Raw genomic sequence first — 57,671 nt, forward strand, 5'->3', positions numbered from 1 at the left:
GCGCTTTTAATCAGGCGCAAATCGTGTAGAAAGTGGCTCAGTTCCAGAAATTCACCGGGTGGGCTCGCGCCGGAGCGAACCCGGGCACGAATACTGTTCACCCAGTCCATGACCTGCCGGTCGAATTCCCTGTCCTTGCCCATGGCATAGTAAACCCGTTCGCGCCCTTCGAGCAGGCCGGGAAGAATCTCGTCAATATCGTCGACGGGAAAGGCATCGTCCGCCCCATAGTCGAAGCAGGCTCCCTCGGGCCCGGCCCGGTAGCCGTCCCAGATTTCTCGATCTGGATCGCGGTCCCGGCAAAACAGCACAAACTCCCCATGCTCCCGACCGGGAATCAACACCAGAACCGCACCCGGTTCGGGAAAGCCGCTCAGGTAGTGCAGGTCACTGTCCTGGCGGTAGGGGTATTCGGTGTCCCGGCTGCGCTGGCGCTCCGGGGCCGCCGGGACAATGGCGATGCTGTTGGGCTCCATCACTGCCATCAGCGCTTTGCGCCGACGGGCGAACTCCTGTCGAGTGATCTTCATACAAGGGCCTTATACGAGAAGCGATAAATTCACAGACACATCAATGTACGGTGGGCGGTTCCTCGCCGCCGTCTGCCTCCGTCTTGGACTCGGTAAGCTTGTGCGAGCCGAACTCCATAAACAGAGCCAGGGCCGCCATGCGCACGTACTCCACAACTTCAGCATAATCATTTTCCGCCGCGCGGGCGGACTCTTCCTCGTCCAGATCCACCTGGGCAATAGCGGCAAAGTCTTCCAGCGCCTCTCTCGCCTCTTCCGAGAGGTCGCTGTCACCAGCGTGCCCGGCACTGCCAAACCCCACCAGAAAACCGTGGCACCACTGCCCGAGACAGGTGACCCGACGGGTGATTTCCCGCTCGTCCGAGGGCAGTAGCGGCTGCAGTTCGAACCCTTGCTGAGCCAACTGCTGGCGTGTGTCCTGGTACAGGGTCACCAGAGCGGCGCGGATGTTCTCGTCCGGCGCCTGGACAAAGTCCAGCTCTTCCACCGCTTCGAGCAGCCAGTCGGTCTCGTCGGGGTTAGCACCGCCACAAAATTTGCCGCACAGCAGCCCCTGTAGCTCGGAGGGGTTAATCAAAATACCGAGCGGTTGTAGCAGCTCGCTCAGTTGCTCGTAGCTCAAGGGTTGGGGTTGCTCTGTCATGTTCACCTCTTTAAGAAGGCCAATATGCTAACACGAATTGCCCCTCTAAGACCGGCACCCCAGAGAACACGCGGGTTGTGCCGCCGCCAATGGCGAGTGATTGACCCCTTGCCAAGGGCGCAATATAGTAGCTGCACACAAAGAATGAACCCGGTCCCCAAAATCATGTCCGATGAACTGCTACAAGCCCTGGAAGCGAAAATGGATCGCCTGATCCAGGTCTGTGAGCGCCTGCAGCAGGAGAATGACGAGCTGCGGGCGAAAGCCAATGACTGGCAGAGGGAACGGGTGCGGCTGATCGAAAAGAACGAGCTGGCCCGCGGCCGGGTGGAGGCCATGATTACCCGCCTTAAGAGCCTGGAGTCTAACTCGTGAGCAGTGAAACCGTATTTGTCAAAATCCTGGATAAAGACTACCAGGTCGTCTGTTCGCGCGAAGAACGCGCCGCCCTGCAGGAGTCGGCCGAATTGTTGGACGAGCGCATGCGCATGATCAAGCGTAGCGGCTCGGTTATCGGCCTGGAGCGTATCGCCGTTATGGCCGCGCTGAACTTGAGCCACGAGCTACTTCAGGCCAAACGGCAACCCCAGCAACCCGATCTGGACCTCGACAGAGATGAGCTCCAGCGCCTGCACGAAAAAATCGACCGCAGCCTGGAAAAGTTCGAGCAGCACTAACCTCCACTCGGCGCCCGAGTCCACAAGCGGGCGTCCGTTCTGAGAACTTCGTCACTTTATTCCCTCTTTTCCCCTCCTCCTCAGCTGTTATAGTTTTATGCGCTAAAAGGATTATCAACGGACTGACAAGGAGGAACCATGCCCACCTCGCTAAGCAAGACCGACCGACTGCTATTGACCTATGGGGATATTCAGGTATCGCCGCAGCACGTAGTTGCTCTCAACAGACAACCCCCCAACCTCTTCAAGGCCAGCTTTGAAACAGGGGGCGACAGCGCTAGTGGCTATCAGATTCTCACAACAGGCTACTGCGACTACGTCCTCGAAAACGAAGGAACATACCCTCGCGCGCTGAACGAGCTGGAAAAGCTGCTGGTCAGCCTTCGCTCTTCTCCACGCCCACCTTCGGCTTTCTCTCTGAAAGGCAGCACGGATACCTGGAGTATCAAGAACGACTACTACCGAGTGGACTACCGCATCTCCAGCGGGCAGGTACAAGTGTTCAACATTCAACTGATCACCCGACTTCAGCGCTTGAGAGACGCTCAAGAAACCGTTGCACTCTATAAAGTTTCCAAGCGTGAAGGTATCTGGACTGTACAAGGAAAGACGACTTCGGTTGGCACCCCCATTGCAGCCGTCAATGGCCAATCCAATAACCTGGCGAAAGCCACATGGCTTATGGGCAACCACCTGGAGGTGGCTTTCGGAAAGCAGGTGCACGAGTACACCTTGTTCCACAATCCAAGCCAGGGCGGGCCTTCGGATACGTGGGAGTCATTCCGAGATAAGTTGGGGTTCACCACACCGGTGACCAAACAGTTCGCCAAGACTCTAGAAGTAACACAACGAAACGGAAACGAGACATCCTGGGTCGCCCACAGCCAGGGAGGCATAATTTTTTCCGAGGGTGTACGATATCTGCTTAACAGCGGGAGCTCACTCCCTCTAAACAACCTGAGCCTAAATGGTGTTTTTCACCCGGAAAAAGGCACGTTGCTGGATAAACACAGTGTCGCCCTGCACGCAAACGCCAACAATAACTGGCGCTCCGCGCACCTCTTCGACCGGGCTGGCGTCAAGGTTTTGGCAGTTCGGGCGCACGATTATGACTTCGTCCACCAAGTGATCGGAGCCAATACGGTCAACCCTCGAAAAATCGCTGGCTCTCTGACGTATTTGAGTCATGTCACGAACGGCTCAATCGCACAGAGCCCACACACAACCATTCAATCAATGAGCGAGTGGCAAAAAAACATGAAAGAGGGCCCCGGGAAGGGAAGGAGCCCATTACAGCGGCGGGCTCATCAGTTGAGTACTCGTGCCAGCAAGGCCGCTCAATTTATTGATAATTATTTACCATGAAATACAAACGGATTGCATTCATACTGGTTCTGACTATGTTGACCTCCATTTTCAAGGCTTTTTCAAAACAACCGCCAGAAACTGGCGCCCCCCGGACCACGGACCTTTCGGGCAACCGCCTCACTTTTGCAATGGTAGAGGACTTTAGTCGAGATATGCCGGCTCGGGATCTGGTGACGGACTTCAATCTAAGCCAACTGAACTTAAAAGCCAATGACGAGGCGGGGCTTTTAATTCAGCGCTGGTGGGATATTAAGGAGCCAGGCTGGTTCGGCAGAGAGCTTGGCACAGTAATGCTGGACATTTCCGTTCGTGAAGTGGTTGCCAATACGAGCCAACGGCTCCAACAAGAAAACTTTAATACCCGTGACAAGCTTCAATTCGTCTTTATGTACGATGAGTACTTGACCCAGAAATATCGAAGCATGAATTTGGCGGCTGGGGCAGAGGAGCACGAGGACAATGCTCACTACTACTCAGCTTTCACGCTCTTGGGCGAGAAACTTCTCGTGAAACACAAAGATTACATGGCAAACGGCCAAAACTGGGTGGAAAGTGCCGCATCCGGGCCAAGCGGAACCGTGCACCAGCTCTTCGCCATCCCACTGACGGATGATCATTTCCTCGAAGTCACCCTCATCTTTGCCATCAATCGAGGGTATCCGACAGGACACTACTTTTTGGAGAGGGCGGACCGGATCACAGAACCCTTTCTGGACACCCTGTTCATAGATTACGCCCGAGAAAACCCCTATCAAAGCCTAGTGGGAGAGCGCTGGCATACACCCTCGGTCAAAGCGCTTATGCAAGAACAGTACGATACGATTGTCAAGCAGTTCCCCGCCCAGGAGGCGCCAGAGGCGCTGGACCCAGCGGATGAACAATCGGAGTGAATTTTGGTTGCGTTCGACCCCGGCTTCCGCGTTATACTAAAAGCACGCCCTGGGGTGTTCGCCAGTCAACACGTCCTTGAGCCGATAACCGCAGTACAGGCGCTGCTCTGTAGGTCCTGTTGAGCATTACCGCGCGAACGGGAAGCCTGATGGACCGCGAGCCTCGCCACCTTGAGCCTTAGGGTTCAAGGCCCGATTGACAGCGGCACTCTGGGGTTCTCCTTTCCGATGTTGGGCTTACGCCCATGACAACATGACGGACGTCTCAGCCTTGAGTACGATTTCCGAGTTTCCCGATCCCGACAAGAAAGCCTTACGCCAGCGGCTCAGAGCCCGCCGACAGGCACTATCCCCCCGGGAGCAGGAAGAAGCCGCCCAAGCCGTAGCCCGGTACCTCAGCCGAACCCCGGAGTTTATTCGCAGTCGGCATATCGCCGTATATTGGCCTAATGACGGAGAAATCGATCCGGCGCCGTTGGTCGAGCGCGCCTGGGCCCTGGGCAAGCACTGCTACCTGCCGGTGCTGCACCCCATTCAACCCCGGCGGCTGTGGTTTGTGCGCTGGTTACCGGATACACCGCTGCAAGAGAACCGCTTCGGCATTCCCGAACCCAACCCGTACCGGGAGCCCCGGCTGGCCGCGCACTTTCTTAACCTGGTGCTGCTACCGCTGGTGGGCTTCGATCATGCCGGGGGGCGTCTGGGAATGGGCGGGGGCTTTTACGACCGTACTTTCGCGTTCAAGCAGGCTCCACCCGATGAGACGCCCAAGGCCCGAGGCCCGGCGCTGGTGGGACTGGCCCACGGGTGCCAAGAAGTGCCGCGGCTACCACGGGAGTCTTGGGACATCCCCTTGCAGGCGGTGGTGACTGAGCTGGGCGTTCGCCGCTAAAGCTGAGTTAGCGTCAGGACTTCTCGGAGGATTGCTGCAAGACTAACGCTTCGGCGGGGGCACTGTCGTCTTTGTCCATCCAGCTGCCAATGTCCAGGGCGCTAATGAGTACTCCCAAGCAGAAAACAAAGATTACAAGTGTGACGATATCGGCTTTCATTATTCAGTAACCCTTCGGGTATTCAGTTTGATGAAATCCATCCAGAACTAAATTTCCCTGTTGGCGTACCGTTTTTATCGCAACGAGTCTTAAGAGTAGTCGAAACAAACGACAAATCAAGCGGTTTGTCGAAAAATTAGACACTTTTTCTAAAAAACGTGGCTGAACTCACATTTTTTAGGCAGTTTTTAGGCGATTGGGGACGATCAGAGGTGATCAGGCGGGGAACGGGACCCGAAAAGGCCCCGGCAGAACAGAGGAGGTGGCCCGCTAGCTGAGGAAGTACTGGTAGGCCTCGTTGTCCGTTTCATCCCAATAAGGGTAATTGATTTCGTCCAGGAACTTGCGCACCTGGGCCTGCTCCTTCTTGGGCACCTGCATACCCACCAGAACACGGCCATAGGCCGCCCCATGGTTGCGGTAGTGGAACATGGAAATGTTCCAGTGCCCCGCCACCCGGCTAAGGAAGGTAAATAAAGCGCCGGGCCGCTCGGGAAACTCGAACCGGAAGACCATTTCCTCACCCACATTGGGAGCGTGTCCGCCCACCATATGACGAATATGCATTTTAGCGACTTCGTTGTCGGTCATATCCACCGTGCGGTAGCCCTGTTTCTGGAGGTCGGCCACCAGCTCGATCCGATCCTGACCACCGGCCCCCACCTGGACGCCCACAAAGATTTTCGCTTCGGCGCTGTCCGCGTACCGGTAGTTAAACTCGGTGATATTGCGCCGGCCCAGAGCCTTGCAGAAGTCTTTGTAGGCCCCCGGGCGCTCGGGAATGGTCACCGCCAGGATGGCTTCGCGCTGCTCGCCGATCTCCGTGCGCTCGGAGATATAGCGCAGGCGATCGAAGTTGATGTTGGCCCCGCAGTCAATGGCGACAAAGGTCTGCCCGCTGAGCTTGTGCTCGGCAATGTACTTTTTCATGCCGGCAACGCTGATGGCCCCGGCGGGTTCGGCGATTGAGCGGGTATCTTCGAAGATGTCCTTGATGCCGGCGCAAATCTCGTCGGTATTGACGGTAATCACCCCGTCAACGGTTTTCTTGAGGACCCGGAAGGTCTCTTTGCCGATCTGGGCCACGGCCACCCCATCGGCAAAAATACCGACCTGGGGCAAAGTCACCCGGCGGTTTTTCTCCAGGGCGGCCTTCAAGGAGGCCGACTCGTCGGACTCGACCGCAACCACCTTCACATCCGGGCGCACGTATTTTACGTAGGCCGCCACACCGGCGCAGAGTCCCCCGCCGCCGACCGCGACAAAAATGGCATCAATATGGCCCGGGTACTGACGCAGAATCTCCATTGCCACTGTCCCCTGCCCGGCGATAACGTCCGGATCATCAAAGGGGTGGATATAGGTCATCCCCTTCTCTTCCACCAGTTTCTTAGCGTGAGCGGAGGCCTCATCGTAGCTGTCCCCGTGCAACACGACTTTGCCGCCGCGGGCGCGCACCGCGTCCACCTTGATCGGCGGGGTGGTACGCGGCATCACGATGGTCGCCTTAATGCCCAAGTGGTGCGCGCCCATCGCCAGCCCCTGGGCGTGGTTCCCGGCCGAGGCCGCAATCACCCCCCGTTTGCGCTGCTCAGCGGTCAGTTGCAGGAGCTTGTTGTAGGCGCCGCGAATCTTGAACGAGAACACCGGCTGGAGGTCTTCGCGCTTGAGCAACACTTTGTTGCCCGTGCGCTGGGAGAGCAGCGGCGCCGGTTCCAGCGGAGTTTCCACCGCCAGGTCATAGATTCGGGCATTCAAAATACGCTTGATGTAGGAGTCGGGCATAAAGGCGATTCACCAGAGCTGTGACTGTGCGAATGTGAAGGTTCAAGGAAGGCGCAAAAAACGCGCAAGGCGCCCATGGTAAACAATTTGCGGATCGCTGGCATCCATCGCGTATAATGCGCCTCACCGAATACGGGTTTGACGCAACGAGGTGACCATGACCCAGGACGAACTCAAACAAGCCGTCGGCCAGGCCGCGGTCGATTATATCGCCCCCAAACTCCGACCGGACCGCATCATCGGCGTGGGTACCGGCTCGACGGCCAATTGCTTTATCGACGCCCTGGCCCGCCTGAAGGACGATTTCGCCGGCGCGGTGGCCAGTTCCGACGCTTCCGCCGAGCGGCTGCAGAAGCTCGGGATCAAGGTTTTTGACTTGAATGAGGTGAGTGAGCTTGAGGTTTATGTGGATGGGGCGGATGAGAGTAATGAGTATTTGGAGCTGATTAAGGGCGGCGGCGCGGCGCTCACCCGGGAGAAGATTGTGCGGGCGGTGTCGAAGGAGTTTGTTTGTATTGCGGATGAGAGTAAGTGGGTGGATGTGTTGGGGCGTTTCCCGCTGCCGGTGGAGGTAATTCCGATGGCGCGCTCTTATGTGGCCCGGGAGTTGGTGAAGATGGGGGGCAGCCCGGTCTATAGGGAGGGTGTTGTGACGGATAATGGTTGTGTCATTTTGGATGTTTATGATTTTAAGATGGTGGATCCGAGGAAGTATGAGACGGAGATTAATCAGATTGCCGGGGTGGTGACGAATGGTTTGTTTGCTCAGCGCGGGGCGGATGTTTTGCTGTTGGGCGGCAAGGATGGCGTGAAAACCATCTATCCGAAATACTGAGATTCCTTTCTTGTAAGGCCGGCGCCCGTCGGCCTAATGATTTCCTATACTGTTGCATGCTTTGGGAGAGATAGCGAGCCCGGTCAGGAGGGCGGTGTACCTATCCCGGACACGCCGTAAATACGTGATGTGAAGGGGTCACCCCTACTGCTCCGGGCAAAAATTCCCCCTTTGAACTAAATTCAGCGTTACACAATCGTTTTAGAGAGCCTCTCATATGGATTGGATCAAAAGCAGCATGCAAACCCGCCTCATGGCTATTGTTGGCATCGGGCTCGGCGGTTTGTGGGTGACTGCCATCATCGCCATCAGCATGCTCAACGAGCGGCTGGACCGCTACCATGAGCTGATTGTCGCCAATATCACCCAAGAGCGAACCATCAACCAGATGAACCTGGAGTTCAAAGAGCAGGTTCAGGAATGGAAAACTGTCCTGCTACGCGGCAGTGACGAAGGCCAGAGAAATAAACACTGGGAGCAGTTTCAAGAGCAGCACCAGACCGTGCAAAACATGGGCGAACAGCTCCTGGAGCAAATGCCGCCAGGCCAGGCACGCCGGAAGGTCGATGACTTTTTAAGCTCCCACAGACAGCTGTTGGAGCAATACCAAGACGGCTATCAGGCCTATGTCGCTAGCGGCTACAGCGCTGCTACGGGCCACCGCGCCGTGGCCGGTATTGACCGACAGCCCAGCGCTCAGTTGAGCGAAGTCGCCAACACCATTGGACAGGAAGTGGCCACCCTTACCCACGAGGTGAATGCCGACGGTGAGCAAGTCAGCGCTTGGTCCCAGGTGGTCATCGCGGCGGTGGCATTGTTCTCGATGATCGTCCTGTGGGTGACTTTGCGTTCGGCCTTCCTTAACCCGCTCAGGGTCTTAATGGAACACATCCACCATATGGCGGAAGGGGATTTTACCGGACGGGTAGACATCGACCGGGCTGACGAGCTGGGGCAGCTCAGTACCAACCTGACCCGCCTTCAGCGGGAAATGGGCGGCGTGATCGGTGCCATGAAAGAGTCCGCGCTGAAGCTTAATCGCGCCTCCGAGCAAATCAATCTGAACGCCGATGAAATCACCCAGATGACCGGGGAGACCGAGCAGTCCACCGACCAAGTGGCCACGGCGGTCAATGAAATGTCGTCCACGGTGCAGGAGGTCGCCAACAACGCCTCCGGCGCGGCCGAGGCCGCGAACCAGGCGGATACCGGGGCGCGCCGGGGTCGCTCGGTGATGGAAACCACACTCGACTCGGTGAACCACCTGTCCGATGAGGTCAACAATGTGGCCTCCGCCATGCAGCGACTAGAGGGGGAGACCAACCGCATCGGCAGCGTGTTGGAGGTGATTCAGAACGTCGCCGAACAGACCAACCTGCTCGCGTTGAACGCCGCCATCGAAGCAGCCCGGGCGGGGGAGCAGGGGCGCGGCTTTGCCGTGGTGGCCGATGAGGTGCGCACGCTGGCTCAGCGAACCCAAGACTCCACACGGGAGATTGCGGGAATCATTGAAGCGGTTCAGAACGGCGCCTCACAAGCCATGTCAGCCATGAGCGCCAGCCAGGAGCAGGCCCAGAGCACCCTGACCAGTGCCGGGGAAGCCGGGGAGGCCATCAACGAGATCACCCGTGCAGTCGCCGACATTAGCGAAATGAACTCGCAAATCGCCACGGCGGCCGAGGAGCAGAGTTACGCGGCGGAAGAGATCAACAAAAACATTGCCCGGGTGGTGGAGCTGGTGCAGAGCGCCCACCGCAGCGCCCAGAGCTCCACCACGACCGCCCGGGACCTGAACGACCTGTCGCGACACTTGTCCACGCAGATCGCCCACTTTCGGGTTCAGGCTTAGAGCCTCAGACGACAAAGGGGCCCGGCTGGGCCCCTCCGTGCGCCGCAGAAGCTCAGCCCTAGCGCCACTGGATCAATTGGCCCAAACGCTCCAGGTCATTGATCACCCGCCACTGGCCGCCACCTGACTCCACTCGGCTTTGCCAGTGGGACAAGCGCTTGTCATAGTCCCTCGGGTCGATATTGTCCTGACGCAATTTAGTGACGTTCAGGGCAATCACTTCAACGCCGGACATATCGAGCGGAAAGTCCCGAATCTGGCCTTTCTCCAAATCCTCTTCAAGGTCCGAGAACACAAACAGGTACCGCTGACCCGCGCCGGTTTCGGTCAAGTAGTCATGCCCCTGAATCACCCCGCCGGTAATGTCGGTGTGAGCGGCACCCCGATCAATGCCGCTAAGCACTTCATCCATGGTTTCCTTGAAGGCGCGTTTCTGGCCGTTGGCCACGCTGGGGCGGTCATCGAAAGTCACCTTGGCGACGATGTTCTTCTCGGTAAAGCTGCCACCATCGATTAACGCCACCGCCATGGAGTCTCCGCTATCCAGCGTTCCCAGCAGGTAGGCCATCAGGGCGCGGGCCTTGTCCAGCTCTTCGGTATAAGTGCCCGAGGTATCGAGCAACAGGTACACCGCCCGCTGATCCGGGCGGCCGGCATCACTGCAGCCGACCACCCCCAACAGCACACTCAGAATCAATGTGCGTTTCATGCTTTCAACGATCCTCATGACTTTAACTCCACGGTTTGATCCGGTTCCACCAAGGGTTCCTGCGTCCAATCCGGTTCGTCCTGTTTTTCCTGTCGTGGACGGCGCTGATTCACCCAGTGCTCGATGGCCAGAGGAACCACAATCGTCATGTCGTACAGGTGAACCAGCATTTTGCTCAGGTGATTGGCCAGGCCACCGATCAGTCGAACGATCAGGCGCAAGACCCGCAACAGGCCAACCACTACCACGCCCAACACCGTGCGCAGCGAGTGAATGAACGATTCCAGCGGAATCGCCACGAACGCCAATGCAAAGGGCAGAATAAAGCCCAGCATCATTTGGCCAATGGACGGTATCCAGCGAAACTGTGCCTCCACCACGGCGGCGCCCGCCAGTGTCTGGTTCAAGGCTTCCCGGTCCAGGGCCAACAGGTCGCGCATATAGGCCAGAGAAGCTTCAATGCTGGCCAGCAATGTCAAGATGGTCAGGCTGGCCACCATCATGCGACGGCGCATCCGGTCATCCATGCTGCCGATAATCGGGAACAGATGCGTTACCCTCAGGGACTCGAGCAAAAACACCCCCATGGCCACCTCAATCAGAATGATCACCAGCGCGGCGATATCCGAGGTGCGCATGTTGCCGATATAGCTGGTACCGCCCACCATTTCCGACATGGGCATGGCAATCAGGTGAAAGTTAATCAGCCCGCCCAACAGCGCCACGAACAGCACCAGCCCGGCGATCAAAAACTGCGTCAATGAGGAAGAAGTCAACGCGTTCAGGGCCTTGTCTTCTCCGGCGCGAATTGCGGCGTATTCCTGCATCTGCGCATCAATGGTCTGACTGCGCTCGTCCAGGCCATCAATGGTGTGCTTCACTTTACCCAGGTTCTGGTCGAGTGACCGCCACTGGGGCTGCATGCCCGCCAAAATGCGATGTCGCTCACGGCTGCTTTTCTGATAGAGCTTGAGCGTTTCCTTGTGGGCGTCTTCAATCACTTCGCGAATATTGTCGAGCACCTTGTGTACGGCCGGATCGCTGCTACCCGGCAGCGCCGAGACGGTTTCCACCACTTCCGACCAGGCCGGAGGCAAGGGCGGAGTGTCGCTCGCCTCCTGATAATCCGCTTCGATTTTCTCAATCGCATCGGCGATCTTGCGATGCAGATTGGGGTAGCGGCTCAGGTCCCGCTCCATGATGGTATGCACGCGCTTGAAGTCCCGCTCGATGGCGGCCTCGGCCGAACGCCGCCCCATGGCGAGCAACACATCGCGATTGCGCGCCACCAAGCGGTCTTCCAATTGCCGAATGGCCCGCCCCCACAAGCGCATGGCGCCATGCACCGCTCGCCCGCTGGCGCGAAACAACTGATGAGCGTGGCTGCGGCCCAGATAGAGCACCACCACGGCCAGAACCAGCCAGATCGCCAGCGACACCGCCGGCGAGTCTGACCAGAGCAACAAGAGTTGGTTAAACATGATGAGATCCTCCGATCAAAATGAATGTGCCAGTGAAATCACTGGCTTGACTCGAAGTCTCTCGAACCTTTGTGAAAAATCGGTGAGTTCTGAATAAGAGATGAAGGAAAGAATAGTGACGGCGATCACACCACTTGTGGCAGCCAATGCTACACTTCGTCCATGGCGGAGATTCTCTGGGTAGAAGACCAATCGCACTGGATTGAGAAGTTCCAGCCGGTGCTTGAGGCCACCGATTTCGATGGTCGGCCCACCCGTGTGCGCGTGTTTCGCTTTGCCGAGGCTGCCTGCCAATACATCAAGCAAAGCGCCTCCGAAGGGGCGCCCGATATCGCCCTGCTGGATGCCCAGATGAACGGCCGGGATACCGCCGGCCTCACGGTGGCCCGCGCGCTCCAGAAAAAGTGGCCCCGGGTGCCGCAGGTGTATCTGTCCGAATACAGCGGAACCGACATCGAACAAAGCGCTTTTGAGCAGGGCGGCCTGCAGGACTTTATCGCCAAGCACCAACGCAATATCGAGGCGGTGCTGTGCTGGCGGATTAAGGCCGCTCTGCGCCAAAGCCAGCCTGGCGCAACCCGGGAAGACCAACTCGGCAGCGGCCCGCTCACGATCGATACGGTCACTTGGGAGGTGTACTGGCACGGCCAGAAGCTGATGAACCCCAACAACCCACGCCGCCCGCTCGGGCCCATGCCACGAAAAATCCTGCGCTTTCTGGTGGAAGCCTCCCCCCGGCCGCTGACCACGCTGCAAATGGCGGATGCTCTGGAGGCCGACCCAGAGCGCTTTTCCTACGCCAATTACCGCCAGCACATCAAAACCTTGCGCCACGCTTTTCAGCAGGCCCGGCCCGAAGTGGACTTTATGGCTCTGTGCCAACAGGACCAGGGCATCGTCACCTTTGGCGATATGGGCGCTTACTGTTGGAAACCGGTACGGTGAGGGAGAAACCATGAGCGAGGACACTCTGAAAGTCACCCGCCCGCGCCGCGTCACCTTCCCCTGGCTGAGTGCCCTGGCCGGGCTGCTACTGGCCGCCTACCTACTCGCCGCCGCCGATCCGGCACTGCTCAAAGACCTGGGCCTGATGCCGGCGGGCTACCAACTGCACCCCTGGCTGCAAACCCAGGAGACCAAGGCCGCGGCGCTATTGCTCTATTGCCTGATCATTCTGTGGGAGGTATTCCGGCATAGCCGCCGCCTGCGCGCTTTCGATCGAGATATCGAACGGCTGAGAACCGAGGTGAATCAGGTTTGGCAAAGCAAAAAACAGTTGCAGCTGAAGGCCCACACCTTCGCCGGCCACGCCGATAAGCTCAAGCTGTTCATCAGCGAAAAGCTATTGGAATACATCGAGTACGATGAGAAGTTTCTGCACTTCAAAAGCATCGCCGCCGAGGTCCGCCACAACGGTGTGATCTGTTTCGATAAGGTCCAGACCGCGCTTGAAGCCCACTTGGACCAGGGTGGCGACGAAGCCACCCGCGTCCGGGATCAGGATGCCTACACCGCCATGCGCTACCTTTGGGATCTGCTGGATTTGTCCACCACGGACAACATCGCCCTGCACATCGGCAACCATCTGTGTGAGTGCGAGGAGCACTACTACCAGCAACTGCTGAGTGAGTCGGGCGCCCAGGCGGTGCCCCACCGGCCCGACTACCCGCCACGCCGGGCAACGCTGCGAGCCCTGGCACCCCTGCTGCAGGACTCCCCCGCCCGCTTGGAAACCCTGGACCACGGCAACGACGGCGCCGTTATCCTGGATGAAGACCCCCAGTTTCGCGCCCACCTGAACCCCACCGACGCCCTGCTGGGGAATGAAAACCACTTTGTCCTGCTACTGGAAAACCTGCTGAAGAACGCCCAGTTCTTTGCCCGCAAAAAAGCCAAGTCGCGCTACAACCGGGTGGCGCTCACCCTGGGTCAGCAACGGGGGCGAGTGGAGCTCACCGTCTATAACCGGGGCCCTCACATCGAGCCGGAGGCCATGGAGCAGATTTTTCAACTGGGGTATTCCACCCGGCGCGCCAAGGAGCACCACGGCAAGGGGCTGGGCCTGTTCTTCGTGCAGGAGATCGTCAAAGGTTACGAAGGCCGCATTTGGGTGGAAAACGTGGAAAACCGCTCCGCCTACTACTCCCTTCGCATTGCCCTGGCCAGCGGCCGGCTGACCACCGAAGTCATCGAAGTGCTGCTGGACGAGCAAGGCCAGCCCTATTGCCGCCGGGCAAACAGCGAAGCGGCGGGGGAAGCCAGCCTGGAGTGGGACTTCGAGGAGGCTATTACCCGGGTGGAGCTGACCCCCACCGCCAGCCAAAACACCCTGGCCCTGGAAGTTGACCCCAAGGGTGATAAAGAAACGCTGCTCGACCCGGACCACGCCGCCATACCGCGCTGGGCCCTGAAGATTCAACCGCGCCGCAAGGGTGGCAAACTAACCTTTACCCCCCTTGATGTGGCCGGAGTCTGCTTTCATGTAAAGCTGCCCACCGCCGCCTCCCGTCTGGACGGCGAGGAGGAAGATCTGGACGCACTGGCCCCGCGGGAGGAGGAGCTCAACCGCCCGTTTGAAGGGCTGGAAGACTACCGGGGGAGCTGAGCGGCGGGTTGAAATCACCCGGCCCGCCCCCATTTCCCATTTACCGGAACTACTACGGGGCGGCCCCATATTGAGGCCTTTTATAGGGGCTATTGATTTTTGCCCCTTGCCTGCCCGCATAGCAATCCTTATTATGCTGGCACACGTATAAAGGGCGTCTCGGAACTTTCGCAGATGCTCCCGGCGGCCAGAGAAGCTCTGGGCGGTCCGAGAGGCCCTGAGCGGCTCCGACCGCGCTTGCTCGCGGTCGACACCGCTTCACACACGAATGAATTGGAGATCCTGCTTTATGAGTAGCGACGCTATTGTGCACGTCACTGATGATAATTTCGAAGCCGAAGTGCTTCAGGCTGACAAGCCGGTACTGGTGGACTTCTGGGCGGCCTGGTGCGGCCCCTGTAAGATGATCGCCCCGATCCTGGATGAGCTGGCCGGCACCCACGCCGACAAGATCAAGATCACCAAGATGGATGTGGACGCCAACAAAGAAGTACCCGGCAAATTCAACATCCGCGGGATTCCCACGCTCATTATCTTCAAAAATGGCGAGCCGGACTCCACCAAAGTGGGCGCACTGTCCAAGCAGCAGCTGGTCGACTTTATCGAAGGCGCGCTGTAATCAGCGCCCCCTCCTCGGCAGCCCCCGCCAAGCGGGCGGCCGCCGGGCCCGCGGGCCCTTTCGAGCCCGACTTTGCACAACCCCGTTTTTATCGCTATACTCCCCTCATCCGATGTTTGCCCGGCCTTGATTCAGCTCCAACTTTCCATCCGGTTCGATGGGCCAGCCAAATCGATGGGCAGCTCCGGGGAGTTGACTGAAGCGCCAGTCAGTTTCCGATAAATTCCCGCTCGTTTCTCTGTTTACATGCCCTGTGGCCTCGCCATGCCGGCCGGCACTCAGCGTATAGGCAGTGATAGCAGCACCGGGGCCAAACATACGCTCTGCGCGCCCAACAGCAACAATTTCACGCGCGAGCGGGCTGAGCAGCCCTGAGCGGATATATGGACAGCCTTGAGCGAATTGGACAGCCCTGAGCGAATTGGACAGCCCTGAGCGCACATAATTGGACAAGCCTTGGGCGAACGAAATTTAAGCCCTTGAGCGAACAAGAAGAAGCTCTCTTGAGCGAACAAAACAGCCCGGCAGCAGTCGTAAGGCTTGATTCAATAAGCCCTGCGCGCCGTCAAAACCATCCGACCGGATGTTTTAAGACCTGAATTACCAAATCACATATCCCTTAACCCTTTACAACTAACCTTACACAACAAAGTCACACTGTATGAATTTAACCGACCTGAAAACAAAGCCCATCGAAGAACTGATCAACATTGCGCGGGAGATGGGGCTGGAAAGCATGGCCCGTTCGCGCAAGCAGGACATTATCTTCAACATCCTCAAACGCCACGCCAAAAGCGGTGAAGATATCTACGGCGACGGCGTGCTGGAAATTCTGCAAGATGGCTTTGGCTTTCTGCGCTCGGCCGACAGCTCTTACCTGGCCGGCCCCGACGACATCTACGTCTCCCCGAGCCAGATTCGCCGCTTCAACCTACGCACCGGCGACACCATTGCGGGGAAAATTCGGCCCCCAAAGGAAGGCGAACGCTACTTCGCACTCCTGAAAGTCAACGAAATCAACTTTGACAAGCCCGAAAGTTCCCGCCATAAGATTCTGTTCGAAAACCTTACCCCCCTCTTCCCGGATGAGCGCCTGCGCCTCGAAGCCGGTAACGGTTCCACCGAAGACCTGACTCCGCGCATCATTGACCTGATCTCGCCGATCGGCAAAGGCCAGCGCGGTTTGATCGTGGCGCCGCCGAAGGCCGGTAAGACGCTAATGATGCAGAACATTGCCCAGGCGATTACCCGCAACAACCCCGAGTGTCACCTGATCGTTCTGCTGATCGACGAGCGTCCGGAGGAAGTGACCGAGATGCAGCGTTCGGTCCGCGGCGAAGTGGTGGCCTCCACCTTCGACGAACCGCCCGCCCGCCACGTACAGGTAGCCGACATGGTGATCGAACGGGCCAAGCGCCTGGTCGAGCACAAAAAAGACGTGGTCATTTTGCTCGACTCCATCACCCGCCTCGCGCGCGCATACAACACCGTCATCCCCTCTTCGGGCAAAGTGCTCACCGGTGGTGTGGACGCCCATGCACTGGAGCGCCCCAAGCGCTTCTTTGGCGCCGCGCGCAATATCGAAGAAGGCGGCAGCCTGACCATTGTCGCCACCGCGCTGGTGGATACCGGCTCGAAGATGGACGAGGTGATCTACGAAGAATTTAAGGGCACCGGTAACCTGGAACTGCACCTGGACCGCAAAATCTCTGAAAAGCGCATCTACCCGGCCATCAACGTGCGCCGCTCCGGCACCCGCCGAGAGGACCTGCTGATGAAAGAAGATGAGATGCAGCGCTCCTGGATTCTGCGCCGGCTGCTACACGACATGGAAGACGTGGCCGCGACCGAGTTCCTGGTGGACAAGCTGAAAGACTTCAAAACCAATGATGAATTCTTCCTGTCCATGAAGCGCAAGTAGTAGCGCATAACAGGTGGCGGGCTCACGCCCTAACCTATCGGCCCTACATAAATTTCTAACGTGTAGGGCAGGTAAGGGCGTGAGCCCGCCACCTGCCATAATCCAACCCAAACAACCCTTCCTATGAAATACCGCGACCTCCGAGACTTCATCAGCCTGCTGGAAAAACGCGGCGAGCTTAAACGCATCCCCACCGAAGTGGACCCCTACCTCGAAATTACTGAGATCTGCGACCGCACCCTGCGTGCCGGCGGGCCCGCGCTGCTGTTTGAAAACCCCAAAGGCCATGACATACCCCTGCTCGGCAATTTATTTGGCACTCCGGAGCGGGTGGCGTTGGGCATGGGCGAGGAGTCGGTGGAGGCGTTGCGGGAAGTGGGCAAGTTGCTCGCGTTTCTAAAGGAGCCCGAGCCGCCCAAGGGCTTCAAGGATGCCTGGGAGAAGCTGCCCATTTTCAAACAGGTTCTGAACATGGGGCCGAAAGTAGTGCGTAAGGCGCCCTGCCAGGAAGTGGTGCTCGAAGGCGATGAGGTCGACTTGGACCGTCTGCCCATTCAAACTTGTTGGCCCGGTGATGCCGGCCCGCTGGTCACTTGGCCGCTGGTGATTACCCGCGGGCCGGAAAAAGAGCGGCAGAACCTGGGCATCTATCGCATGCAGAAGATCGGGAGCAACCGCCTGATTATGCGCTGGCTCGCCCACCGTGGCGGCGCCCTGGATTTTCGCGATTGGCAAAAGGCGCACCCTGGTGAGTCCTTCCCGGTGTCCATTGCCCTGGGGGCGGACCCGGCCACTATTTTGGGAGCCGTAACGCCAGTACCCGACTCCCTATCCGAATACGGCTTTGCCGGGCTGTTACGCGGCGATAAAACCGAAGTGGTGCAAAGCAAAGGCAACAACTTGCAAGTGCCGGCTTCCGCCGAGTTTATTCTGGAAGGCCACATCGCCCCGGATGACCTGGCCGAAGAGGGCCCTTTTGGGGACCACACCGGTTACTACAATGAAGTGGACCGCTTCCCCGTGTTCACCGTGGAGCGTATTACCCACCGCAAAAACCCCATTTACCACAGCACCTACACCGGTCGGCCGCCGGATGAACCGGCCATACTCGGGGTCGCGCTGAATGAAGTGTTCGTGCCCATTCTGCACAAACAGTTTCCGGAAATTGTCGACTTCTATTTGCCACCGGAGGGCTGTTCATACCGCATGGCGGTGGTGACTATGAAAAAACAGTACCCCGGTCACGCCAAGCGAGTAATGATGGGCGTGTGGTCGTTCTTGCGGCAGTTCATGTACACCAAGTTCGTGATCGTGGTGGACGACGATGTGAATGCGCGAGACTGGAAAGATGTCATCTGGGCCATTACCACCCGCATGGACCCCAGCCGGGATACGGTGCTGGTGGACAACACCCCCATCGACTACCTGGACTTTGCCTCCCCCGTTTCCGGCCTGGGCTCGAAGATGGGGCTGGATGCGACCAACAAGTGGCCCGGTGAAACTGATCGCGAATGGGGCAGTCCCATCGTTCAGGACCCTGCCGTCAAGCAGCGGGTCGACGCGCTGTGGGATGAGCTAGGGATTGATTCATAATCGGATGACGGCGGATGCGCTGCGCTTATCCGCCCTACGGAACTAAAATTCATAACCCGGGTAATAGCGAATGCACCCTGGGCTCCGTAGGGCGAATATGCCAAAGGCGCATCGGCCGTGACCGACACTTTGGGGCGCGCGCACTATGCGTTTATTGACGTGGTTATTGCTGAGCGGTTTTGCATTGCCAGCCCTGGCCGATTCCAGCACCTATCCCATTCACTATCACATTACGCTGAACCCGGAGAAAGAGCGGGCCGAAGTCGTGATCGAAAGTGACCACGGGGGCCAATTAAAGCAACTGGACTTTAACCTCACCTACGGCGACTACTCCAACTTCGAAGCCAACGGTTCCTTCGAAATTGAGGACGACCGCGCGATCTGGCACCCGCCGGCAGAAGACGCTCGCTTACGCTTTCACGCAACAGTGACCCACGAGCGAGACCCCGGCGAATACGACGCGATGATCACCGAGGACTGGGCGATCTTTCGTGGAGATAACATTATTCCACCGGCCTGGGCCCGAACCGATAAGGGCGCCAGGGCGAAAGCCTACCTGACTTTCACCCTGCCCGAGGAGTGGACCAGCGTCACCACCGGCTGGAAAAAGCTGGACGATCGGCGCTTTCGCATCGACAACTCCGAGCGCCGGTTTGACCGCCCCACCGGTTGGATGATTGCGGGAAAATTGGGCACACGCCGGGAGCAGCTGGGAGACACGCACCTGGTGGTCAGTGCCCCGAAGGGCAGCAGCCTGCGGCGAATGGATGTGATAACCCTGATTACCAATGTCTGGCCGGAAGTGGAGAAGGCCTTCGGGACCACGCCCCCCAAGTTCGCGGTTATCGGCCACGGCGAGCCCATGTGGCGCGGCGCGCTGTCCGGGCCCAACGCGCTTTTTTTGCACGGCGACCGACCCATGGTTAGTGAAAACGGTACCAGCACGGTCATTCATGAACTGATGCATGTGGTAACCCGCATCCGCAGTAAAGATAAGAGCGACTGGCTGGCCGAAGGCTTGGCCGAGTACTACGCAGTCGAGCTGATGTACCGAGCCGGCGCTCTCACCCAACAACGCCGGGAGCGTACCCTGAATAGCCTGAGAAAGTGGGCCGACAATGACGAGGTCACCAACCTCAGAACCGGCGATTCCTCAGGCGCCATCACCGCACGGGCCGTGCTCTTGTTTGATGAGCTGGACCGGGAAATTCAGAGGGTGACCGACAACAAGCACTCGCTGGACGATGTGGTTCACCTGATGATTGAGGAACGGGTGGTCAGTACCGAGGAGCTGCGCGCATTTGTCGAACAGGTGATGGGCAAACCCTCCGCAACACTGGATACCCCTCTGCTGGCGAAGGGCGACAACAACGGCGACTAGACCGGTGGCACGCCCCCCGGGAGGGAGGCGCTTCCATTACCGGTTGGGCCGAGGCACAATAGGGTCAGGCTCACTATAACCTCAACATCGGAGACCCACGGCAATGTATAAAAAGTGTTTAATCGCCGTTATCGCCCTGCTGGGCTTTGTCTTTACCGCTCTCACCGCCCAGGCCCAAGGCCAGTTCAAGGTTCTGCTGTTTACCAAAACCGACGGGTTTCACCACAAGGCCATTAATGAAGGCGTCACCGCCATGCGCCAGATGGCGGAGAAACACCATTTCTCCATGGATTGGCACGAGGACGCTTCGGTGTTCACCGAGGACAATCTCGAGCAGTACGATGTGATTTTCTTCCTTCTGACCACTGGCGACATTCTCAATGCTGAGCAACAAGTGGCCATGGAGAAGTTCGTCCAATCCGGCAAGGGGTTTGTGGGAGTCCACAGCGCCTCGGACACCGAGTACGACTGGGACTGGTACACCCAAATGGTGGGCCGCACTTTCCACATTCACCCGGCCATCCAGACCGGCGAGCTGGAGGTGCTGAGCCGGGACTTTCCGGGCATGGAACAAATGCCCGATCGCTTCTGGTGGACCGACGAGTTCTACGAATTCGGCGGGGAGCGCATCGACACCCTGAACTACATTCTGGCCCTGGACGAGGACAGCTTCGAGCCCTACGCCAAATGGGGTGAAAAAGAGAGCCAGGACCAGGATTTCCGCCCCATGGCCTGGTACCACGAATACGACGGCGGCCGAGCCTTCTACACCGCCCTGGGCCACGTGCCCGCCACCTACAGCGATGACCTGTTCCTCGACCACGTCTACGGCGGGCTAATGTGGGCCGCCACTGGCAAGGGCCTGAAGCAGCGCTAGCAGCGGGTACTCTCTCGGCGCCGGGTGCTCCCCGGCGCCTCTTGCCTCATACCGCCAACCAGAACACAACTTCCCCAACGTTCTCCACGTATACTAGGCTTAATATATTCAGTTTTTCCGAGACTGGAGTGCGAGGCCGCCCAATGCGCTTTAATAACGACATCGCCCGCCCCCTGTGGCTTATCGGTGCCCTGTGGCTTATCGGTGCCCTGTGGCTCAGTGCCTGTGGTGGCAATGGCGGCTCCGGCCTGCCTGCCAGCTACACCGTCAGTACCGACGCCGGCCCGGGGGGCTCTCTGTCCCCAAGCCGTCAGCAGGTCTCGGAAGGCAACAGTGCCCGAGTGACCCTATCCTTCGAGCCCGGGTACGAATTGGACAGCATCAGCGGTTGCAACGGCCGTTTATTCAACCAACGCTATACCACTGGCTCCATCACCGCTGACTGCCAGGTACGCGCTCGTTTTCAGCTCGAAGAGTATGAGATCGACACCAACTCTCCAAATTTCGGCAGCATTTCACCCCGGTTCGCGGCGGTAACCTTTCGCGAGACCCAAGCCTTTTCTCTCGAACCCGATCCCGGTTACCGGGTTGGCACCGTGAGCGGCTGCAATGGCACCTTGGAGGGCCAGACCTACACCGTGACCGAAGTACAAAGCGACTGCACCATCAACGTCGAGTTTGAATCGGATGTGTATCGGGTCAGCGGCACCCTCAATGCCACCGCGCTGAACGACTTCGACGCTAGTGTGAACGATGCGGCCGTTCCGCTCGGCAATAACGACGATTTCAACAACGCTCAGCCCATTAATAACCGAGCGATTCTCGCGGGCTTTGCCACCGCTGAGCCAGCCAACACCGATCCGTTTCCAGCTCATTTTGCCGAGGATACCGACGAGAACGACTACTACCGGGTAAACCTACAGAAAGACCAGCTTGTACAGTTACAAGTGGTGAACCACCTGAGCAGCGGCTCGGTTTCCTACCAGGGGGACTTAGACTTGTTCCTCTATCCCGCCGCCGACGAGACCGCAGTGGACAGCTCTACTGGCGAGGGAGAGTATGAAGAGCTTCCGATTACCGAAACCGGCGACTATATCGTTCAGGTTCACGCCGCCAGCGGCACCTCCAAGTACGTGCTGCGGATACTGCCGGAGGGGGCGCCGCCCCAGACGGACCTAAGCCAAAGCCAAACCGGCGACTTTATCCCCGGCGAAATGGTGGTCATTCCCGCCACGGCCACTCAGGCCGCCAGCCGCAGTGGCAGGGCGGCGCCCCGCGTGGAACTGCACCAGAGCGCCCCACTGCGGGCCGCCCGCAGCCAGGCCTATTCGGCCCTACAACAGGCCCGGCCCAAGGCCTACCGCAAGTGGATGACGCTTAAAGCCATCAAGGCCAAGCGGCAGGACCCGGCCGTGGCCCATGCCTCCCCCAATTACCTGCGCCAGCCCCACTTGGTACCCAACGACCCCCGCTACCCACTGCAGTGGCACTATGACGCCATCAATCTTCCCACGGCCTGGGAGCTGACCACCGGCACGCCCAAGAGCGGCGAGGCGCCCGTTGTGGCGGTTGTGGATACCGGCGTGGTGCTCTCCCACCCTGATCTGCAGAACAAACTGACCACCACCGGCTATGACTTTATCAGTGATGATGAGCGCAGCCAGGACGGCGAGCCCGGCATTGACAGCAACCCCGATGACCCCGGCGACGGCACCGACTTCAATCCACCCAGCTGGCACGGCACCCATGTGGCTGGCACCGTGGCCGCCGAGAGCAATAACGGCATTGGCGGGGCCGGTGTTTCCTGGGGCGCGCGGATTATGCCGATCCGGGCGCTGGGCTCCGGGGGCGGCACCAGCTACGACATTCTTCAGGGGGTACTCTACGCCGCGGGCATGGAGAACGCGTACGGCTTGGCCGCCGCTACCCCGGCGGACATTATCAATCTCAGCTTGGGGGGCAACGGCAGCTCCCAGGCCGAAGCGGATGTCTATGCCCAAATCCGCGAGCGCGGCATTCTGCTGGTGGCCTCCTCGGGCAATGAAAATTCCACAGCCCCCGTCTACCCGGCCAGCTACCCGAGTGTGCTGTCAGTGGGCGCCACCGACGCCCTGGGCCGCCGGGCCCCCTACTCCAACTACGGGGAAACCTTGGATCTGGTTGCGCCCGGCGGCTACCTCGGCCAGGATGCCAACGGCGACGGCCAGCCCGATGGCATTTTCAGCACCAGTGCGAGGATCGAAAACGGCACCATTGAGCCACGCTACAGTTTGGGTTACCAGGGAACTTCCATGGCCGCCCCGCATGTGTCCGGCGTGCTGGCGCTGATGAAGGAGGTCTACCCGGCCTTGACGCCCGAGGACGTGTCCAATGCGCTGATCGCCGGCGGACTGACCGGTTCCAGCACTCGCGACAATCAGCTCGGCTACGGCCAAATCGATGCCCAACAAGCGGTGGCGACCGCTTCCCAGTTGGTAGACAACAGCTTTGAATGGCCCGCGCGGGTCACTGTCACACCGGATACCCTCAACCTTGCCAGCACCAGTGAAGCGCTGGTGTCGCTGGACTCGGACGAGCAGCCCGGGACCGTCGACTTCACCACCCTCCAACCTTGGCTGTCGGTAGCCGCGACCGATACGGTGGATGGCAGCGGCCTCGGCGATTACTTAATTACCGTCAATCGCGAAGGGTTGAGCGATGGTTTCTACGAGGGTGAAGTGATCTTTACCATCGACGGCAGCAAGGAACTCTCCCTAACAGTCTATATGACGGTGGGAGCGCTCTCCCGCGAGGGCACTATTACCCGCACTTACGTCTTGCTGGTCAACGAAGACAACGACTCCAGCTACCAGGCCATTGCGGAGCTAGACAGCAGCGGCGAGCAAGCCCACTTCCTTTTCCCAGAGGTCAGCCCCGGCCGCTATTCGCTGGTGGCGGGCTCGGACATCGATGCCGACGGCTTGATCTGCCAGTTGGGCGAGCAGTGCGGCGCCTACCCCAGCTTGGATCAGGAGCAAACCATCGAGGTGACCGACAGCGACCGCGAAGGGCTGGACTTCGTAATCGGCATTCAGGGTGGCCTGATGGATAACACAGCCCAGAGCAGCTCCTACCCCTCTCACACAGGCATTCCTCTCAAGCCCCGCACTTCCCCGACCGACGAGGGCGACCAACGCCAACGCGACCCTAAAGCGTTGCCGTAAACGGCCGCTAACAAGAAGGCAGGACGCTTGAAAGGGGCGGCCCAAACCACCTACGCCGTCGGGCCGAGAAGCGTCCGCTATACTCGGAAATAGCGGACTTCGGAATTTTAATCACTTTTTTTTCTAGCACATCCCGTGCCTGAGGCGTGAGCTTGTGGCAAAATGTTTACTAATGCGCCACGACCTCCCGCTGTGACTGCCGGGCCTTTCGTCGGCAGAGACAAATAGAATGAGGGTATCGTGAATAATTTATCGCTTAAGTGGAAAATCCTTCTCAGTGTCACCGTGACCTGTGTCATCGCGGTGGTTGCCACCACCATCGTCACTGTTCGCTCCGGTCTTGCCACGACCGAAGAAACGATTATTGAGGATACTCGAACACTGGTGGAGGTACTCGGCACCTCCAACATTGGGGCAATCAGTTTCGACGATACCGCCACCGTGAGTTCTTCACTAAAGGCGCTGACGGCCAGCGAGCGAATCGAGCATGCGGTAATCTACAGCAACGGCGAGCCCTTCGCTTGGTTTGTGCGCGGCTCCGACAATGACCGGCTGCCGAGCTACATTCCCAAGCAGCCGCGCCAGCCCGGCTTGGTGGCCGAGGGCGACTACATCACCATTACCGCCGCGATTGAAGACGGTGGCAGCCGTATCGGAAGCATATCCACTCGAGTCGATATGACCGAGCTCGACGAGCTCGTCTCCGACGCCGTGGTCGACGCCATTTTACTGATTATCGTCATCAGCGTAATCGCCGCGGGTATCGCTTTCCTCGTACAGCGCAGCATCACCACACCGGTCAATCAGGTAGTTCGCGCCCTGCGGGATATCTCCGAAGGTGAAGGGGACTTGACCCGTCGCCTACCGGTTAATGGTAGCGATGAGATTGCAGTGCTGGCGACATGCTTCAACACCTTCGTGGAGCGGCTTCATAGCATTATCGCCAGCGTGGCTGACACGGCTCAGGAGGTCAGCGAAAACGCGCATATGGTCTCCCAGCTGTCCAACGAAAACGAAAGCGCGATTCGCAACCAACAGGCAGAAATCGAACAAGTGGTCGTCGCGATCAAGCAAATGGCCAATGTCGTTCAGGATGTGACCGAGAGTGTGAGCGAAACCGCCGAGAAATCCCTCCAGGCCGATCAGTCAGCGGCCAATGGCAAAGCCGTGGTGGGTGATACTACCCGGCAGATTGAAAACCTGGCGGCGGAAATTCGCCGCGCCTCCGATGTGATCGACCGCTTGAACAAAGAAACCGTGAGCATTGGCTCGGTGCTGGATGTGATTCGGGGCGTGGCCGAACAGACCAATCTGCTGGCTCTGAACGCGGCCATCGAGGCCGCCCGTGCCGGAGAGCAGGGGCGTGGCTTTGCCGTAGTGGCCGATGAGGTCCGTACCCTGGCCTCACGCACCCAGAGCTCCACCACCGAAATTCAGGAAATGATTGAACGGTTGCAAGTGGGCGCCAAAGAAGCGGTGGACATGATGGCCGAAGGCACCACTCAGGCTGAAGCCTCGGTGGAAAAAGCCGGGGAGGCCACCAACTCCCTGGAAGACATTACCGAACTGGTGAGTGTCATTCGCGACCGCACCAACCAAGTGGCGGTGGCCTCGGAAGAGCAAAGCTCGGCCACTCAGCAGATCTCCGGCAATATTGACAGTATTTCACAGGTAGCTTTGAGCACGGCAGAGAGCTCCAGCCGCATTAATTCCAATACCAGTAGCCTGGCGGAACGGGCGGAGACACTCACCAATTTGGTGAATCGCTTCAAGCTCTAGGACGGCACCTCAAGAGATTAAAAGATAGAGAGGACAACCGTCATGAAAAAGTCCCTGTTTCTGTGCAGTTTGAGTATTGCTTTCGCTTTGCCACTCGGCTCGCTGGCCTGCAGCGAGCCCGAGGCCAAGCCCGCCATACCGGACCCCACAACCGCGGAAACCGCGCAGATGGTGAAGGCCAACAACGAGGTAAAGGCTTACGTAAAGGCCATGGAGGAGTATTTGGGGTGCGCCCGCATCAGCGGCAACGCCAAGAGCAAGAAGCTGTCGGAACTGGAAGACTTCGCTGCGGAATTTAATGAAGCTATTCGGACGTTTAAGGCCCGTAATAGCTGATTGGGTGGAAGTGTCGGATTACGCCGACTGGCTAATCCGACCTACCTGTAGAGCTTACCCCCGCAGGTCAAGTTGGCCCGAAGGACGTAACCCGCTGTACAGAGACGTGTTTGTAGCGACCGCTTGGCGGAGTTACCCATAGGTCGGATTAGCCAGTCGGCGTAATCCGACACCAGCCCGCCCTCAGCGGTTTTGCGCCATACCCGCCGGGCCCTACATCATCCGATCCCCATAATCGGAGACCGGCTTCTTCGGCTTGGTGTCGTTCAAACTGGAGGGCACTTCGTGAATATGGCCACCCCGCGCGAGGAAGGCCTCCACTTGGCGAGACAACTCATCCCGCAGACGCTGCCTGGCGGCAACGCTAAAGTCCTCCGGTGTGGAGGCCTTGCGGCTGGTGTAAGAGGGTTCAGCATCGTCCTCCAGCCCCTGGTCGTCTTCATTCAACGTCTCCTCGTCGAGTACGTCATCGTCCACTTCGTTGTCATTGAGGGGATATTGACTTGCCATAATGACACCTCTACCAAGCCAGTTGCACGTCCACCCGGGTTTCTCGAAGCTCGTTACACCCTTCCCCGATACCCCGCTTTTTCCTAACTTATAGCGCAGGATAAGGACACCGTCATGATAATTTCGCAGTATTTTTAGGTTATTTTTACCTTAGCAGCCAAGCCGGGTAAAATTTTGGTTATTACGGCGCGGCGCGCTCAGATCGTTCTTAAAGATCTTGGCCACCGGGAGAAACGTACCTCCCTTAACCTACGTGCATGAATAGCCACTACTCATCGCCATAGAGAGCATCGTCAGAGGAGAACAGATGAATATTCAACTATTGCGCCGACATTTTCCCGAGCTGCGGGACTTGCCGGAGCAAAGACAGGTTCAGTTGCTTAGCCGGGCTCACGAGCGGGCCTACAGCCCGGAGCGCAAGCTAGAGCACTGGCGGCGCAACCTGGTGAGCCTGGTATGGGTCTGCGCCATTTCGCTGTTTATCGCCCTGGTGGCGGGGCCGACTCTGGGGCTTTCGCGCCCGGTGACAGGGGGGATCATAATGATCGGCGTGCTGCCGGGGTTTATCTGGTGGCGGCACCGCCAGTATGTGGCGCAACTTCGCCCGGAGGTGGACGCTTTAATGCGCGAGGACGCTATAACAAAACCGGCGCCCTAGGGGCACCGGTTGCGGGTGGTTTGAGCGGTGGATGAGTTTAGATGGCATCCGGGCCGGTTTCGCCGGTCCGAATCCGGATAATCTCTTCCAGCGGCGTGATGAAGATCTTGCCGTCGCCGATTTTTCCCGTTTGGGCCGCTTTGGTGATGGCTTCCACCGCCTGCTCCACGAGGGAGTCGTCCACGGCCAGCTCCACCTTCACCTTGGGCAGGAAGTCCACCACATACTCGGCCCCCCGGTACAGCTCGGTGTGGCCTTTCTGACGACCAAAACCTTTGACTTCAGTGACCGTCATGCCCTGAACTCCCACCTCAGACAGCGCCGTGCGCACGTCATCCAACTTAAACGGTTTTACTACAGCAGTGATCAGTTTCATTGTGAGTTCCTTATTGAAGCAACTTGTGAGTGACGGTTATTGAGTGACGTATGCCTCTAAGATACACGTTACAGCGGCGTTGGTCACTCCCGCCCCTCCCAAGCGAGTGGCTTGAAAACCCGGGGCAACGGGGCCCCGGCCGGTCTTTACTTGTAGCTGACAAACTCAGGGTAGGCTTCCATACCGCACTCGGACAGATCAACACCCTCGTATTCCTCGTCCTCGGTCACCCGCAGTCCAATCAACGCCTTGAGAACGCCCCAGACGATGAGGCTGGCCACGAATACCCAGACAAAGATGGTCAGCGCGCCGACAATCTGGCCCAGGAGGCTGACTTCACTGTTGGTAATGGGTACCGCCAACAGGCCCCACAGCCCCACCACACCGTGAACGGAAATGGCGCCGACCGGGTCATCAATTTTCAGTTTGTCCAGACCCACGATGGAGAAGACGACAATCAGGCCGCCGATGGCGCCGATGATGCTCGCACTAAGAGCGCTCGGCGTGGAAGGTTCAGCGGTAATCGCCACCAGGCCGGCCAGGGCGCCGTTCAGGGCCATGGTCAGGTCAGCCTTACCAAAGAGGATGCGGCCCAGAATCAGCGCCGCCACCAAACCAGATGCCGCCGCCGCGTTCGTGTTCAGAAACACCATGGCAACGGAGTTGGCGCTGGCGACATCGCCCAGCTTGAGCACCGAACCGCCGTTGAAACCGAACCAGCCCATCCAGAGGATGAACATACCCAGAGTCGCCAGGGGCAGGTTAGCACCCGGTATCGCCCGGATTTCGCCGTTCGGGCCATACTTGCCTTTACGAGCCCCCAGCAAGATCACCCCCGCCAGCGCTGCGGCCGCACCGGCCATGTGCACGATGCCGGAGCCGGCAAAGTCCGAGAAGCCCAGCTCACCCAGGTTATACAGACCAAACACGTCGGCGCCGTTCCAGGTCCAGGCGCCTTCCATCGGATAGATGAAGCCGGTCATGACCACGGTAAACGCCAGAAAGGCCCAGAGCTTCATACGTTCCGCCACGGCGCCCGAGACAATGGACATGGCGGTAGCCACGAACACAACCTGGAAGAAGAAGTCAGAAGCACCAGAGTAGATGGAGTCACCGGTGAAATCGCCACGCTCGGAGAATTCACCCAGAGTGGATGCCACATCGACGTTCTGGATCCCCGAGAGGAAGATTCCGCCGTCGTACATAATGGCGTAACCGCATACCAGATACATGGTGCACGAGATGGCAAACAGAGAGACGTTTTTCGTCAGAATTTCCGTGGTGTTCTTGGCACGAACCAACCCCGCTTCCAGCATTGAGAAGCCCGCGGCCATCCACATGACCAGCGCCCCGCATACCAGGAAGTAAAACGTGTCTATCGCATATTGCAAATGAAAAATATTCTCTTCCATTGCATGTTCCCCGTCTTTATGAATTGTGAATTAAAAAACAGCTGAAATTGCCGGCCTGAGCCTCAACATTGCACAGAGCAGGCCAACAACATAAAGTTGTTTTTTATCAATGAGTTAGGGGGTTAAAGAGGCTGTAGAAGAGAGAGAGTTTGACGACTTCGCACCAACTTAGAGCATGGCGACGGTGAGGGCGCACCAAAGTTGCACCACTGTGGAACTGACGTGCGCTTCCACGGTAGAATGGCACCGAAATCGGCATTATGCCGAGTCGGCTCCACGCCGGCAGGCATCCGCGGCTATGCTATGCTGGCAACGATTATTCAGGCAGGAACCGGACTTCATGGAATACGATAATGTCACATTGATGGCTTATATCAGCGCTGCGGTGGTGGCCGCGCTTCTGACGCTGACGTACCTATACCAGTTTTTTAAAGAAGAAAAGAGCGCCATTTTCGCACCAGCGGCGGCGGTCCATACCATCAACCTGCTCATTATTGTGGCGACCATTCAGCAAACAGCGGCCGCCGAATGGGCTTTCTTCTTTGAATGTCTGCATTTCAATGCCTGGACGCTGTCGGTCTACCTCACCCTTAAAGCCAGCGCCTCCCAACATAGCTTGCCGCAGAGCCTGAAGATCCTGTTCATCATCGGCTGGCCCATCACCCTGTTCGCACTGGTCGCCACTGTCCTGGGGCTGGAGCTGATTTTCTCCTTCGAGGCCTGGCTCACCCTGTCGCTGGCGGTAATCAGCTTGGTCAGTGTCGAGCAGCTGTTCCGCTACGCGGCGGGGAACGACCGACAGATCAAACTGCTGTGCATGAACTTGGCGGCCCTATTTCTGTTCGACATTTATTTGTTTACCCATGCGCTTATCTTCCAGCAAGTAGACCCGCTGCTGTGGCAGTCCCGTGCCGCCGTCTCGATCGCCACCTGCCTGTTTATGGCCATGGGCGGGCTGCTGTTGTTACAGCGCACCGACCGCCCGGCGAGTTTCACCCTCTCCCGACCCATCGCCTTTTATACCACCTCCCTGATCGCGGTCGGGGTGCTCATCACCATCCTGGCGCTAGGGGGCTATTATGTGCGTCTGTATGGCGGCAACTGGGGGACGGTCATTTACAGCTTGGTCCTCATTGGCGCGGTGCTGCTAATTACCACGGTATTTATCTCCACCTCCATCCGCTCTCGCCTCTCGGTCTTGGTTAACAAGCACCTTTTCCGGCACAAGTACGACTACCGCAGTGAGTGGCTGCGCTTGATTAACTACCTGGCTCAGCCGGCGGAGACCAGCGAGGCGAACGAACGGGCCTTTTTTGCTGTGGCTTCTGTCACCAAGACCCCCGGTGGGGCCATCTGGATCCGCAAACAGGGCTATTACGAGCCAGTCTATCAAAGCGGCCTTCCCAGCTACATCGACTTGCAGGAAGAGCCGGTGGACAGCGCGTTCTGCCAAACTTTTTTGCAGAACGAGTGGGTCTTCTTCCCGGACAGCGGCGACGACCGGGCCCTTAGCCAATACAACGAATACTTGCCGCCCTGGGTGCACAATATTCCGGATCTGTGGCTACTCTTTCCTTTTATTGTGGGGGAGGAGCTCGTGGGCTTCATGGCCCTCACCAAGCCCGTCGCCGACGCCTCCTTGACCTGGGAGGACCTGGACCTTCTAAAAACCATGGGCCGCCAACTCGCCAGTTACCTGAAGCGACATCAACAAGCCGAACAGCTGGCCGAAGGCCGGCAGTTCGACACTTACAACAAGCTCGTCGCCTTCATTATCCACGACCTCAACAACCTTATCGCCCAGCAGGCGCTGGTAGTGCGCAATGCCGAAAAGCACAAGGACAACCCGCAGTTTATCGACGATGCCATTGAGACCATCAGCAACTCCGTGGACCGCATGAACAACCTGCTACGCAAGCTGAGAACCGACGGCAAGGACCTGGTCACCAACCTGTCCATTAACGACATTGTAAAGAAAGCCGTCGCTGAGTGCTGGCGACAGAAACCCATGCTGACTGCGGAAATCAGTGACGAACCTCGCTTTATTGAGGCCGACGAAGTGCGTCTTGTGATGACGTTCACTCATTTTATTAAGAACGCCCTGGAGGCCACACCTGATGAGGGCCGGGTTCATGTTACACTCCGGTGTGATCAGCGAGATGCCGTGGTGACCATTGAAGACAACGGCAGCGGCATGGACTGGGACTTTATTCACAATCGCCTGTTCAAGCCCTTTGAGACAACCAAATCCGGTAAAGGAATGGGTATTGGCGTTTATTTGTCACGCGAGTATATTAATGAACTCAATGGCACACTGAATGTCATCAGTGCCGTGGGAGAGGGGACGACCGTGACGGTCACCCTTCCCGTCAAGCCCGAATGACCGACGGCTATCCGAGATAACACGCGGAACACGTACAGTCAGGCAGCGATACCATGAGCAAAAACAACAAGCGCACTTTGTTAATTATTGAAGATGACCGCGGCCTGCAAAGTCAGCTGCGCTGGCATTTCGACGAGTTCGAAACCGTTTTCGCTGAAAACCGGCAAGACGCCATCGCCGCGCTACGGTTGCATGAAGCCTCGGTGATTATCCAGGATCTCGGTCTACCCCCGGACCAGGACGGCGTGGACGAAGGGTTCAAGTGCATTCAGGACATTATCCGCATGTCCCCCTCCAGCAAAATTATCGTCATGACCGGCAAAACCGATCACGACAACGCTATTCGCGCCGTGGCAATGGGGGCTTACGACTATTACGAAAAGCCCGTGGACCCGCAAACGCTGGATTTGATCGTCCAGCGAGCATTTAATATTTTTGAGCTTGAAGAAGAAAACCGCCGTCTGGCCCGGCTGCAACAAACCCCGCTGGAAGGGCTGGTCACCAATGACCCGCAAATGCTAAAAATTTGCCGGATGCTTGAGAAAATCTCCCCAACCAATGTCACCTGCACCCTGCTGGGTGAAAGTGGCACCGGTAAAGAGATTATGGCAAAGGCGATCCACCACCTGAGCCCGCGCCGCAACAAGCGCTTTGTCGCCATCAACTGTGCCGCCGTGCCCGAAAACCTGATCGAAAGTGAGCTTTTCGGCCACGAGAAAGGCGCCTTCACCGGCGCGGGAAAGCAAACGCTGGGAAAAGTGGAAACCGCACACGAGGGCACCCTGTTTCTGGACGAAATCGGCGATATGCCGCTCAACCTGCAGTCCAAGCTATTGCGCTTCCTGCAAGAGCGGGTGATCGAACGCGTCGGGGGACGGGAGGAGATTCCCGTGGATGTCCGAGTCGTTTGCGCGACCAACAAGAACCTCCAGCAAATGGTCGAGGATGGAAGCTTCCGGGAAGATCTCTTCTATCGGATCTGTGAGATGACGGTGGAAATCCCTCCGTTGCGCACTCGTCAAGGCGACAAAGTACTGCTTGCCCGCCACTTTATGCTCAAGTTCGCCAAGGAGCACGACCAGAAGGTCAAGGGCTTTACGCCCGATGCGGTCGAGTCCATCGAAAGCTACAGCTGGCCTGGCAATATTCGGGAGATGGAAAACAAGATCAAGCGCTCCGTGATCATGGCCGATGGCAAATACATCACGCGCGACGATCTGGACTTGAAAACCGACGGCGAAGACCTATCATTGAACTTGCGCCAGGTTCGGCAAGAAGCCGAAAAACACGCAATCCTGCGCGCGGTCGCGATGACCGACAACAATATCTCCGCCGCCGCCAAGCTGTTGGGCATCACTCGCCCCACGTTCTACGACCTGATCAAAAAACACGACATACCTCTGGGTAACCAGGCCCCGCAGTCGTAAGTAAAATTACCCGTAGGGCGGATAAGCCAAAGGCGTATCCGCCGTTAATGCCGGACACGATCCTCAATGCCCTACGAACTACCGCCCCACGAATTCTTTCCCCCTCACCACCGCCGTGGCCTTTTCTACTCCGATGCCTGGCAAGAGGCCTGGCTAGCCGCCTACGGCGAGCACCCAGACATACAGATTCACCCGGAAGCCGGCGTGTACACCTACCGTCAGCGCCTCAAGCGGATACTCCCGATCCGTTCCGCCTCTCTAATTGGCGCCACCTCACCGGCGACCCGCAGCATTCGAGCGGAATACACCTGCCTCACCGAGGAAGCGCTCCATGCCTCATTAAAAGCCTCCTGGGACCAGCTGGTACTGCCCGACGTACTCGTCGGCTCTGAGGACGAAAAGCGCATACATCGGTTCGCTAAGAGCAACAATCTGACCCTCCGCCAAACCGAACCCGAACCGGTTTACGCCGTCGACCTTCGCAACGGCACCTTTAACGATTACCTGGCGGCGCTGGGAAAAAACACCCGACTGAGACTCTACAACCGACGCAAGCGACTGGAACAAAAGGGAAAGGTAACCATTGAGAACCTCTGGCCCGACCGGGAGCGGTTCTACAGCATTTTAAACGAATTTCATCAACAGCGATGGGGCCGGCCCTGTTATACGGGAAGAAACAAGGCGCTGATCGACGCCCTTTTGACCCGCTTTGACGACCAAAAGATGTCAGTAGATATGTCTGTCATGAACGTGGCGAGCGAACCGGCATCGGCGGTCCTGGATATTCAGACTGGCGGCCGGCTCTATAATCTGCAGTCAGGTTTTTCTACTTCCGAACACCCCGGCCTTTCGCTAGGGACTCTGCACCTTGGTTACCAGTTGGAGGCCGCGTTCGCGACTTCCAGGGAGGTCTATGACTTCATGGCCGGAGCGGGTAAAGCCACACAGTACAAGCACCACTTGGCAACCCATGTTGCCGCGTTTACCGCCTTCCGCCTTGTAAAAAGCCCTGTGCTCAAACTTCTATATCGCTTCAAGTAGGCTCCGCCGTGCTAGCGGACGGTTCACAGCCATTTTGAATGAACGCTTCAAGCGTATTCATTGCCTGGTTCATCTCCCCTTCTCTTTGCCGCTTCAAGCGCCGCATACGCTTTCTAAGATCGCCACCGCACTCCAACGCCCTGTGAACCCCGCTCCGTATACTGCCACTATCATTATCGACGTATACCGCCGCATCCCTGAAGTACGCCCTGAGCGCCCGGGAGTCCGTGGTCACAAAGGGGGTTTCAACCGCTATGGCTTCATACCCGGAAGACTGTAGGCACCCCTCTTCGGTTGTACAGGAGACCAGGCAGCCGGCATCGCCAATGAGCTGATTGTACTCACCTTCTGAAACAAATCCCGTCAAGAGAACCCGAGGTAGAGGCTCTACGCGCTCGCGCACTGATGGGGCGGCGCGTCCGGTAATATAAACGTTTCTATCTCTACTTAGGGCCTCCGCTGCGTCCAGGATCTCCGAAACGGGTTCATCATCGTCAAAGGAGCAGACAAATACGACTGAGTGACCGCGACCCTTGATCTTTCCCTGCGGAGCCATGGGCGGGATTGGATCGGGGATTACTTGTATTCGGTCGGTATACTTAAGTGCATCGGCTTTTTGCCCTTCGTTCGCAATTAGACAAAGGTCCACGCACTCAAAACTCTTCTTTTTTAGGTACGCAAACACCCTTTTTCCTCGACCACTCAAACCTCTTCTAAGAGCTTTGGTATGGCAATCCGAAATAACCCGCACCTCTGATCGAACGAGGGTTTTATAGAGATAAACGGCAACCAGCAGAAGGTACGAGTACTGTATAATGATCACTTCTGGCTTTCGTTTGATCAGTACCGACAATGTCCATAGGAAGCTCGCCAAATGGCGGGTGAGCAGCCCGCCTTCTCTCTGTAACGCAACCAGAGGGACGTTCAAACGACCGGACAAACTCTTTGTCCGACGGGAAAGGTGCCAACTTAGCCAAATGGTATCGCTCATGTTATTGGACCCGAATCGTACAGTGAGACCTCACGCCCGTGTGCGCAGAATCAAATGAAATGTACTGTCCACTTCTGTCCCAACGCGGGTGAAAATCACACCTAACCGCATCCCGGAACCGAAAGGGAATCTTTAAACTCAACAGAAGCTCGCACGCCGAGCGCTCCAGGTCCATTACGTATAGCTTTTGCATCCTGAAACGGTCGGGGTAGGTATCGGTTACCGCTCGGGGAGACTGGGCCAGAACCTGAGGGTGGCCGTCACATCCCAGCCCCTCAAAGGCCATAGGCCTCGCATTATCCAAAAGGCAGTCGACCAGGAAATACCCCCGCACCCCCTCGGTATTCTCCGCATAGAGAAACGCGTAGCGGTCGGTATGCCAAGAGGCGTGGGAAACGAATTCTCCCAAAGGAAGCACATGGGCCCTCCCGGCCTCAAAATCGTAAATCACAACTTGAGTGCCCAAGTCCGAAGTGTTGCTCTTCCAGCGGTGAAAGAACATAAGGAACTTTCCGGACGGCGAGTACAGACAGTGCGAAAAGAAGTGAAAAGCCTCAGCGGGTAACTTTCTCGGAGATAGCTTCAACACGTCGCCAATAGTGACAAGCGTGTCAATTTCACCAGTAGCGCAGTCAATGTGCAAAAGGCGATCACCCAGGTTCTTTCGGCGCCCAGGGGTGGCTCGGTAGGCATAACCATACCCGTGAAGCCCCTCGGAAAGACTGTCGAAACAGAAACTGACAAAGCTAGACCCGTCCGGCGCAGCGGCCGATACCGGGGTTGCAAACTCACCGACACCTTCGCCACTCACATCCAGTACTCTGGCGCAATGCCTCCCTTCTTTCCAATCGTTAAGGATTAGGCGGTGCCCTCCTCCCAACCACTGCAGCATTGCTCCTTGCTGCCAGTTCCATACATTCGTCTCTGTTATCTTTCTGTATGACTGGTGGTTCTCGCCAAAGAAAACGCCCACTTCAATTTTCTGGCCTTTCTCGGGGAGCCTGTCGTCGGGGGTTTGAAATCTATGAGTTAATAAATATTTATTGTCTTTGGACCACGGGCACAAGTTATGGAAGCCGTAAAAACAGTTTGGCCTAACCACAACATTCTCTTCATTAATATTCGTGGTGGGAACGATGGATAGGCTCGCCTGATAAATTTTCTTTAAGGTATTTCTTAATGCCGGCTTGCCCTCCAAAGACTGGTGGATAATCCTTTCTAGCTTATTCACGGCCACGCCCCTATTTATCGGGATGTTATATTAATCCTTATCGTCATCGCTAAAACTAATAACCAATTCAAACGACGTTTCAATCGGCGATTTCAGTCGACTTAGCTTGACAATAACACACCATGGCGCGGATATCGAAAAGCACCCGCCTCAAGGGATATTTTTCACGATCGGCGGGCCTACTATGGTCGTTGTCCAAACCGGCAACCGCCTCCACGTGGCGATCAAGGCTTTATACTTAGGGTTGTCCGGATTCAAGGAGGGACGCTCTCCCCCCTCTGGTAGAACGTAATACCAGTAATGGGTATAAGGCTTTGCGCCCCACTGCTTTTTAAAGCGGTAGGTTCCGGCATCTACCGTGGAACGGCCAAAGTCAAAGAATTCATAGCCTTGACGCACGGCGTAATCCAGGATCTGGCGGTACATCCACATATTGGCATCCATGGCGTTTGCGGAACGGACCGTTGAAGCCCAGGGAATTTCCAACATACCGTTGTGGCCCAGAAGGAACCCTGCGGAAACCGCTCTCCCCTTAACGTAAACGACAACCAGCGTGGCTTTCACCTCCGGGTGGGCGATAATGGTACGAAACCAGGCTTTGCTGTACACCGGGGTTCCTAGATCACGCATGTTGATCGCGAATACGCGGTAGAAATCCTCCAGAAGTTCCACACCACCGAAGCGTACCTCCGGGCTGAAATTACCTGCTTTCTTACATTGTGCACGAACCTTTGCGCCCAGCTGTGCCTCTAGTGCCTGCTCTGTCTCCGGTAGTGGTAGGATCATTGACACCTTTCGGCTAGTGGCGGGCAGGCCCAAGCCCTTCTGGGTAGTTCGCACCTCGACGTGTTGCCAACCTTCCCGTTCACAAACTGCTTGCAGGTGCTGAAAGATTTCCTCGGCGACGTTTCGGTACTCGGTTAGCAAGCCCCCATAGTTAAAGAACGGGACTGATACCGCAAAACGTCCAAACAACCGGCTATCAAATATCGTTAGGGGCACACCGCCCAGGATCTCTTCGTTCTCAGAGACCGCCGCCCAAACACGCGTCGGGTGGGAGAAGGCCTGTTCTATAATACCCGCCCACTGCGGAAGGCAATAACTGGGTACCGCTTTCAGGTTTCGCACGTAGCTTGCCCAGAGCGGGTACTCAGCGTCGGTTAGCTCCCGAACCTGAAAGTTCTGCGATGTAGTCGCCTCGGGAATGGAAAATAAAGGAGGCTCGGCCGGTTTAGGGGCTTCCAATTCATTCAGGGCGGCCCTAAGTGCCTGCTCGCGCTGTTTAAGCTGCTCTTCGGTTTGCTTGAACGCCCGTGATACCGCTTGCATTTTATCAACCAGCGCCCGATGCTCGTCAGACCCTTTCTCTACAGCCTTGAACTCTTTGGCGACGGCGGCCTTGTTTGACTTTTCTTGTTTAAGCTCCGCCTTGGCCGCCCGCACGGCCTCCGCTTGCTGCAGCAGAGCGCGCGCCCGAGCACTGTTCGGGTCAACCCCATGCTCCAGAAGACTGTTTTCAGGATTTTTTGAAAAGGCTTTGATGTCCAGTGTCACTTTACTCAAGGTTCCACCTTCGGCCTGACTATTTATAGGGGGAGTTTGCTGCGCAGCGCCTCCACCCAGGAGGCGTAACGGGCAAACTGAGAGACGGTATCGGGAAAGCCAATTCGGGAGATCCGATAAGGGTTACGACGAACATCCCGAAAATAGGCTATGCGGGAAAGCGTCGTTACACCGGCTTGGTAACCGGCGGACCTTACCAGAGACTCGTGGGTGGTGGAGAAGTCTCTGGCCGTGCCGGAGGGGTAACAGAACGTCTTCGACGGCGCCGTAAGCTCCGAGCTCAGGCGCTCCCAGGAATACCGGAGCTCTGCCCCCACCCGCTCCGGCTCGAGAGCGGTGAGCAAATGATGGGACCGGTTATGGGAACCGACGGTCAACCCTTTTTTCTCCCACTCACGCAACATCGGCCAAGTGGCCGGCCGATACCCCTCCGGTGCCCGACTGGGAATATCGACCTCACAGGCGCTGGCAATGTAGCGGATGAAGTCACTCAATTGGGGCGCGCTGAGCGTTTTCGCGTGATGCACCACGGCGCGGCGACAGAAGATACGATCTGATCTTCCCGATAAACCGAACTCCCGAGGTCGCTGTCCCAATGTTAGCCTCAACGATGGCGCTTCACAGCATTTAACCGCATAGGCCAGCTGGGCATCCCAGGGCCAATCCTGATCGTCCGCAAAGTCCGAAATGACGAATAGCGTGGGCTTGGCGTCATACTCCAATAGGATAGGCACCAGCCGGGTCAGTTGGTCAGCATAGCCATCGTCCAATGTAAGGCAAAGCATCGGATTTGAAGCATCCGCTCCAGAGGTGGCACGGCGAACCAACTCATCAATTGAAACAAACTCATACCCGCTATTGCGAGCATACTCCAGGCACTCCCGCAAAAGCGCCTCGGAGACGCCATTAAACATCCGGTCCTCGGGGCGGGGACGGTGAAGGGTGAACACCGCCGCGTAGGGGCCGGCCGCCGCCGTGAGGCAGCGCCGTAGCCTGCGACTTTCAATCGCCTTGCGCAATAAAGGACTCATCCCGTCACTCATCATTTACACCCACCCCGACAAACGGGCGCCGAAAAGCCGGGGCGTATGCGTGATGTCGTTGTGAATCCCCACGCGAACCAACTCATGAAGAGCGCAGTTCGCAGCGTCGTTAATGCCCTTCTGGGTGGTAACCGCACCGGTATAATGGCGCTCAACCAGGGCCAGCGCGTCAGCGCTATAGTCACCGTTGGGAAAACAAAATAAGCTGATAGGGCATTGAAGCTTTTGCTCCAAAATGGAGCGGCTTTCCACAATTTCTCGCTGCAGCTCGGTTTCCGGCAATGCCGAGGTCAGGCGTTGGTGCGTACAGGTATGGGAGCCTACCTCTACCCAGCCAGAAGCCTGCATCTCCTTTAATTGTGCCCAATTCATCAGAGCAGGCGTCATTGGCTCTGCGAGCAAATCGCGCCAATGCAACTCCTCCAGCGCGCCAAAAAGCGCCTCATCGGTATAAGATTTAAGTTGTTTAATACAGTGGGCCACCTGATCGCTGGAGGGGTGGGATGCCCCCATTCCCTCCACGCCCAGCACCGGGTGCTTTGCCAAGGTGGGACCGACGCCCCCCAACATTAGCGCCGAGACCACGTTGGGCCAGAACTGAAAATCCGTACCAATTTTTTCAGCGACGGCAAAGAGCGTTGCAGGCACTCTATGCTTTCTAAGCAACGGTAAGGCGTACTCGAAATTATCGAGCCAACCATCATCAAAAGTCACCGCACAAGCGTGTTGTGGCAACTCTTCTCCGGCTTCTCGGGCGCGCACCCAATCTCCCAGAGAAACCATCTCAAAATGCCGCTTGAGCTCGCGAAGGTGCATATCGAAGCTCTCGGGGGTAACCCGCATGCCCGGCTCCTCCTGATGGTAGCGAGGGTCGCCTTCAGGTAGTATGCGGTGGTACATCAACACCCACAGCCGGGGCGCCGAGGTGGGCCTGCGGTGAGGCCCAAAACGGTCCGCCATTGAAACCAGCAGCGGTTTGAGAGCTTTTTTCGCCAATGCCTTAGCGCTCATAGTCACTCAATGACCGGTCAAGTCTTTTAGGTAACGCTTGAATTCAAACCATGCGGGGCCTAAATCGCCCCGCCGGTTCACCTCATGCAGCAAGCCAGAAAGTCGCGGAGTCGCGAACGCGAGCAGTCTCCGCCCCTTTTCCTTTAGTGTACGGTGACCGCGCAAATAGAGATAGAGGCTATCGATGTCGCCCAACAGCCAGCGCAGCCGCTGCCCCACTTTGTACTCTTCGGGCCCTCGGGGCGCTCGCCCCTGGTGAACTTCCCACAACAGCCGGGGAAAGTCGACACCCGCATCGACGGCAAGTTGCAACGACCCCCAAAAACGGGTGTTTACCTCCATCAAGTAGGGCGTGCCATCCGGCGCTACCCGAAATTCCACCATGGCCACGCCGTGCCAGCCCACCTCGTCCAATAGCCGACTCGCGTACGCCTGCATGGTGGGGTCGGGAACGGCGCTCTCGCACAGCACACTCACCCCCCCTTCCGGCGGCTTCTCTCGAAGGCGCTTGTGGGCAAAATAGGTGACCGGGCGCCCCTGATCGTAAAGGCAGAATATGCCTGCCCCTTTGCCCGGAATAAACGCCTGGAGCATAAAGGGGTATTGGTGAAGGTAGGGACAGCTATCCAACTCCTGCTGGAGCTGGTCAGCGCTACTAAGGACTCGAACCCGCGTGGCAACCCAACTTTCACCGGTGAAAATTTTCGACAGACAGGGCTTTAATACGACAGGATACTCAACCGCACCCTGGTTCAGCTCGCCCGCATGGGCAAACCATCGAGTCTCCGGGTGGGGGATGCGAAGCTCGGCCGCACGCTTCATCAGATGGCCCTTGTCGGCAAGCGCCATCACGGTATCGTAATCTGCAAATGGCAAGCTCAAACCCGACAATTCTTCCTTGCAGTTCAACAACAACTGGCTGGTAACCTCTGTGACGGGGACCACAAAATTAAAAGAACGCTCAGCCATCACCTTCGCCAACCAAGAGACATACGCCTTTGGCGCCATCTGCGGACAAGGGCTTTCGAGGTGGCCGCGCGCGTAGCATGAATGGCCCGCTAGCGCTTCCGGCGCCGCCTCCGCCGTAGTCACATGCAGGCCGGCCCGGCCCAGGGACCGAGTTACCGCCAATGCACTTCTTTGCGCCGCGTCTAAAACGAGAGCTGATTCTGTCACAACTTGGTCACTTTCCCTGAAAAAAACGTAGTGTATTTTGGCGCCACAAGAAACTCCGCCGATTCCGCTCTGTCACTAGTAGCCGACCACCTTTTATAGTAAATTAAGCGTCGACCCGCAGTTGGCAGGACACCCAGAATGATAAACCAAACGCCCACCATTTTACATGCCATTGACACAACCGGTCCGGGCGGCGCTGAAACAGTATTTCTCGACTTGGCGCAGCACCTGACTGTCGAAGGTTTTAACAACTTTGCCATTATTAAAGGGCCCGGCTGGGTCGAAGATCAATTGATTGCGCGGGATATACCCTACACCATTGTGAAGCCTCATGGGCTTTTATCATTACCTTATTATTGGACACTGTTTCAACTGCTGAGAAAGCACAACGTTAAGCTCATTCAGGCTCACCTATTAGGCTCGACGCTCACGTACTCCCTGCTTTCGATGTTGCTACGCATCCCACTTGTGGCTACCATTCACGGCCAAGTGGATATCAACCCCAACGAAAGGCATGTTTACCTCAAGAATCGGATAATGCGGTGGGGCGTAGACCGGCTTGTGGCCGTGAGCCAACAGCTCGCTAATTATATTTCGGAGCGTAAGCTGTTTGACCAAACGCAAATTGAAGTTATTTATAACGGCGTCGATATACAACGCTACGGAAGGTGCCAAAGCCGAGAAGTTCGCCAAAAACTAAGTCTGGAAGATGACGCCTTCCTAATAGGCTGTGTGGGTAATGTGCGCCCTGCGAAGGCTTATGATGTCCTGATTGACGCCGCCAAAATCCTAAAAACGGAGTTTCCAAAGGTTCACTTTGTGATTGCCGGCCATCAAAAGCCTAAGCTTATGGGAGAGCTGGAGGAGCAGCTTAAACGCCAACAGATGGAGTCCCGTGTGCATTTTATTGGCTTTCACCCGAATACCGCGGAATTTCTTGGTCAGATGGATATGTTCGCGCTTTCATCCACTTCCGAGGGTTTCTCCATCGCTACCATCGAAGCTATGGCCACTGGACTAGCGGTAGTAGCCACCCGCTGCGGAGGGCCTGAAGAAATTCTGTCAAACAACGAAACCGGGCTTCTTGTAGAGGCCGGTTCTTCGGAAGCGTTGGCTAGTGCTATTAGAAGCCTTATCAAAAGCAAAGCTCTTAGACAGGATCTTAAGGAGAGGGCTAAGGGGCACACTATCGCTAATTTTTCGATGCAGACTACCCTGAGCAATTACCATAACATTTTTAATAAACTGCTAGCACCCAACGCACCGGTTAATATCAGAAAGAGGAATCTAAGGCCTTCAGAATCGCCAAAAGGAAAGCGAACCAGTGAATAAGAAATTAGACGACGTGATTAAGTATCGCTTCGGCTCTAAGCGAGGGTTACTCCGGACAGCGCAACATTACGCTTTGCGTGTAGCAGGGAAATATAAAGCCTATCAAGAAGTGGATTTCTCACTCGTTCATAGAATAGTATTTGTATGCTCAGGAAATATTTGCAGAAGCGCGCTAGCAGAAGTAGTGGCTAAGAATTTAGGGCTAAAAGCGGAGTCCTTCGGTCTCCATTGTCGAGGTGGCGATCCTGCGGACCCAAGAGCAGTTGCTTACGCGGACAGAATAGGCCTATCCCTTGCGAACCATGTAACGAAAAACATCAACGAATATCAACAGAGAAGGGGAGACTTGCTCGTGGGCATGGAGCCGAAACACGCATATTCGCTCAACAAAATAGCAGGAACTTATCCTCAAATTACTCTAATAGGGCTATGGCTGCCCAACCCGAAACCCTATATACATGATCCCTTTAATACTAATATAGATTTTTTCAATCAGTGCGAAAAGATTGTTGCCGACGCCACTCAACTACTAGCTAAGCGTGTACCCAAACACAATGCCTGACTCAACCGAACTATACGCTTTTCGTATAAAGCCGCTTTGGAAGCAGTTTTGGCAAGAAGGTTTTGCCTTCTGGATGATTTGTGGCTATTTATTTTTTGAGTATGTAAGACCACACTCCATAATTCCTGCCCTCAACTTTCTTCCATGGATGAGCGTCTTACTGGGCTTGTCTTTAATAGGAATACTCTTTGAAAAGAATAAAAAATGGGTTTCCGACCCTGCAAGTAAGTGGATAGTATCTTTTCTCCTAGTTATAGTTGCTTCTATATTTGGTGCTTACTGGCCCTCTATATCGAAATCCTACCTGGAGTTCATATATACCTGGATCATAATTTACTTCCTAATAATTAATATCGTTAATACTCCACAACGGTTCTATATATTTCTCCTTATATTCTGCCTCGCAAGCTTCAAGCTATCCCTTCATGGAGCACAAGTATGGACGTTAAGGGGGTTCGGATTCACTAAATGGGGAATCACAGGACCTCCCGGATTCTTCCGAAACTCAGGTGAGCTTAGCATACAGATGCTCTGCTTTTTTCCCCTAGGCTACTACCTATACCAAGAGTTAAAAAATAGAGTTAGAACCTGGGAAAAAGTGATACTAGTGCTTTTTTTCGTCACGCCGGTAATGACCATACTTGGGGCAAGTTCCAGAGGAGCCCAACTTGCACTGGCAATCCAGTGTATTTTGATGTTCTATCGTAAATTGTTTCGAATGAAGGTTATTATTGGAATAGCTGCAACTGCATTTCTAGTCATCACTTTCTTGCCAGAGGAACAGAAAGTTCGATTTACAGAGATGGGGGAGGATAAGACTTCTCAGCAAAGACTGCTTTACTGGGAGAATGGAATAGAGATGATCAAAAACCATCCGGCTCTTGGCATTGGATACTTCAATTTTATCCCATACTATGAGCGGTACTTCCACGAGGACATGCTCTACCCTGAAGCGGAGCTCCCTCACAATATATTTATCCAGATAGGAACAGATGCAGGCCTTCTCGGATTATCAATCTATATTCTTCTGCTGTTACGCTTCTTCCAAAAGCCCTCCTACCACCATAAGATTGATGACCCGGTGTACCGCGCGGCCTCTAAAGGTATAGCCCTCGGTATGCTAGGCTTCGTGGTCGCGGGCCAGTTCGTAACTGTTGGCTATTACCCTTACATGTGGATTGGTCTTGCTCTATTTGTCGCTCTACAAAACGCTTACAAGCCTAAACCGAATAATGAGGCCTTTTAGCATGTCTAACGATGGCTTCTCACCCTTGTTTATAGTTGGATCACCTAGATCCGGGACAACCTTGTTATCCAGGATAATCTCTAGTCATCCAGAATTTTCTACCTACAACGCAGAAACTTTATTGTTGAATGTTTGCAAACCAAAATACGGTAATATTTTTCGTTCAGGCAGTTGTAGAAATCGATTTTTAGGTGATTGGTTTCGGTCAAGGCAGTTCATAGAATCACACCTACAGCAAAGCCGATTTATAGAAGTCCTCAACTCCAGCAAGAACTATACAGAACTTTTGATCAATTTCTTAGAGGCTATATCGCTCTCCCAGAACAAAAATAGAATAGTTGACAGCACGCCATCACATTACTTGTATATGAATAGAATAAAACGCAGATGCCCAACAGCCAAGTTCATAAATCTTATTAGAGACGGTAGGGATGTGGCAATTTCGCAAGTTAAGTTAGGGTGGTGCAGCCCCCCACTTAGATATAGCTCAACAAGCGCGAAGCTTCACTACTCAACGGTACAGTGGGGCGAGGTACTTAAGGTAAGCGAAAGAGGTCATACAAGTAGCGATGTGCTGAACCTGCGATACGAAGACCTAGTTGCGCACCCCACCCACTACGAAAAGCTAATTTCCGAATTTTTACTTTTAGAGCCTGGAAAAATGAACATCGCGATAATGAAAGACCAAGATAGCTCAAACACTGCTTTTAGGAGCCCCCTGTCAAGCGGCGAAAAGACAACCGAAAGGTGGAAACGTTTAGATTCAAAACTTCAAGCAGAAATGAGCTATGGTGTAGAGGAGGACCTAATCAGAAACGGTTACGAAGTATATAACCCCCGTTTTAATCTAAAGCTCTTCTTACGGTACCTAACGTTTAAGTACCATGTGCACCTGAAGCGCTGTCTAATTCAGCTTCCTTTGATAAGCAGGCTTTCATCCGGTACTTTGGAGATAATTGAAGGACAGCAATGGCGCCAATTGCAACATACTGATGAGTGATACCGTTTCCCCCGAGCCACAAGCTTCCAAGCGCAGGGATCGGCCTTTTCGCCTCATATAAGTTTTAGTGCTAGATGTTAAGATTTTTTAGAAAATTTGTTCACATCTTAGGCGTGATGCAATGTTCAACTTTTAGTCTATCCTTAAAATTACCTTGATCTCCATATAGGTAGCATGGAAGATACCCAGCGTCAGTAGACATTTTATTTTAGGTTACCATTTATGAAACGCACTCAAACACGCTCAGCGATACTCGCAGCAATTGGCGCATCAATCATCTTGTCAGCTAGCTTCGCATCGCAAGCTCAAGATGCAGATATTCTGTTTAAGGAAGACTTTTCAGAGCCAATTAACGGCAACCCAAACCCAGTTTGGAGCTGGAATCTCGAGGAGGGCAAGAGAGATGGCATGATGCTTGGGGAAAATGACATTTACCGAGTAGTAGAAGGCGAGCAATTTGTCTCTCACAGAAAATCGTTGCGAATGAACTTTGCTGGTCGCAACGACCTCTGTAATACTTGTGGAGGTGAATACCTTGAGGTCACTAGCGTTTCAGACGGAGAAGCATGCACACGCGCGGACCCAGATGGCTATGAAAGCTACGTCTATAACCTCTCAAACCAATTTAGCACCTGGAATATAATTGATTCACCGGAAGGTCAACTATGCTTCAACGCCAAGTCGGCAAAGGAGCCAAGTATCGGGGATGCGGAATCCTCAGTAAAAGTGGGAGACGCTATTTTCCTACCCAATATTTGCGGTGAAACGGGTACAGTCGGGAGAAATATAGATCGTCGTTCTGACTGCGATAAAGCGATCAACCAACTTGACGGCGTATCATCAAAGCAGCTTGATTTTGGGGAAACGCTCTCTAGACGATTTTACCTTTTTATTCCCCCTGAAACCGTTCTGCCGGACGTGACATTCAAGCTAGGCTATAGCACCTGGCAGCGGCCCGGAGAAGGGTTTAGATATTCTACACTGAAGATATCCGTCCAAAGAGACCTAACGCTTGAACTACATACACCAGACGGTGGTAAGTATGTACGAAGCGGGTCCAGCCTCGACGCTTTCACTGTACCAAAAGATAAATGGATTTATTTTGAAGAGGTGTTTACAAGAGAGAGCTCAGCCGATAGTAAGGATGCTAGTTATACTTTATATGTAAGCCCCATAGACGACCTGGACCGAGAACCAATTACACATGTGGACAATTTTGTGTTGGGTGAGCTGCGAGGCATGTCCGTAGGTGGAAACTGGCAACATATGAGTGATGTGAAGGGTTACGTATATTTTGATAATATTGTCATATCAAAGAGTAAGGTAGGCCAAGTCAATAGACCCGACCCCGTAACTCACTAAGTATTCTCACTGACGAAAACTCCGCTGAGTGGTCTAACGACTTCTTGGCGGATTTTTTATGTTAAGCTATGTCTCCAATGGTTCAACATTGTTCTACGAACGTCTGCTACTGGTTATGTACGCTTTCGCTTTGAGCCTTTTATACCGAAGGATAAGCGCGTGAAAGTCCTATCAGTTTCTATGAAGTTTCCCACCCTTCTTCAAACTTGGTTTGTCAATTATTTGGAAAGCGTTTCGAATTTCTCAAATCAAGTAGAAGTCCTATCCTTACTGGCTGGAGAAGAGCCATACGATTCCAGAATTGATACTTTGTCAATTAATGCCGTGCACAATAGCCGGTTTGGCAAGAAGTTAGAGTCGGTACGAGGCCTGCTATATTTGCTACGCAACCTGACTGACCCTAGGACCAAGCGGTTCCTTAAAAGTACACTATTCAACAAGATGCCTTTAAAGGATAAACTACTAGGTCTTCAGTTTGCTAGCTTTTTAACGATTAACCAACCAGATATTATTCATTGCCACTCGGAAAAAGCCGCTTACCGCTTTTTGGGCCTCTTAAATGCTCTTGATTGTCCTCTTTGTTTAACCTTTCACGGTCTACCCCCAGATGGAGTTAGGGATTTGACAGACGAGCAACGAAACACTCTTTATTCTAGCATCGATACTGTTGTGGCTAACACCGAGTTTGCCAAACAGCAGTGCTTGGAACTAGCCGGAGTTAAAAAGGAAATACGCGTTATCCCTCAAGGGATTTGTGTAAAGGACTTCTCCTACAACCCTAACCCCTCGCCCAGAAATGGAAAATACATAGCTTTGACAGTTGGGAGGCTTGATCGATTGAAGGGACACTTTTCTGCAATTTCAGCCATAAAGCAATTACTACAAAAAGGTATAAATATTGAATACTGGATTGTAGGTCTAGGGCTTTATGAAGCCTCGATAAAGGAAAAGATAAACCTCATGGAGATGAACGAGAATGTTAGGTTGTTTGGGGTAAAGTCAGGAGAGGAACTGAAGGAAATCTACCAACAAGCCCATTTTTTTATACTCCCGAGCATTACCGAACCTGGGCTGTGGGCAGAGACTCAGGGCATCGTCGTGCAAGAAGCACAAGCATCTGGAACTCTCGCGATCTGCTCAGAAAGCGGTGGCATCCCCGAATGTGTGGATGATGGGAAAGATGGCTTTCTTTACAAGCCAGGTTGCTCGGAGGAGTTGGCGAAGGTCCTATCCTTTCTAATTGATAACCCGTCGCACTGGCGAGATTGGCAAGATAACGCCAGAAGAAAAGTTGAGAAAGACTACTCGCTCATTAAAATGGAAACAAACCTCAAAACACTATACGAGGACCTAAAGGATACCTCTAACCGTCTTGAACCCGCACTGCCCTAACTCCCTATCTTAAAAATGGTAAATGTATTGCTCTTTCGCGTATCTTATAGTTCTTTCACTAAATTCACTACCGATTTAAACTTACCATTTGCATTTTTCTCAATATCGGCGACATAGTTCACTCGAACTGACATAGATTCACTGGTGCTAGACTTTAGCTTACTAATGATGAGCGACTCATCAAATTTATCACGCTCCTCCTCCCTCAAAACAGCGTTTACGACAAGGGTGTATTTAGATTCTTGGACAACCTGCGCTAACTCTAAACCAGGGATGCCTTTGAATACTGGGCTCAGTCGCCCAACCAGTCTCCCTTCTGGAGTGACAATGATGTCATCCAGTCTTCCATCCACACTGTCAAACGTATAAGGGTCTCTTAAATCGCTGCAATGAACAAGATCCCCAATCTCATAGCGGATCAAAGGCATCCCAAAGTTCACAAGGCCTGTTACGACAACAGAGTATAAGTCATTGCCCTTATCGATCAGCTCAATTATGGAGTATGTTGGGTCATTGTAGTACTTATCATCACTATTAAAAGCTGATATACACATTTCCGCGCAGCCGTAGTGATCGTATATTTTTGAACAGAAAAAGCTCTCCACCTTATTTCTAATAGTTGCTGTTAAGGACTCGGAGGAGGTAACAATGAATTTCGGGCTGAAGTTTAACTTTAGCCCCTTCTTCATCGCTAAGTATTGTAACTCAAATAACGCCGAGGGATGTGAGTCTATGTATTCAGGCTGCCATCTATTCAGAGCCTCGATATACTTCGATATAGTGTCAGGGGATATATCATAAACAGATAGATACTGCGTCCTATTAAAATAGTCATACCTATCTACTTTTCGGCTTCCTCTTTTGTAAATTTTACGTCCGGCAAGAATAGTGCTCTTTGCTCGGTATGATGCGCCCAGAGATTCCAAGAAGTTATTAAAGAATGCATAGTTTACTCTTCTAGACTCCTTTGTCGCATAAATCGTTAAAGGCGTTCCACTGGTTCCACTTGTTGATATTTTAACTTCAGGGTAATAACAGCTGCCGGGCCCAGGCACCAAAGACTTAACGTTATTAACGACATCTTTCTTGGTTAGCAAGGGAAAATAATTATGAATATTTTTCCTATTGATAAGCTCTACATCGACGTCAGCCAAGATACCTTTGTAATACGGCACGTTACTTTGACAATGTTTTAGCAACTGCTTGAGCCTCTGGTCTTGGAGCTCGAACGAGCTTTTATCAGGAGGGCTAAAAGCGTGTTTCAGCTTTTTATAGGTGTCCGGCAGCGGCCCCATAAATCGATCGGCGTACGTCTTCACTCCATAAAGGGAAATCATGGCGTTCTGAAAGACGACTGGACTATTCAAGTATATACTGCTAATCATAGACTTAACCTAAAGCACAAGAATCTTTCAACATCCTATTTATCCAACTCGTAATCTAACTCATCGGCTTTTAAAGACCACGCCTTTTTCATGTCTCGAATGGAGCTCCATCGAGAGCCAAGATCATCTTCAGCTATTCCATTCTGAAACTTTCGGAGCCCGCTTGAAATACTTTCTTGGGATCTTAGGTCCACAAAGTTGGCCACGTTCTTGAAGTACCCCCTTAAAGCCAATGTGTTGGAAAGTAATAGAGGTTTGTTCAACGAAAGAGCCTCATAGGCCCCACAGTTTAACGTAAACTCGTTCTTAGTAAGCACGACAACGCCGCTGGACTCTGCCATTAATGAAGTAAATTCGGCGTCACTAATGAATCCAGTAAATTCAACGTTAGTAGGCATGCTTTTCATGTCTGCTGTTGTAAACCTTCGTTTCCAGTTACCGCTTATAATCAATTTTACTTCCGTCGGAAGATTTCCGTATGATTTGACTATCTCTTCTACAGGCTCATCGTTCCCAAAGGAGCAAACGAAGAACAAGAAGTCTCCATTTCCTCGACTACTCCCGTGGACCTCCTTGGGCTGGCTCATGTCGGGTATTTTATCCTGCAAAACGAAAGGCGTACCGCCTAATCGCCGAATCACGCGAGCCAAACCTCTATTGGTTACAATGGTTATATCAGCCATTCTAATTGTAAGAGTACTTATGCACCTGAACGTTAGCCACTTCGGAGACAGTGAGCTTCGGTAGCTGAACTTGAAATTAGTATGGCGGTCAACAATTAGCTTATAACGAAACAACACTCTACAAAGCCCCGCCCACAACGCCAGGAACATGGAAGGGTTCTGTACCACAAGAACTCTAGGACGCAATGAGATCAGAACCTTTGTAGTTTTTACAATGCAAGCCAAATATCGGAGAAGACCTTTATGCTTACTTTTAACCTCAATGAGCTGAAACCCGAAGTGGTCAGACAGAACTCTACTTCTTCTATGTTTCTCCCAAGTAATCCAGATCCTTTTTCCGCCCTCTTTCATAACTTTCCCAACCCTAACGTAGTTAGATTATTTGTCCAAATTATCCGCTCGCGCCAAACAAACGCGCTTCCTGGGTACGCTTTCAAATTATAGATTGGTCTTGATGTACTTTCCTTTAATCTCATCTTTAAAATCGATTAATGAGTTTTTTAATTTTGTATTCAAAAATACGCTGACGGCTAGAAAAACAACCAAGACGAACGCCAAAAGTGTTTTCCCAGCCAGCATTTTCCAGATACTATGCTCAAGCCCCCACAAAAAATGATCAACCAACGTTATTCCTATTCCAGCTACGATCAAGGTGGCTGCATAGTATAACTTTATCCCGTTGTCAAAATATTTTTTTGACAGAAAGAACGAAACTAAAAGCACAAATATCTCTGTAGCGAGGATGGAGCTTGCAGCTCCAAGGAATCCTAGCTTGGGAATCAAAACTAGATATAAAACTGTTGCAATTAAAGCGGAGGCATATTTTATATAAGTAATAACAATAGTTCTTTCTGTAACTAAGAAACTGAAGAAGAAGAAAAACCGTAAATTGCTTATAAGAACACCAAAGACCAGTATTGGCACTGCAGTCGCAGCAGGATGGAAGGGGGGCGACGCCATTATTGAGATAACGGGTCCACTGAAAAGAGCTATACCCGTAGCCACTAGGACCATTATGGTGGTAATTCCATCAAACACTAGAGGGAATACAGTTACTCCCTTATCCTCTGACTGATATAGCTTAAACCTCTCTGTTTGCCACCACTGAGAAAATGGATTCCATATTAGAAGAGGCAGTATAGTTGAAAACTTAGCTGCGAGCTCAAAAAGCCCCACTTGATCTAGGTCACTGAAAATTCGAATGAAGTATCTATTTGACGATGCAACATAAAGCCCCGCTATTCCAGCCAACCACAATGGCCAACTGAACTTGAAGAGCCTTTTTACTAGGTTCCCTTTATATTTTATTCCAGAGTTATAAAGAATATAGCAAGCGGCTACCGAGGCCATAACCGATGAAGCTAGAAGTGCGGACCATATTACCCCGATAACTCCTTTATTTAAATAAACAACAAACAGTATATTCAACGATAGCTGTAGAACCAATTTACTAATAGAGTTCGCAATAAAAATAAAGGGTTTCTCTTTTAGCCTAAAAAACGTTAACCCATAGGCTTCCAAAGCTGATGTAAATAGCAAGGTACCGTAAAGAGCTACGTGAATATTGTAGCTTTTATCACCAAATAGAATGCGGGCAATCAGTTCGCTATTTAAGGCCACCACGAGAGTGGAAATCAAACTTACAAAGCCCGTCACTAATAGCGCCGTAGATATCACCGAACTTCTATGCTGCTCATCCTCTTTCTCATAGTAAAATTTCGGTACGGCCTGCGCAAATCTAGCTCCAATGACAAGCTCAAAAAGAGCTATCATCACGATTAACAGGCTGACGACACCATAGTCTGCTGGCGACAGGTAGGAGGTGTAGATTGGCAGCATGATGAAGCCGGCAAGCTGCCGAACGATCGAGCCCACCGAGTAGATCGCAATGTGTTGAGCCGCTTGCTTCTTGCCGGTTCTAAGCGGAGCCATGGCCGTTCACCTTTGGGACGATTCTATTGAAAATCTCGAGTAGCTTATGATGCGTTTGGTCCAAAGAATAATGGTCTTCAACGGTTCTGCGCGCCTGCTTTCCTATCCGGTCTCGTAAATCGGTGTCCCCCAGAAGGTCGGCCAGGGCTTTGGACGCCGATTCGACGTCGCCCTCCTTGTAAATAAGTCCGGTTTTACCGTGTTCAGTGGCGCCACACACAGACGGGTTATCCGGCACCACCACCGGCAAGCCACAAAGCATGTATTCGAGGATAGACAAGGAGTAACCCACCTCTCCTTTTGAGGGGTGGAACGCCAGCGAGCCCTGGGGCAACAACGCTGTTACCCCGGCCACTCTCCCCGGGAAGCTTACTTCGTTCTCTAGCCCCATGTCTTTCGCCGTCTGGATGAGCAAGTCCCGGTCGGGGCCATCCCCGAGGTAGAGATAGTGCCAATCGGCTGCCCCTTGCGCGCGTTTGAGCTCAGCTAAGGCTTCCAACGCAAAAAGTGCGCCTTTATACCGGTTGGCTCTGGCTGCGGTAACTATAAGCTTCTTGTTCGTAGGAATACTGAAGCGCTCATGGGTATCTTGGGGTTCCGGACGTTCCAAAGGGATGCCGTTATCCGCGGCAAAGCACTTGTGCCGGGGTACGCAGCCCACTTGGATAAAGCGCTCCCGAATGTACTCGGTTGCGCCGATGCAAGCGTCGGCCGTATAGGCGGGGATGCGGTTCATCCAGGTTTTGAGCGCTCGCTTTATGCCTTTGGGGCGAGTTCGCAGTCCTGGGGTGTGGTCGTGAATAAGAATCCGACGCACTCCGGCCAGTCGGTAGACGGCGTACACCCAATGTCTTGGAGCCCGATCGGAGAAGTATATTACCCGCACCTTATTTCTGCGCAGAAAGCGCAGCTGCATCCATAGCGATGCCAGGGAGAAGCGGGAGAAATCGGCCACCACTGGTGAGACAGGCGCGTTCTCAATCACCTCGGGGAGCTTGCTGATACTGGGGTAGGCCAGAATGGGGGTCATCTCGCCCTGGTACGCTTCGGCTAGCGCGGCCCAGTAGCTCTCCATCAGCCACCAGGCATAGCCAACGTCGGAGTCCCAGTTGGCCACTAGCAGGAGACCGGGCTTGGCGAAAGAGCCTCTAACCATGGTCAGCCACCAATTGGCCGTTGACTACCTTTTGCCGGGTAAGGCTGTCGAAGCCATAACCAAAGCTCTCAATGTCTTCCCGATACAACTCCCCCACCTTCTGAATCGCTTCGGGGCTATACACCTGACGGTAGTCTCCGCGCTTGGAGGCATTCGCATGGGCCAGCGTGGCCGAAGGGTTCACTCGCTGAGCGATGGTGGCAAAGTCTTCGCCGATATGCTCGAAGTACCCAAGGTAGTCCAGCAGCAAATGGCCGCGACGGTCTCTTAGGAAGTAACTCTGCGGGCGCAGGTGAAGGTGACTGCTCAGCCTCCCCGGTGTCAACCACTCCAGCACGAATTGATCAAAGCTCTGAATGTGAGACCAATTGGCTTCCGCCCAGGCTTTGTCTTTCTCATCCCAACCGCCGTTTTTAAGGTACTGATAGGCGGAGTACAGGCGGTCCCAGGGATTGCGCACGAACGTAAATTTGAAAAATCGGTCGAAGTCCTTCCGGCCGAAAATGACACGGTAATGCCATGCCGTGTAATGGTAGGGAAGCTCGCCGAATAGACTGAGCGCCACTGAGGTTCCCGCGGACTTGGTAATGTGGATAAAGATCGCCTCCCGCTGGGTGAAACCTCTCAGGGAGAAGTTGCCCTTCGGGTGCTCATTGACGCGGGTCTTCAGGTGCTCAAACTGCCTTGGATGCCGCAGCTTGTAGAGCCAGTAGCGGCTTTCATTAGAGAGCGTGCGCCTGTATAGTTTTCGCAGCGTGGACATCACACTCGACTCCCTTCCAAAGGTGAGTATACTAACGAAAATTCAACGCCAACACTACTATCAATCAAGGATGCCACCCGTTCATGTTTATCTCTGATCCACTGGTTTTTGTTGAGCTTCACAAAACCGCCGGCTCACATATCGGCCGCTGCCTGAGAGCCATTCTGGAAGGCCGCCAGGAAGGCAAGCACAACATGGTTCCTCCGGCGCTGTATGATCGATTTATTCTAGGGTCAATACGCAACCCGTGGGATTGGTATGTTTCCCTCTGGGGCTTTGGCTGCGACGGCAACGGCAGCGCCTACCACCAAGCCACCCGCCGTTTTGGCTGGTCTTACTATTGGCGCCAACTCAATAAGGAAATGGGTAAGACCTGGCTCACCCCCTCGGAGTATTTGACTCAGATAGTAGCAGATGCGCGCAAGCCCGTTAATGCCTGGCGCGAGGCCTACCGTGACAGTAGCGATCCGGCCTGCTTTCGAGCCTGGTTGAAGCTCATCATGAACCCCGAACACCGTTACGACATAGGAGAGGGCTACGGGTTCAGTCCGATCTCTCACCACAGCGGCCTTTTGACCTACCGCTTCTTCAAGCTATTTTCCTGCCTTCGCCGCGACCTGTATCGCGCCCCCGGTCTGGCCCAGGCGGAAAACCTTCAAGCGGTGTGGGCACAACATGGCATCACCAACGCTATCGTTCGAACCGAAGCCTTGGAGGATGAACTCATTCAGGCGCTGGAACTCGCCGGCATCGCGCTGTCGGAGAGAGATAGGACGTTTATCCTGGAGGGAAAAACCCAGAAGACCAACACCTCCACGCGCAAACCCGCCGATTACTATTACGATGATGAGACAATTGAGCTGGTCAATCAGCACGAGTCGTTTATCATCAAGCACTTCGATTACCAGCCGCCCAAGCCGGCGTAGACATATTCACGGAGACAGAGTTTATGAAGGGCACGCGGTTTCGCTCGGTTTTAAGAGAGAGCTTAGGCAACATTTGGCGCGAATGCAGAATAGCCGTCACTCCAGTCCCGAAACCGGATAAATGGGTGTTTATTGTCGGCTGCTACAATTCCGGCACTACCCTGCTGTCAGAGCTGATGTCCCGCCACCCGGATATATCCGGCATCCCCACGGAAGGTCATTTTATTACTGACCAGTTTGTAAAAGATTTCGACATCGGGCTCCCCAGAATGTGGGTGGATCGTGAGGATATGTTCCGCCTAACCGAAGACGATGAAGGCCCAGAGGTACTTCGATTGAAAAAGGAATGGGGAATGCGGCTGGATTTATCCAAAAAGATCTTGCTGGAAAAATCGCCCCCCAACGCCGCTCGGACTCGTTGGTTCCAGAAACATTTTGAGAACGCGCACTTTATCGGTCTAGTACGTAACGGCTATGCTGTGGCGGAGGGCATCAGCCGAAAAGGCGACCCTAAACATATCAGAGAGGGCTGGCCGATCGAACGCTCAGCAAGGCAATGGGCACGCAGCAATGAGGTCCTCCAAGAAGACGCTAAGCATCTGGAGCATTTTACTTGGGTGAAGTATGAAGAACTGGCGGCCGATCCGAAAACCACGTTGAACCGCCTCGCCGAGTTCTTGGGTCTGCCCCCCTTCCCTGAATCCGCGTACTCGGATTCGTTTAAGATCCACGAGCGTAATGATTCCGTAAAGGACCTGAACCAGGTGAGCATCGACCGGCTATCGGCGGAACAAATTCGCACTGTCACTGAGGTGGCCGGGGACGGCCTGCGCCACCATGGGTATGACGTTCTCTGAGCCGAAGGATAAGGAGTTCTACCTGCGCCCCAGGAATCGCCGGATCGCCATTTTCACCCGGTTCTCACGGATGGGCAGCGGCGCTGGGCAGACAATAAAAGACCGGATAAGGTAAGCCAGCGCTTTGCCCTTTTTGTCTTTCCAGTTCAAGTTAAAGAGGTGAAAGTAGGTCCACCCGTCCGCTTTTCGGCGGACAGACCGCTCCGGGATGCGGCGATTGATTTCCAGACGACATTGCTCAATGGTGTCAGTATTCACCCCTCGCCGCTGGGTGCCGTGGATACGAACGGTTGAGAGTACGTCCTGCAACATGGGGACGCGGTATTTTCGGGTCAGACGAATCCACAGATCGCGGTCTTGGTTACGGGTAAGTTCAAGATCGAAGCCCCCCAGTTCATTGAATACATCCGTGCGAATCAGGCAGCCGGAACTGGCGCCCGGTAGCTTCGGCTTGACGCATGCGTTTTCGTAGGTCATTTCGTTGTCGGGATAGGACGGCTTCCAAAACGGTTTGCCATCCTTGTCCATATGATCACAGGCGCTGCCTACCATGCCCACCTCCGGCCCGGCGATCGCCATAAAAGCCACCTGTTTTTCAAGCTTTTCCGGGTACCAGCGGTCGTCGTCATCCAAAAAGGCCAAGTACTTGCCCCGGGCATGAGAAGCACCCTGGTTTCTCGCTGTCGGGCAATTGGTGCCCTCGGTTCTCAACAGCCGAATCCGATCACCGAAGCGCTCCCGCAGGTGCTCCGAGGTACCGTCTTCGGAGCCATCATCCACCACAATGACTTCGAAATTTGTGTACGACTGATCGAAAACCGAATCCAATGCTTCGGTCACCCAGAGTTTTCGGTTGTTGGTGGGAATTACCACCGAAACGACGGGAGTCTCCTCGCCGAACTGTGCCGTCATGCTTTGAATTCCTTGAAGAGTCTCTTGTTAACGAAAGCGTTTAATCCAGAACGCGTTGGTACAGCGCCAGTGTCGCTTCCGCATTTTGACGCGCCGTATAACGCTTTTCAAGCGTTACGTCCATCTTGTGGAGGTTTGGCAACACGGCCGTGACGGCGTTGGCATAACCTTCCGCGCTATGATCTCCAACCAACAGTTCGGTCTGCCCCGACAGCATTTCCGTCAGCCCCCCCACGTTGTGAGCCACCACCGGAGTGCCCAGTGCCAAGGACTCCAGGGCCACCATGGGAGTTCCCTCGTGATCCGAACACATCACCAATAGATCGAGCCCCGCCAGGCAGGTCGGGACGTCCGGGCGGTGCCCGTGGAACTCCACCCGCTCATGGATGTCTAGGGCCCGGGCTCGCGCTTCCAGGTCCGGTCTAAGCTTGCCGTCGCCAATGATGTGAAAGCGAAAATCGCTCATTCCGGCTTTTTGGGTTATTCGAGGAATGGCTTCCAGAAACAGGTCCACGCGCTTAACCGGCTCAAGTCGACCGATAATACCCACGTGCACGGAGCCGGGCTCAAAAGGGGAAGGGCCGACCTGGGCGGCCAATCGGTCCCGATCGATACCGTTGTGAATAACCGTAATGTGGCGCTCGGGGTAGATGCGCCCGAGTTGCTTAGCGAGGTCCTCCGATACGGCGATCACGCATTGCTGCCAGTGCCGCCCGATCCATTGGTCAAGCTTAACCCTAAGCTTGCGCAGGCCCTTGGACTCGAACTCCGGCGCTCCATGGCTGGTACGAACACTGCGCCTACAACCGGCCAGCCGCCCGGCCAGCGTGCCCAGAATGTTTTCTTTTTGTCGGTGGGTATGAATGACGTCCGGCCCAAAGGCGCGAACCGCCCGGCAAAGGCTTCGCAAGATTTGAAAGCTGTTGAGCTGAGTCTCGTCGAAGACCTCTACATCCAGACCGAGTGCCTGGCACTCATCATACAGGCGCCCGTGATTCATTAGGATGACTTTCAGATGACAGTACGAGCGAAGGTGGCTCAGCAACGTATAGGCCTGCACTTCCGCGCCGGCCCATAGGTCACCGGAGATGACGTGGAGTGCTCGCAATTTGCGCTCAGCGGATGCCATTGGTTGCCTCGTTTACGTCCCTAGCAGGGTCAGTTAATATACCACATTGTGACTCGGTGCTTACCGCCCATCAAGGAGA

General features: G+C 54.8%; 51 protein-coding genes and 1 other RNA gene (1 of these 52 running past the window's edge). 30 read left to right on the top strand and 22 right to left on the bottom strand.

The features are described 5' to 3' along the window. A protein-coding gene (pepP, locus tag AAE514_RS03225; protein ID WP_347330069.1) for a Xaa-Pro aminopeptidase crosses the window boundary here: on the bottom strand, window positions 1-530 show its 5' portion. The gene continues 799 nt to the left of window position 1, outside the view; 530 of the gene's 1,329 nt are visible here — the first part of the coding sequence; the start codon lies at window positions 528-530; its stop codon lies beyond the left edge, outside the window. A gap of 40 nt (window positions 531-570) precedes the next feature. Beyond that, window positions 571-1,173, bottom strand: coding sequence for a UPF0149 family protein (locus AAE514_RS03230; protein WP_347330070.1), 603 nt, complete (start codon window positions 1,171-1,173; stop codon window positions 571-573). A 144-nt stretch (window positions 1,174-1,317) separates the two neighbouring features. On the opposite strand from AAE514_RS03230, the gene AAE514_RS03235 reads away from it, so the two are divergent. From AAE514_RS03235 to AAE514_RS03260, 6 genes are all read left to right on the top strand, one after another. Then, complete coding sequence (locus AAE514_RS03235) at window positions 1,318-1,548, top strand: TIGR02449 family protein (protein ID WP_430623874.1); 231 nt, start codon at window positions 1,318-1,320, stop codon at window positions 1,546-1,548. Then, window positions 1,545-1,850, top strand: a complete 306-nt coding sequence (locus AAE514_RS03240) for a cell division protein ZapA (RefSeq protein WP_347330071.1) — start codon at window positions 1,545-1,547, stop codon at window positions 1,848-1,850. The genes AAE514_RS03235 and AAE514_RS03240 overlap by 4 nt, the downstream gene beginning before the upstream one ends. 138 nt (window positions 1,851-1,988) lie before the next feature. Then, entirely contained in the window at window positions 1,989-3,215 is a 1,227-nt protein-coding gene (locus AAE514_RS03245) for a hypothetical protein (RefSeq protein ID WP_347330072.1), read from the top strand. After that, window positions 3,212-4,108 carry a hypothetical protein gene (locus AAE514_RS03250; protein ID WP_347330073.1) on the top strand — a complete coding sequence of 299 codons (897 nt, stop codon included), beginning with the start codon at window positions 3,212-3,214 and terminating at the stop codon, window positions 4,106-4,108. The genes AAE514_RS03245 and AAE514_RS03250 overlap by 4 nt, the downstream gene beginning before the upstream one ends. A 43-nt stretch (window positions 4,109-4,151) precedes the next feature. Then, window positions 4,152-4,329: non-coding RNA, 6S RNA (gene ssrS, locus AAE514_RS03255), on the top strand. A 50-nt stretch (window positions 4,330-4,379) separates the two neighbouring features. Then, a complete protein-coding gene (locus tag AAE514_RS03260; protein ID WP_347330074.1) occupies window positions 4,380-5,000 on the top strand; it encodes a 5-formyltetrahydrofolate cyclo-ligase in 621 nt (206 codons plus the stop codon). Between the two features lie 13 nt (window positions 5,001-5,013). Here the strand turns inward: AAE514_RS03260 and AAE514_RS03265 are convergent, their stop codons facing one another. Both AAE514_RS03265 and ilvA read right to left on the bottom strand, forming a co-directional pair. Further along, complete coding sequence (locus AAE514_RS03265) at window positions 5,014-5,160, bottom strand: hypothetical protein (protein WP_347330075.1); 147 nt, start codon at window positions 5,158-5,160, stop codon at window positions 5,014-5,016. Window positions 5,161-5,430: 270 nt separating this feature from the next. Continuing rightward, window positions 5,431-6,945: a threonine ammonia-lyase, biosynthetic gene (ilvA, locus tag AAE514_RS03270; RefSeq protein WP_347330076.1), complete on the bottom strand. Its 1,515-nt coding sequence runs from the start codon at window positions 6,943-6,945 to the stop codon at window positions 5,431-5,433. Between the two features lie 157 nt (window positions 6,946-7,102). On the opposite strand from ilvA, the gene rpiA reads away from it, so the two are divergent. Together rpiA and AAE514_RS03280 are read left to right on the top strand one after the other, a co-directional pair. Then, window positions 7,103-7,780: a ribose-5-phosphate isomerase RpiA gene (rpiA, locus tag AAE514_RS03275; RefSeq protein WP_347330077.1), complete on the top strand. Its 678-nt coding sequence runs from the start codon at window positions 7,103-7,105 to the stop codon at window positions 7,778-7,780. Window positions 7,781-7,997: 217 nt separating this feature from the next. Next, window positions 7,998-9,629, top strand: a complete 1,632-nt coding sequence (locus AAE514_RS03280; RefSeq protein ID WP_347330078.1) for a methyl-accepting chemotaxis protein — start codon at window positions 7,998-8,000, stop codon at window positions 9,627-9,629. A 58-nt stretch (window positions 9,630-9,687) separates the two neighbouring features. Here the strand turns inward: AAE514_RS03280 and AAE514_RS03285 are convergent, their stop codons facing one another. Together AAE514_RS03285 and AAE514_RS03290 are read right to left on the bottom strand one after the other, a co-directional pair. Continuing rightward, on the bottom strand, window positions 9,688-10,338 hold the full coding sequence (locus AAE514_RS03285) for a VWA domain-containing protein (protein WP_347330079.1): 651 nt from the start codon (window positions 10,336-10,338) through the stop codon (window positions 9,688-9,690). Between the two features lie 14 nt (window positions 10,339-10,352). After that, complete coding sequence (locus AAE514_RS03290) at window positions 10,353-11,819, bottom strand: hypothetical protein (protein ID WP_347330080.1); 1,467 nt, start codon at window positions 11,817-11,819, stop codon at window positions 10,353-10,355. A 162-nt stretch (window positions 11,820-11,981) separates the two neighbouring features. Here AAE514_RS03290 and AAE514_RS03295 point away from each other — a divergent pair, with 162 nt between their 5' ends. The 10 genes from AAE514_RS03295 (at window position 11,982) to AAE514_RS03340 (ending at window position 26,133) form a co-directional block, all read left to right on the top strand. Next, window positions 11,982-12,764: a response regulator transcription factor gene (locus AAE514_RS03295; RefSeq protein ID WP_347330081.1), complete on the top strand. Its 783-nt coding sequence runs from the start codon at window positions 11,982-11,984 to the stop codon at window positions 12,762-12,764. A gap of 10 nt (window positions 12,765-12,774) precedes the next feature. Next, on the top strand, window positions 12,775-14,424 hold the full coding sequence (locus tag AAE514_RS03300; RefSeq protein WP_347330082.1) for an ATP-binding protein: 1,650 nt from the start codon (window positions 12,775-12,777) through the stop codon (window positions 14,422-14,424). 289 nt (window positions 14,425-14,713) lie between these two features. Continuing rightward, the gene (gene trxA, locus AAE514_RS03305; RefSeq protein WP_027328195.1) at window positions 14,714-15,043 is read left to right on the top strand and encodes a thioredoxin TrxA; all 330 of its coding nucleotides are present in this window, start codon (window positions 14,714-14,716) and stop codon (window positions 15,041-15,043) included. A gap of 661 nt (window positions 15,044-15,704) precedes the next feature. After that, window positions 15,705-16,964 carry a transcription termination factor Rho gene (rho, locus tag AAE514_RS03310; RefSeq protein ID WP_347330083.1) on the top strand — a complete coding sequence of 420 codons (1,260 nt, stop codon included), beginning with the start codon at window positions 15,705-15,707 and terminating at the stop codon, window positions 16,962-16,964. A 123-nt stretch (window positions 16,965-17,087) separates the two neighbouring features. Continuing rightward, the gene (gene ubiD, locus AAE514_RS03315; protein ID WP_347330084.1) at window positions 17,088-18,557 is read left to right on the top strand and encodes a 4-hydroxy-3-polyprenylbenzoate decarboxylase; all 1,470 of its coding nucleotides are present in this window, start codon (window positions 17,088-17,090) and stop codon (window positions 18,555-18,557) included. Between the two features lie 145 nt (window positions 18,558-18,702). After that, a complete protein-coding gene (locus AAE514_RS03320) occupies window positions 18,703-19,938 on the top strand; it encodes a M61 metallopeptidase family protein (protein ID WP_347330085.1) in 1,236 nt (411 codons plus the stop codon). A gap of 103 nt (window positions 19,939-20,041) precedes the next feature. Further along, window positions 20,042-20,815 (top strand): ThuA domain-containing protein, encoded by a 774-nt coding sequence (locus tag AAE514_RS03325; protein WP_347330086.1) that lies wholly within the window; start codon window positions 20,042-20,044, stop codon window positions 20,813-20,815. Window positions 20,816-20,958: 143 nt separating this feature from the next. Further along, complete coding sequence (locus AAE514_RS03330) at window positions 20,959-24,018, top strand: S8 family peptidase (protein ID WP_347330087.1); 3,060 nt, start codon at window positions 20,959-20,961, stop codon at window positions 24,016-24,018. A gap of 240 nt (window positions 24,019-24,258) precedes the next feature. Beyond that, complete coding sequence (locus tag AAE514_RS03335; protein ID WP_347330088.1) at window positions 24,259-25,797, top strand: methyl-accepting chemotaxis protein; 1,539 nt, start codon at window positions 24,259-24,261, stop codon at window positions 25,795-25,797. 42 nt (window positions 25,798-25,839) lie between these two features. Then, window positions 25,840-26,133, top strand: coding sequence for a hypothetical protein (locus AAE514_RS03340; protein ID WP_347330089.1), 294 nt, complete (start codon window positions 25,840-25,842; stop codon window positions 26,131-26,133). A 213-nt stretch (window positions 26,134-26,346) separates the two neighbouring features. Here the strand turns inward: AAE514_RS03340 and AAE514_RS03345 are convergent, their stop codons facing one another. Continuing rightward, on the bottom strand, window positions 26,347-26,643 hold the full coding sequence (locus AAE514_RS03345) for a hypothetical protein (RefSeq protein ID WP_347330090.1): 297 nt from the start codon (window positions 26,641-26,643) through the stop codon (window positions 26,347-26,349). Window positions 26,644-26,950: 307 nt separating this feature from the next. Here AAE514_RS03345 and AAE514_RS03350 point away from each other — a divergent pair, with 307 nt between their 5' ends. Beyond that, window positions 26,951-27,301 carry a hypothetical protein gene (locus tag AAE514_RS03350; protein ID WP_347330091.1) on the top strand — a complete coding sequence of 117 codons (351 nt, stop codon included), beginning with the start codon at window positions 26,951-26,953 and terminating at the stop codon, window positions 27,299-27,301. A 37-nt stretch (window positions 27,302-27,338) separates the two neighbouring features. Here AAE514_RS03350 and AAE514_RS03355 read toward each other — a convergent pair whose 3' ends face one another. Both AAE514_RS03355 and AAE514_RS03360 read right to left on the bottom strand, forming a co-directional pair. Beyond that, complete coding sequence (locus AAE514_RS03355) at window positions 27,339-27,677, bottom strand: P-II family nitrogen regulator (RefSeq protein ID WP_024461944.1); 339 nt, start codon at window positions 27,675-27,677, stop codon at window positions 27,339-27,341. A gap of 146 nt (window positions 27,678-27,823) precedes the next feature. Next, on the bottom strand, window positions 27,824-29,089 hold the full coding sequence (locus AAE514_RS03360; protein ID WP_347330092.1) for an ammonium transporter: 1,266 nt from the start codon (window positions 29,087-29,089) through the stop codon (window positions 27,824-27,826). Between the two features lie 340 nt (window positions 29,090-29,429). Here AAE514_RS03360 and prsK point away from each other — a divergent pair, with 340 nt between their 5' ends. The 3 genes from prsK to AAE514_RS03375 all read left to right on the top strand — a co-directional run bounded on the left by prsK (window position 29,430) and on the right by AAE514_RS03375 (window position 33,940). Then, window positions 29,430-31,472 carry an XrtA/PEP-CTERM system histidine kinase PrsK gene (gene prsK / locus AAE514_RS03365; RefSeq protein ID WP_347330093.1) on the top strand — a complete coding sequence of 681 codons (2,043 nt, stop codon included), beginning with the start codon at window positions 29,430-29,432 and terminating at the stop codon, window positions 31,470-31,472. Window positions 31,473-31,525: 53 nt separating this feature from the next. Then, complete coding sequence (gene prsR, locus AAE514_RS03370) at window positions 31,526-32,899, top strand: PEP-CTERM-box response regulator transcription factor (RefSeq protein WP_347330094.1); 1,374 nt, start codon at window positions 31,526-31,528, stop codon at window positions 32,897-32,899. 66 nt (window positions 32,900-32,965) lie between these two features. Next, a complete protein-coding gene (locus tag AAE514_RS03375) occupies window positions 32,966-33,940 on the top strand; it encodes a GNAT family N-acetyltransferase (protein ID WP_347330095.1) in 975 nt (324 codons plus the stop codon). Here the strand turns inward: AAE514_RS03375 and AAE514_RS03380 are convergent. From AAE514_RS03380 to AAE514_RS03405, 6 genes are all read right to left on the bottom strand, one after another. After that, window positions 33,933-34,763: a glycosyltransferase gene (locus tag AAE514_RS03380; RefSeq protein ID WP_347330096.1), complete on the bottom strand. Its 831-nt coding sequence runs from the start codon at window positions 34,761-34,763 to the stop codon at window positions 33,933-33,935. The two genes, AAE514_RS03375 and AAE514_RS03380, sit on opposite strands and share 8 nt — an antisense overlap. A 169-nt stretch (window positions 34,764-34,932) precedes the next feature. Then, window positions 34,933-36,162 (bottom strand): hypothetical protein, encoded by a 1,230-nt coding sequence (locus AAE514_RS03385; protein ID WP_347330097.1) that lies wholly within the window; start codon window positions 36,160-36,162, stop codon window positions 34,933-34,935. Window positions 36,163-36,312: 150 nt separating this feature from the next. After that, the gene (locus AAE514_RS03390) at window positions 36,313-37,716 is read right to left on the bottom strand and encodes a FemAB family XrtA/PEP-CTERM system-associated protein (protein ID WP_347330188.1); all 1,404 of its coding nucleotides are present in this window, start codon (window positions 37,714-37,716) and stop codon (window positions 36,313-36,315) included. Window positions 37,717-37,748: 32 nt separating this feature from the next. Next, window positions 37,749-38,756, bottom strand: a complete 1,008-nt coding sequence (locus AAE514_RS03395) for a polysaccharide deacetylase family protein (RefSeq protein WP_347330098.1) — start codon at window positions 38,754-38,756, stop codon at window positions 37,749-37,751. A gap of 15 nt (window positions 38,757-38,771) precedes the next feature. After that, window positions 38,772-39,779: a polysaccharide deacetylase family protein gene (locus tag AAE514_RS03400; RefSeq protein ID WP_347330099.1), complete on the bottom strand. Its 1,008-nt coding sequence runs from the start codon at window positions 39,777-39,779 to the stop codon at window positions 38,772-38,774. A gap of 6 nt (window positions 39,780-39,785) precedes the next feature. Further along, complete coding sequence (locus AAE514_RS03405) at window positions 39,786-40,910, bottom strand: carboxylate--amine ligase (RefSeq protein ID WP_347330100.1); 1,125 nt, start codon at window positions 40,908-40,910, stop codon at window positions 39,786-39,788. Between the two features lie 183 nt (window positions 40,911-41,093). Between AAE514_RS03405 and AAE514_RS03410 the strand changes: the two genes are divergently transcribed. From AAE514_RS03410 to AAE514_RS03435, 6 genes are all read left to right on the top strand, one after another. Next, window positions 41,094-42,287: a glycosyltransferase family 4 protein gene (locus tag AAE514_RS03410; RefSeq protein WP_347330101.1), complete on the top strand. Its 1,194-nt coding sequence runs from the start codon at window positions 41,094-41,096 to the stop codon at window positions 42,285-42,287. Next, complete coding sequence (locus tag AAE514_RS03415) at window positions 42,280-42,849, top strand: arsenate reductase/protein-tyrosine-phosphatase family protein (RefSeq protein WP_347330102.1); 570 nt, start codon at window positions 42,280-42,282, stop codon at window positions 42,847-42,849. Before AAE514_RS03410 ends, AAE514_RS03415 begins: the two co-directional genes overlap by 8 nt. Further along, on the top strand, window positions 42,842-44,095 hold the full coding sequence (locus AAE514_RS03420) for an O-antigen ligase family protein (protein WP_347330103.1): 1,254 nt from the start codon (window positions 42,842-42,844) through the stop codon (window positions 44,093-44,095). Before AAE514_RS03415 ends, AAE514_RS03420 begins: the two co-directional genes overlap by 8 nt. A 1-nt stretch (window position 44,096) precedes the next feature. Beyond that, window positions 44,097-45,095, top strand: coding sequence for a sulfotransferase family protein (locus AAE514_RS03425; RefSeq protein WP_347330104.1), 999 nt, complete (start codon window positions 44,097-44,099; stop codon window positions 45,093-45,095). 222 nt (window positions 45,096-45,317) lie between these two features. Next, on the top strand, window positions 45,318-46,457 hold the full coding sequence (locus AAE514_RS03430; protein WP_347330105.1) for a hypothetical protein: 1,140 nt from the start codon (window positions 45,318-45,320) through the stop codon (window positions 46,455-46,457). 159 nt (window positions 46,458-46,616) lie between these two features. Beyond that, window positions 46,617-47,849, top strand: a complete 1,233-nt coding sequence (locus AAE514_RS03435) for a glycosyltransferase family 4 protein (protein WP_347330106.1) — start codon at window positions 46,617-46,619, stop codon at window positions 47,847-47,849. A 44-nt stretch (window positions 47,850-47,893) separates the two neighbouring features. On the opposite strand, the gene AAE514_RS03440 is transcribed toward AAE514_RS03435, so the two are convergent. The 5 genes from AAE514_RS03440 to AAE514_RS03460 all read right to left on the bottom strand — a co-directional run bounded on the left by AAE514_RS03440 (window position 47,894) and on the right by AAE514_RS03460 (window position 53,768). Further along, window positions 47,894-49,234, bottom strand: a complete 1,341-nt coding sequence (locus AAE514_RS03440; protein ID WP_347330107.1) for a phenylacetate--CoA ligase family protein — start codon at window positions 49,232-49,234, stop codon at window positions 47,894-47,896. Between the two features lie 35 nt (window positions 49,235-49,269). Continuing rightward, window positions 49,270-49,821 (bottom strand): glycosyltransferase, encoded by a 552-nt coding sequence (locus AAE514_RS03445; protein ID WP_347330108.1) that lies wholly within the window; start codon window positions 49,819-49,821, stop codon window positions 49,270-49,272. Between the two features lie 534 nt (window positions 49,822-50,355). After that, window positions 50,356-51,849 carry an oligosaccharide flippase family protein gene (locus AAE514_RS03450; RefSeq protein ID WP_347330109.1) on the bottom strand — a complete coding sequence of 498 codons (1,494 nt, stop codon included), beginning with the start codon at window positions 51,847-51,849 and terminating at the stop codon, window positions 50,356-50,358. After that, window positions 51,836-53,005 (bottom strand): glycosyltransferase family 4 protein, encoded by a 1,170-nt coding sequence (locus AAE514_RS03455; protein ID WP_347330110.1) that lies wholly within the window; start codon window positions 53,003-53,005, stop codon window positions 51,836-51,838. Before AAE514_RS03455 ends, AAE514_RS03450 begins: the two co-directional genes overlap by 14 nt. Continuing rightward, a complete protein-coding gene (locus tag AAE514_RS03460; protein ID WP_347330111.1) occupies window positions 52,998-53,768 on the bottom strand; it encodes a sulfotransferase family 2 domain-containing protein in 771 nt (256 codons plus the stop codon). The genes AAE514_RS03455 and AAE514_RS03460 overlap by 8 nt, the downstream gene beginning before the upstream one ends. A gap of 83 nt (window positions 53,769-53,851) precedes the next feature. On the opposite strand from AAE514_RS03460, the gene AAE514_RS03465 reads away from it, so the two are divergent. Then, window positions 53,852-54,694 (top strand): hypothetical protein, encoded by an 843-nt coding sequence (locus AAE514_RS03465; protein ID WP_347330112.1) that lies wholly within the window; start codon window positions 53,852-53,854, stop codon window positions 54,692-54,694. A 23-nt stretch (window positions 54,695-54,717) separates the two neighbouring features. Continuing rightward, the gene (locus AAE514_RS03470; protein ID WP_347330113.1) at window positions 54,718-55,551 is read left to right on the top strand and encodes a sulfotransferase family protein; all 834 of its coding nucleotides are present in this window, start codon (window positions 54,718-54,720) and stop codon (window positions 55,549-55,551) included. A gap of 18 nt (window positions 55,552-55,569) precedes the next feature. Here AAE514_RS03470 and AAE514_RS03475 read toward each other — a convergent pair whose 3' ends face one another. Continuing rightward, window positions 55,570-56,463 carry a glycosyltransferase family A protein gene (locus AAE514_RS03475; RefSeq protein WP_347330114.1) on the bottom strand — a complete coding sequence of 298 codons (894 nt, stop codon included), beginning with the start codon at window positions 56,461-56,463 and terminating at the stop codon, window positions 55,570-55,572. 40 nt (window positions 56,464-56,503) lie between these two features. After that, window positions 56,504-57,592, bottom strand: coding sequence for a glycosyltransferase (locus AAE514_RS03480; RefSeq protein WP_347330115.1), 1,089 nt, complete (start codon window positions 57,590-57,592; stop codon window positions 56,504-56,506). Window positions 57,593-57,671 lie beyond the last annotated feature (79 nt).

Origin of the sequence: Marinimicrobium locisalis (assembly GCF_039822625.1) — a bacterium.
Taxonomy (GTDB): Bacteria; Pseudomonadota; Gammaproteobacteria; order Pseudomonadales; family Cellvibrionaceae; genus Marinimicrobium; species Marinimicrobium locisalis.

Excerpts from the sequence above, each read along its gene's own strand:
- AAE514_RS03340 (WP_347330089.1), top strand. The coding sequence starts at position 25,840 with ATGAAAAAGTCCCTGTTTCTGTGCAGTTTGAGTATTGCTTTCGCTTTG.
- AAE514_RS03465 (WP_347330112.1), top strand. The coding sequence starts at position 53,852 with ATGTTTATCTCTGATCCACTGGTTTTTGTTGAGCTTCACAAAACCGCC.
- AAE514_RS03295 (WP_347330081.1), top strand. The coding sequence starts at position 11,982 with ATGGCGGAGATTCTCTGGGTAGAAGACCAATCGCACTGGATTGAGAAG.
- AAE514_RS03300 (WP_347330082.1), top strand. The coding sequence starts at position 12,775 with ATGAGCGAGGACACTCTGAAAGTCACCCGCCCGCGCCGCGTCACCTTC.
- trxA (WP_027328195.1), top strand. The coding sequence starts at position 14,714 with ATGAGTAGCGACGCTATTGTGCACGTCACTGATGATAATTTCGAAGCC.
- AAE514_RS03425 (WP_347330104.1), top strand. The coding sequence starts at position 44,097 with ATGTCTAACGATGGCTTCTCACCCTTGTTTATAGTTGGATCACCTAGA.
- AAE514_RS03350 (WP_347330091.1), top strand. The coding sequence starts at position 26,951 with ATGAATATTCAACTATTGCGCCGACATTTTCCCGAGCTGCGGGACTTG.
- AAE514_RS03445 (WP_347330108.1), bottom strand. The coding sequence starts at position 49,821 with ATGAGCCAGCCCAAGGAGGTCCACGGGAGTAGTCGAGGAAATGGAGAC.
- AAE514_RS03410 (WP_347330101.1), top strand. The coding sequence starts at position 41,094 with ATGATAAACCAAACGCCCACCATTTTACATGCCATTGACACAACCGGT.
- AAE514_RS03230 (WP_347330070.1), bottom strand. The coding sequence starts at position 1,173 with ATGACAGAGCAACCCCAACCCTTGAGCTACGAGCAACTGAGCGAGCTG.
- AAE514_RS03355 (WP_024461944.1), bottom strand. The coding sequence starts at position 27,677 with ATGAAACTGATCACTGCTGTAGTAAAACCGTTTAAGTTGGATGACGTG.
- ubiD (WP_347330084.1), top strand. The coding sequence starts at position 17,088 with ATGAAATACCGCGACCTCCGAGACTTCATCAGCCTGCTGGAAAAACGC.
- AAE514_RS03265 (WP_347330075.1), bottom strand. The coding sequence starts at position 5,160 with ATGAAAGCCGATATCGTCACACTTGTAATCTTTGTTTTCTGCTTGGGA.
- AAE514_RS03250 (WP_347330073.1), top strand. The coding sequence starts at position 3,212 with ATGAAATACAAACGGATTGCATTCATACTGGTTCTGACTATGTTGACC.
- AAE514_RS03420 (WP_347330103.1), top strand. The coding sequence starts at position 42,842 with ATGCCTGACTCAACCGAACTATACGCTTTTCGTATAAAGCCGCTTTGG.
- AAE514_RS03280 (WP_347330078.1), top strand. The coding sequence starts at position 7,998 with ATGGATTGGATCAAAAGCAGCATGCAAACCCGCCTCATGGCTATTGTT.
- AAE514_RS03290 (WP_347330080.1), bottom strand. The coding sequence starts at position 11,819 with ATGTTTAACCAACTCTTGTTGCTCTGGTCAGACTCGCCGGCGGTGTCG.
- AAE514_RS03430 (WP_347330105.1), top strand. The coding sequence starts at position 45,318 with ATGAAACGCACTCAAACACGCTCAGCGATACTCGCAGCAATTGGCGCA.
- prsK (WP_347330093.1), top strand. The coding sequence starts at position 29,430 with ATGGAATACGATAATGTCACATTGATGGCTTATATCAGCGCTGCGGTG.
- AAE514_RS03320 (WP_347330085.1), top strand. The coding sequence starts at position 18,703 with ATGCGTTTATTGACGTGGTTATTGCTGAGCGGTTTTGCATTGCCAGCC.
- AAE514_RS03460 (WP_347330111.1), bottom strand. The coding sequence starts at position 53,768 with ATGTCCACGCTGCGAAAACTATACAGGCGCACGCTCTCTAATGAAAGC.
- AAE514_RS03325 (WP_347330086.1), top strand. The coding sequence starts at position 20,042 with ATGTATAAAAAGTGTTTAATCGCCGTTATCGCCCTGCTGGGCTTTGTC.
- AAE514_RS03475 (WP_347330114.1), bottom strand. The coding sequence starts at position 56,463 with ATGACGGCACAGTTCGGCGAGGAGACTCCCGTCGTTTCGGTGGTAATT.
- prsR (WP_347330094.1), top strand. The coding sequence starts at position 31,526 with ATGAGCAAAAACAACAAGCGCACTTTGTTAATTATTGAAGATGACCGC.
- AAE514_RS03440 (WP_347330107.1), bottom strand. The coding sequence starts at position 49,234 with ATGATTAGCAGTATATACTTGAATAGTCCAGTCGTCTTTCAGAACGCC.
- AAE514_RS03480 (WP_347330115.1), bottom strand. The coding sequence starts at position 57,592 with ATGGCATCCGCTGAGCGCAAATTGCGAGCACTCCACGTCATCTCCGGT.
- AAE514_RS03360 (WP_347330092.1), bottom strand. The coding sequence starts at position 29,089 with ATGGAAGAGAATATTTTTCATTTGCAATATGCGATAGACACGTTTTAC.
- AAE514_RS03455 (WP_347330110.1), bottom strand. The coding sequence starts at position 53,005 with ATGGTTAGAGGCTCTTTCGCCAAGCCCGGTCTCCTGCTAGTGGCCAAC.
- ilvA (WP_347330076.1), bottom strand. The coding sequence starts at position 6,945 with ATGCCCGACTCCTACATCAAGCGTATTTTGAATGCCCGAATCTATGAC.
- AAE514_RS03470 (WP_347330113.1), top strand. The coding sequence starts at position 54,718 with ATGAAGGGCACGCGGTTTCGCTCGGTTTTAAGAGAGAGCTTAGGCAAC.
- AAE514_RS03375 (WP_347330095.1), top strand. The coding sequence starts at position 32,966 with ATGCCCTACGAACTACCGCCCCACGAATTCTTTCCCCCTCACCACCGC.
- AAE514_RS03395 (WP_347330098.1), bottom strand. The coding sequence starts at position 38,756 with ATGAGTCCTTTATTGCGCAAGGCGATTGAAAGTCGCAGGCTACGGCGC.
- AAE514_RS03330 (WP_347330087.1), top strand. The coding sequence starts at position 20,959 with ATGCGCTTTAATAACGACATCGCCCGCCCCCTGTGGCTTATCGGTGCC.
- AAE514_RS03450 (WP_347330109.1), bottom strand. The coding sequence starts at position 51,849 with ATGGCTCCGCTTAGAACCGGCAAGAAGCAAGCGGCTCAACACATTGCG.
- rpiA (WP_347330077.1), top strand. The coding sequence starts at position 7,103 with ATGACCCAGGACGAACTCAAACAAGCCGTCGGCCAGGCCGCGGTCGAT.
- rho (WP_347330083.1), top strand. The coding sequence starts at position 15,705 with ATGAATTTAACCGACCTGAAAACAAAGCCCATCGAAGAACTGATCAAC.
- AAE514_RS03245 (WP_347330072.1), top strand. The coding sequence starts at position 1,989 with ATGCCCACCTCGCTAAGCAAGACCGACCGACTGCTATTGACCTATGGG.
- AAE514_RS03345 (WP_347330090.1), bottom strand. The coding sequence starts at position 26,643 with ATGGCAAGTCAATATCCCCTCAATGACAACGAAGTGGACGATGACGTA.
- AAE514_RS03235 (WP_430623874.1), top strand. The coding sequence starts at position 1,318 with ATGAACCCGGTCCCCAAAATCATGTCCGATGAACTGCTACAAGCCCTG.
- AAE514_RS03400 (WP_347330099.1), bottom strand. The coding sequence starts at position 39,779 with ATGAGCGCTAAGGCATTGGCGAAAAAAGCTCTCAAACCGCTGCTGGTT.
- AAE514_RS03285 (WP_347330079.1), bottom strand. The coding sequence starts at position 10,338 with ATGAAACGCACATTGATTCTGAGTGTGCTGTTGGGGGTGGTCGGCTGC.